General features: G+C 74.7%; 30 protein-coding genes (2 of these 30 running past the window's edge). 14 read left to right on the forward strand and 16 right to left on the reverse strand.

Annotated features, from left to right (window positions below; all coding sequences use genetic code 11):
* The 6 genes from ACFY2K_RS11385 to ACFY2K_RS11410 form a co-directional block, all read right to left on the reverse strand.
* A protein-coding gene (locus tag ACFY2K_RS11385; RefSeq protein WP_380587206.1) for a hypothetical protein crosses the window boundary here: on the reverse strand, positions 1-583 show its 5' portion. Its footprint begins 98 nt before the window's first position; 583 of the gene's 681 nt are visible here — the first part of the coding sequence; it begins with the start codon at positions 581-583; its stop codon lies beyond the left edge, outside the window.
* 69 nt (positions 584-652) lie between these two features.
* The gene (locus tag ACFY2K_RS11390) at positions 653-946 is read right to left on the reverse strand and encodes a hypothetical protein (protein WP_380587209.1); all 294 of its coding nucleotides are present in this window, start codon (positions 944-946) and stop codon (positions 653-655) included.
* A gap of 13 nt (positions 947-959) precedes the next feature.
* On the reverse strand, positions 960-2,300 hold the full coding sequence (locus tag ACFY2K_RS11395) for an NUDIX domain-containing protein (protein WP_387710915.1): 1,341 nt from the start codon (positions 2,298-2,300) through the stop codon (positions 960-962).
* Positions 2,301-2,403: 103 nt separating this feature from the next.
* Positions 2,404-2,586 (reverse strand): hypothetical protein, encoded by a 183-nt coding sequence (locus ACFY2K_RS11400; protein WP_380531102.1) that lies wholly within the window; start codon positions 2,584-2,586, stop codon positions 2,404-2,406.
* Positions 2,583-2,909, reverse strand: coding sequence for a MazG-like family protein (locus ACFY2K_RS11405; protein WP_387710916.1), 327 nt, complete (start codon positions 2,907-2,909; stop codon positions 2,583-2,585). Before ACFY2K_RS11405 ends, ACFY2K_RS11400 begins: the two co-directional genes overlap by 4 nt.
* A gap of 339 nt (positions 2,910-3,248) precedes the next feature.
* Positions 3,249-3,608, reverse strand: a complete 360-nt coding sequence (locus tag ACFY2K_RS11410) for a hypothetical protein (protein WP_380531108.1) — start codon at positions 3,606-3,608, stop codon at positions 3,249-3,251.
* Between the two features lie 310 nt (positions 3,609-3,918).
* Here ACFY2K_RS11410 and ACFY2K_RS11415 point away from each other — a divergent pair, with 310 nt between their 5' ends.
* Entirely contained in the window at positions 3,919-5,256 is a 1,338-nt protein-coding gene (locus tag ACFY2K_RS11415) for a GH1 family beta-glucosidase (protein ID WP_387710918.1), read from the forward strand.
* 137 nt (positions 5,257-5,393) lie between these two features.
* On the opposite strand, the gene ACFY2K_RS11420 is transcribed toward ACFY2K_RS11415, so the two are convergent.
* A complete protein-coding gene (locus ACFY2K_RS11420; RefSeq protein ID WP_380531114.1) occupies positions 5,394-5,849 on the reverse strand; it encodes a MarR family winged helix-turn-helix transcriptional regulator in 456 nt (151 codons plus the stop codon).
* Positions 5,850-5,955: 106 nt separating this feature from the next.
* Here ACFY2K_RS11420 and ACFY2K_RS11425 point away from each other — a divergent pair, with 106 nt between their 5' ends.
* Positions 5,956-6,987, forward strand: a complete 1,032-nt coding sequence (locus ACFY2K_RS11425) for an aldo/keto reductase (RefSeq protein WP_387710921.1) — start codon at positions 5,956-5,958, stop codon at positions 6,985-6,987.
* A 79-nt stretch (positions 6,988-7,066) separates the two neighbouring features.
* A complete protein-coding gene (locus tag ACFY2K_RS11430) occupies positions 7,067-8,206 on the forward strand; it encodes a Gfo/Idh/MocA family protein (protein ID WP_380531120.1) in 1,140 nt (379 codons plus the stop codon).
* Positions 8,207-8,260: 54 nt separating this feature from the next.
* Here the strand turns inward: ACFY2K_RS11430 and ACFY2K_RS11435 are convergent, their stop codons facing one another.
* Positions 8,261-10,516: an MMPL family transporter gene (locus ACFY2K_RS11435; protein ID WP_387710923.1), complete on the reverse strand. Its 2,256-nt coding sequence runs from the start codon at positions 10,514-10,516 to the stop codon at positions 8,261-8,263.
* A gap of 141 nt (positions 10,517-10,657) precedes the next feature.
* Between ACFY2K_RS11435 and ACFY2K_RS11440 the strand changes: the two genes are divergently transcribed.
* From ACFY2K_RS11440 to ACFY2K_RS11450, 3 genes are all read left to right on the forward strand, one after another.
* On the forward strand, positions 10,658-11,332 hold the full coding sequence (locus ACFY2K_RS11440) for a TetR/AcrR family transcriptional regulator (RefSeq protein WP_380531126.1): 675 nt from the start codon (positions 10,658-10,660) through the stop codon (positions 11,330-11,332).
* Positions 11,333-11,636: 304 nt separating this feature from the next.
* Positions 11,637-13,652, forward strand: coding sequence for a sensor histidine kinase (locus ACFY2K_RS11445; RefSeq protein WP_387710926.1), 2,016 nt, complete (start codon positions 11,637-11,639; stop codon positions 13,650-13,652).
* A gap of 85 nt (positions 13,653-13,737) precedes the next feature.
* Positions 13,738-14,307 (forward strand): GNAT family N-acetyltransferase, encoded by a 570-nt coding sequence (locus ACFY2K_RS11450; protein ID WP_387710929.1) that lies wholly within the window; start codon positions 13,738-13,740, stop codon positions 14,305-14,307.
* Positions 14,308-14,353: 46 nt separating this feature from the next.
* Here the strand turns inward: ACFY2K_RS11450 and ACFY2K_RS11455 are convergent, their stop codons facing one another.
* The 7 genes from ACFY2K_RS11455 to ACFY2K_RS11485 form a co-directional block, all read right to left on the reverse strand.
* Positions 14,354-17,059: an acyl-CoA reductase gene (locus ACFY2K_RS11455; protein WP_387710980.1), complete on the reverse strand. Its 2,706-nt coding sequence runs from the start codon at positions 17,057-17,059 to the stop codon at positions 14,354-14,356.
* Between the two features lie 59 nt (positions 17,060-17,118).
* Positions 17,119-18,285 carry an acyl-protein synthase gene (locus tag ACFY2K_RS11460; protein ID WP_387710982.1) on the reverse strand — a complete coding sequence of 389 codons (1,167 nt, stop codon included), beginning with the start codon at positions 18,283-18,285 and terminating at the stop codon, positions 17,119-17,121.
* Between the two features lie 47 nt (positions 18,286-18,332).
* Positions 18,333-19,478, reverse strand: a complete 1,146-nt coding sequence (locus tag ACFY2K_RS11465) for a GNAT family N-acetyltransferase (protein ID WP_387710931.1) — start codon at positions 19,476-19,478, stop codon at positions 18,333-18,335.
* Entirely contained in the window at positions 19,475-20,863 is a 1,389-nt protein-coding gene (locus ACFY2K_RS11470) for an MFS transporter (protein ID WP_387710933.1), read from the reverse strand. Before ACFY2K_RS11470 ends, ACFY2K_RS11465 begins: the two co-directional genes overlap by 4 nt.
* Positions 20,860-22,122, reverse strand: coding sequence for a phenylacetate--CoA ligase family protein (locus tag ACFY2K_RS11475; RefSeq protein ID WP_387710935.1), 1,263 nt, complete (start codon positions 22,120-22,122; stop codon positions 20,860-20,862). The genes ACFY2K_RS11470 and ACFY2K_RS11475 overlap by 4 nt, the downstream gene beginning before the upstream one ends.
* Positions 22,123-22,615: 493 nt before the next feature.
* On the reverse strand, positions 22,616-23,302 hold the full coding sequence (locus ACFY2K_RS11480) for a hypothetical protein (RefSeq protein WP_380639100.1): 687 nt from the start codon (positions 23,300-23,302) through the stop codon (positions 22,616-22,618).
* Between the two features lie 153 nt (positions 23,303-23,455).
* On the reverse strand, positions 23,456-24,619 hold the full coding sequence (locus ACFY2K_RS11485) for an alpha-hydroxy-acid oxidizing protein (RefSeq protein WP_380587249.1): 1,164 nt from the start codon (positions 24,617-24,619) through the stop codon (positions 23,456-23,458).
* Between the two features lie 210 nt (positions 24,620-24,829).
* Between ACFY2K_RS11485 and ACFY2K_RS11490 the strand changes: the two genes are divergently transcribed.
* Positions 24,830-25,666, forward strand: a complete 837-nt coding sequence (locus tag ACFY2K_RS11490; RefSeq protein WP_375890326.1) for a class I SAM-dependent methyltransferase — start codon at positions 24,830-24,832, stop codon at positions 25,664-25,666.
* 81 nt (positions 25,667-25,747) lie between these two features.
* Here the strand turns inward: ACFY2K_RS11490 and ACFY2K_RS11495 are convergent, their stop codons facing one another.
* Complete coding sequence (locus tag ACFY2K_RS11495) at positions 25,748-27,307, reverse strand: amino acid adenylation domain-containing protein (RefSeq protein WP_380529502.1); 1,560 nt, start codon at positions 27,305-27,307, stop codon at positions 25,748-25,750.
* A gap of 392 nt (positions 27,308-27,699) precedes the next feature.
* Here ACFY2K_RS11495 and ACFY2K_RS11500 point away from each other — a divergent pair, with 392 nt between their 5' ends.
* From ACFY2K_RS11500 to ACFY2K_RS11530, 7 genes are all read left to right on the forward strand, one after another.
* A complete protein-coding gene (locus tag ACFY2K_RS11500; protein WP_387710938.1) occupies positions 27,700-28,527 on the forward strand; it encodes an aminotransferase class IV in 828 nt (275 codons plus the stop codon).
* A 176-nt stretch (positions 28,528-28,703) separates the two neighbouring features.
* Positions 28,704-36,995, forward strand: coding sequence for an amino acid adenylation domain-containing protein (locus tag ACFY2K_RS11505; RefSeq protein WP_387710940.1), 8,292 nt, complete (start codon positions 28,704-28,706; stop codon positions 36,993-36,995).
* A gap of 39 nt (positions 36,996-37,034) precedes the next feature.
* Positions 37,035-47,921 (forward strand): amino acid adenylation domain-containing protein, encoded by a 10,887-nt coding sequence (locus tag ACFY2K_RS11510; RefSeq protein WP_387710942.1) that lies wholly within the window; start codon positions 37,035-37,037, stop codon positions 47,919-47,921.
* A complete protein-coding gene (locus ACFY2K_RS11515; RefSeq protein WP_387710944.1) occupies positions 47,918-54,988 on the forward strand; it encodes an amino acid adenylation domain-containing protein in 7,071 nt (2,356 codons plus the stop codon). The genes ACFY2K_RS11510 and ACFY2K_RS11515 overlap by 4 nt, the downstream gene beginning before the upstream one ends.
* Complete coding sequence (locus ACFY2K_RS11520; RefSeq protein ID WP_380639111.1) at positions 54,985-55,986, forward strand: methyltransferase; 1,002 nt, start codon at positions 54,985-54,987, stop codon at positions 55,984-55,986. Before ACFY2K_RS11515 ends, ACFY2K_RS11520 begins: the two co-directional genes overlap by 4 nt.
* A 52-nt stretch (positions 55,987-56,038) precedes the next feature.
* A complete protein-coding gene (locus tag ACFY2K_RS11525) occupies positions 56,039-57,184 on the forward strand; it encodes a tryptophan 2,3-dioxygenase family protein (protein WP_387710946.1) in 1,146 nt (381 codons plus the stop codon).
* A protein-coding gene (locus ACFY2K_RS11530; RefSeq protein WP_387710948.1) for a thioesterase II family protein crosses the window boundary here: on the forward strand, positions 57,178-57,671 show its 5' portion. The gene runs 271 nt beyond the window's last position; the window shows 494 of its 765 coding nt (coding positions 1-494); the start codon lies at positions 57,178-57,180; its stop codon lies beyond the right edge, outside the window. The genes ACFY2K_RS11525 and ACFY2K_RS11530 overlap by 7 nt, the downstream gene beginning before the upstream one ends.

Below are 57,671 nucleotides of genomic sequence, written 5' to 3' on the forward strand. Positions count from 1 at the left end.
CCGGACGTGGGAACTGCTGGAATGTCACGTCGAGCAGCTGGAGCGCGCTGAAGCGAACGGAGGCGTGGCTGGGCGAGATCTTCCGCAGGGCCGTCTGCAGCGCGTCGGAGGACACCTCGGCCCAGGCGTAGCCGAGCGAGATGTGGTGCCGGCCGCCGTTGTGGAGCAGCGCGCCGGGCCCGCGGACCTCGCGAATCGCATCGCGGACCCGCTCGCGCAGGTCGACCAGGCTCTCATCGGGACCGAGGTCCAGGAAGGCCCCGGCTCGGTTGGCGATCGGGGAGCCGGCCGTGACCTCCAGCGGGCCGGTGAAGGCCAGGTGCGTGTGGAGGGCTGCTACCAGGTCGTCGCGTTCCTCCGGGGCGATCTTGTCGGCGGTGGTGTCGGCGACCATCTCGATGGTGCAGTGCAGCGTGCCGTCGCCGAGCGGCGTGATCGGGTAGGGGCTCATCGCCTCCCGGCACTCGTCGACCAGCCGGGCCAGGGCGAGGTCGGACTGCAGGTCCGGAACGGCGTAGACGTGCAGGACGCGGGCGCCGTCGGGCCACGGCGCGCCCTGGAACTTCGGAACGAACTTCTCCACGATCGCTTCTCCGTCACGTTGGTGCGGCAGCCGTTACGCGTGGGGCGGCGCGGCCTCGCCGCTGCTGGGTCAGGACTGGCCGAGACGCAAACGGCGGGCGCGCTCGAAGGCGTAGCAGGGGGCTGGAGCGGGGTGCTGGCGTTCCCACACCGGCCACACGCTGGAGACAGTGGCGTTGGTGCGGATTCCGGGCCGGATCCGGCGGCCGAGGTCGGAGGCGAGGCGGTCCGAGCGGGCGGCGAGTTCGGGGGTGTCGGTGTCCTGGACACCGTAGCCGCACGACATGTGCCACCAGAAGTGCGTCTCGGCGGGCGGGAGTTCCGGGCCGGCGGCGGTGAGCTCGGCCCGGATCAGGGCGGCCACCTCCCGGACGTGCTCAGGCTCCGATCAGGTCGAGGTAGTGGGCGACGTACGGCGGGGTCTTGAGTGCGGCGACCTCGGAGAACGGCACCCAGGCGATGCCCACCCCTTCGTCGCCGAGCCGGATCGCGTCCTTCGGGCCGGTGTACACCGCGTGCAGGACGCGAGTCATCGCCGAGACGTGCTCGTGGCGGGGGCCGGGCAGCTCCCGGACGTCGGTGATGGTGATCCCGGCTTCCTCGAACACCTCCCGGGTCGCGGTCTCGCGCGGCGTCTCGTCGTGCTCACGCCACCCGCCGATCGGGGTCCGGTACCCCGGCCAGGCGATGCCCTCCTTGTCGTCCCGGTGGTGCACCAGCAGCTCGCCGTCCGGGGTGGTGACGAACACCACGACGCCCTCGAAGTCCTGGTGCGCCGGGGTCGGCCGCTCGATGTAGAGCACCCGACCGGAGCGGGCGGCGCGCAGCACCTGGAGCAGGTCCCGGTACTCCTGCGGCGTCATGAAGTGACGCCAGGTGTAGTCCGTCTCGAAGCGGAACTCGCAGTGCTCGGCCGGGTCGAGGACGATGCGGGCCTGCTGCTGATCGGTGAGCGTGCCGCCGTCGAAGACCCAGCCGATCGACGGCACGGGGCGGACGTGGTCGGCCTGCTGGTGGATGACGGCGATCAGCCGCTGTCGGCCGACCGGGTCCGGGTTCTCGGCGAGCAGGTCGAGGCCGATCTCCTCACGGGCCTCGCGCAGCGCGGTGTGGAACGGGGACTCGCCGGGTTCGGAGTTCCCGCCCGGCCAGTCCCAGCGTTCGGTGTCCACGGAGTTGCGCATCCCGAGGACGCGGCCCTCGTGGTCGCGCACCAGGAAGCAGGCCCAGGTCATCGGCCGGTCGATCGTGGCCAGGTAGCGGCTGGCGGGCTGCCACCCCGCGGCGAGGCGGTGGGTGAGCCAGGCGATCACCTCGCGGTAGCCGTCGCTGGTCGGCGGCAGCTCGTCCGGGCGGAACCAGCCGAAGGCGTCGTACTCGGAGAGGGTCACCGCGGTCTCGTCCGGGACCGTGCAGGTGAAGACGAACTGACGGGTCAGGCGGCCTCGGGTGTCGACGAAGTCCAGGGCCCGGACGTATTCGATGTCGGAGCAGTGGAGGCCGGTCTCCTCTGCCAGCTCCCGGATCGCCCCGTCCCGGGGGTCCTCGCCGTCGTTCAGCCCGCCGGCCGGATAGTCCCACAGGCCGGGCAGCACGTCGTCCTGCTTGCGGCGCAGCATCAGGATGCGGCCCTGCGGGTCGCGCACCACGGTTCCGGCCGCGAGCTTCTGGATGCCTTCGGTCAGGGCCTGTTCGGCGAGCAGCTTGTACGAGATCATGCGGTGGTCTCCTCCTTCGTACGGTTCCAGTCGCCCCAGGCTGTGACCGGCTGCCCGGCCAGGGTCTCGGCGACCTGCCAGAGCTTCCCTGAGCGGGAGCCCTTCACAAGGACGACGTCGCCGGGGCGTACCTCGCTCTGGAGCCAGGCGACGAACGGGCGCGGGCAGTGGCCAACACGCCGGCCTTGCGGCCGGAGATGAGTTCGGCGTCGCTCTCGGGCGGCAGGTACTCCATCATCTCGGCTTCGTCCTCGGCCGTCAGGTCGAGCTGCTGCGTGCTGCTCAAGCGGTGCCCTCCCAGCCCTCGGTCTTGGTGCGGATGGTGCGCAGGTGCTCGGTGAGGAACCATTCGGGGTCGCCGTTGAGCATGCAGAGCGTGACGAGGGCGGTGAGGGCGGTGTCGCACGCCTCGGCGCGCACGTGGTCCCAGGTGTGGGAGTGGCCCTTGTTCGGGCTGACCCCGAGCGCTCCGATGATGGCCTGGGCGAGTTCGCCGGCCTCCTCCTGGACCTTGAGTCCTTGCAGCATCCGGAGCTTTTCGGGATCGTCCTTGAAGCGCGAATTCAGCTTATTGGCAACCAAGTTGGCAACTTGCAGCAGCTCTTCCATGGGGGTTGATCCTGCTCCCTGTTCGATTTCGCATCCAAGCGCCGGGAGGTTCCCGGCGGTTCTCGGCGAGCCCGGGTCGAAGACCCCGAAGAGCACGTTTTCGATTCGGGTCGGGCCGCTCACCGCGAGGTCGGGTCCTCCTGAGGCTGGGGGTGGCCGGGCAGGCCGGGGCGGTCGGATCAGGGTGGAGCGTGTCGAGGCCGGGCGCCGGGCTGCCGTTCACCACCGGGACGGCTGCCAGCTCCACCAGGTCCGGCGGCTGGGCGTCGTTGCCCTCCACGTCCACGGCGACAACTCGGGGCCAAGTGCTGTAGTCCATGCGTTCCCCACGGGCGCCGGTCATGTCTGGACGAGCTCCCGCCTTCCGGAGGCGGCGTCGAATCCGTGGGTGGAGAACGCGCGCCCGCCAGCCAGGTGCGCTTCCACCGCGGCCTTGGAGGTCGGGAACATCGGACTGAGCATGACGTCGGAGGCGGGGTGCCAGCGCACCTCCAGGTGTTCGTCCGGCTCGACGTCGGCCAGCTCGCCCGTGAACTCGCTGGTGGCGAAGACGAAGAGGACGAACCCGCCGTGCTTCCGCCGAAGGAGCAGGATCCGGCCGCGGTCGCGGATCAGGCACCCGGCGCCGAAGCGCTCGATGCCGTCACGAGCAGCATCCTCCACGGGGGCCAGGACGGACGGCGGGACGTTGCGGCACATACGCTGCTCCTCGGGTCCGGACCGCTCGGGTTGAGCTGGGCCGATACGAGCTGAGCCCTTCATGTGCGTCCTGGCGTCATGATGGGTCATCAGGGATCACGTGTGGCAGCCGCGATGGGCCCTGATCTGGCGGGATTTGGGCTGATGGACACCAGTCGGACGCCCTTTCGATCACTGAGGATCAAGTGGGTTCAGAGCCATCGGGTGTTGCGATCTTCGTGGAGCGATGCGCCTCCCCTGGTGTTCCGCCGCCCCGCCGGTAACATGAGTACCCCTCACGTTTCCGTCGTGTTCGCGCCAGGAGGCTGTCATGCCGGACCGCTACGACCTGCCGGCGGGGTTCCGCTGGGGTGCCGCCACCGCCGCCTACCAGATCGAGGGGGCGGTGGCGGAGGACGGCCGCGGCCCGTCCGTCTGGGACACCTTCACCGCCCGCCCCGGGGTCGTCCGCGACGGCCACACCGGCGCGGTCGCCTGCGACCACTACCACCGCTACCCCGAGGACATCGCCCTGATGAAGGGCCTCGGCCTCGACGGCTACCGCTTCTCCCTCGCCTGGTCGCGGATCCTGCCCACCGGCAGCGGGCCCGTGAACCCCGCCGGACTCGCCTTCTACGACCGCCTGGTGGACGCGCTGCTGGAAGCGGGCATCACCCCCCTCCCCACCCTCTTCCACTGGGACCTCCCGCAAGCCCTGGAGGACCACGGCGGCTGGCTCAATCGCGACACCGCCCACCACTTCGCCGACTACGCCGCCGTCGTCACCGACCGCCTCGGCGACCGCGTCCCCACCTGGATCACCCTCAACGAGCCCTTCGTCCACACCGTCTTCGGCTACGCCCTCGGCACCCACGCCCCCGGCCGCACCCTGATGTTCGAGGCCCTCCCGGCCGCCCACCACCAGCTCCTCGCCCACGGGTTGGCCGCCTCCGTCCTCCATGACCGCGGCCTGGAGGTGATGCTCTCCAACAACCTCACCCCGGTCGAGCCGGCCACCTCCTCACCCGAGGACGCGGCCGCCGCCGCGGCCTACGACGCCCTGCACAACCGCCTGTTCGCCGACCCCGTCCTCCTCGGCCGCTATCCCGACCTCTCCGCCCTCGGCGTCCCCGACGACATCTTCGGCGCCGTCCACCCCGGCGACCTCGACCTCATCCACACCCCCGGCCTCGACGCCCTCGGCCTCAACTTCTACAACCCCACCCGCGTCGCCGCCCCCACCGCCCCCGGCCTCCCCTTCGACCTCGTCGACATCCCCGAAGCCCCCCACACCGCCTTCGGCTGGCCCGTCGTCCCTGACGCCCTCCGCCAACTCCTCCTCCACCTGCGGGACTTCTACGGCAAGGCCCTCCCGCCCATCACCATCACCGAGAACGGCTGCTCCACCGCCGAGGACCTCGACGACACCTTCCGCATCGACTACCTCGCCACCCACCTCGACGCCCTCGCCGCCGCCACCGCCGAAGGCCTCGACATCCGCGGCTACTACACCTGGTCCCTCCTCGACAACTTCGAATGGGCCGAGGGGTTCGGTCAGCGCTTCGGCCTCGTCCACGTCGACTTCGAGACCCAGCGCCGCACCCCGAGGGCCTCGTACGCCTGGTACCGCGACCTCATCGCCGCCCACCGGAGGCGGTCCACCACGTAGGTGGGCCGATCCTTCCCGTCACCTTGCTGTGGCGAAGTGGCTCCGTGACCGCCGCCCTGACCGGCTGGGCTGACTCGTCCTCCGCCGCCGGCGCGGGTGAGAGGCGGCGGTCGGCCGGAGCGCCGCTGTGCCGGCGCCTACAGCCGGCGGAACACGGAGATCAGGGTTTCGATCTCCTGTGCGGAGAGCTTGTCGGTGAGGTGGCGGCGTACTGCGGTGTCCAGGCCGGGGTGTACGGCGGTGATGGCCGCCCGTCCGGAGTCGGTGAGGGCGACGGTGACGCCGCCGGCGCGTTCGCGGGTGACGAGTCCGCGTTTGCCCATGCGGGTGAGCTGGTGGGAGACGCGCGTGCGGTCCCAGCCGAGTGACGCGGCGAGCTCGCTCTGGCGCAGGCTGCCTCCCGCCTTGTTGAGGTCGGCGAGGATCGTCAGGTCCGGTTCGGACAGGCCCGCCGCCTCGGCGGTGTCCGCGATCACGCGGGCGCGGACGACCTCGTGGGCGCGTTTGAAGGCGCTCCAGAAATCGACGGGCCCGCCCATGGCGTCGGTCGTGGCCTCGTCCGGAGCGGCGGCCTCCGCGTTCGGTGTTGACATATCAACGCGCCTCTTCCTAGTGTTGAGATGTCAACGCTAGCAGTCGGCTGCGCCCTCGGCAGCCCCTGTCGGCCGCGTCCATCCTTCCCGCCCCGCAGGAGGCACCGTGCAAACCCGACCCCTTGGAGCCGGCGGCCCGCAGGTCCCCCCGCTCGCACTGGGCTGCGCCGGCATGTCCGACCACACGGCCCCCGCCGACGAGGCCGACGCCATCGCCACGATCCGCACGGCCCTCGACGCCGGCGTCACCCTCCTCGACACCGCCGATTTCTACGGCATGGGCCACAACGAGGACCTCATCCGCCGTGCCCTGCGTGCCGGCGATCGCGGAAAGGCGCTGCTGAGCGTCAAGTTCGGCGCTCTGCGCGGCCCCGACGGATCCTTCGTCGGCATCGAGGGCCGTCCCGCCCACGTGAAGAACGCGCTCGCCTACTCGCTGCGCCGCCTCGGCGCCGACCACGTCGACATCTACCGCGCCGCCCGCCTCGCCCCCGACACCCCGGTCGAGGACACCATCGGCGCCCTCTCCGAGCTGGTCCAGGCCGGGTACGTGCGGCACATCGGGCTCTCCGAGGTGGGGCCCGAGACCATCCGCCGTGCCCATGCCGTTCACCCGATCTGCGATGTTCAGATCGAATACTCCCTGTTCAGCCGTGGTCCCGAGGCCAACGGCATCCTGGACACCTGCCGCGAGTCGGGGATCGGCGTCACCGCCTACGGGGTCCTCGCGCACGGCCTGCTCACCGGCACGTACCGGCAACCCGCCGGAGGCGACCCGCGCGCCCACTGGCTGCCCCGATTCCACCCCGACAACCTTGCCGCGAATCTCACCCTCGTCGAACGGTTGCGGCCTCTCGCCGACGCGCGCGGCATCAGCGTCGCGCAACTCGCCACCGCCTGGGTCATCGCCCGGAGCCGCGAGCGCGGCACCGTCGTGGCCGTCCTGGGCGCCCGGCGACCCCACCGCGTCGCGGAGGCCCTGGCCGCAGCCGACGTCGCCCTGACCGACGCGGACCTCCGCGCGATCGACGAGGCCGTCCCAGCCGATGCGGTGGCCGGAACCCGCTACGCCGCGCCCCTCATGGCGCTGCTGGACTCCGAACGCGGCCCGGATCCGTCGGCAAGCGCACGGAACTGACCGCCGACGGCCGACCGGACTCCCGTGCCCACCGGGCGCGGATCTCCGCCCCATCCACCCACAGAACAGGCTGCGCATCGTGAACACCTCTGCGTCACCGCTCACCGAGCTGGTCCGGTCCGAGAAGCCGATCGGAGTAGGGATCATCGGCCTCGGGGCGCACGGCAGTTGGGCCGAACGCTCCCACCTGCCGGCGCTGCGGGCCGTCCCGGGGTACGAGTTGAAGGCCCTGAGTACGAGTTCGAAGCAGTCGGCGGAGCGTTCCGGACAGAAGCACGGCGTCTCCCGAACCTTCGGGACGGCGGCCGAACTGGTCGCCTGCGAGGAGGTGGACCTCGTGGTCGTGGCGGTGAAGGTGCCGCACCACCGGGAACTGGTGCGGACGGCGCTGAGCGCGGGCAAGAGCGTGCTGTGCGAGTGGCCCTTGGGCAACGGGCTCGCGGAGGCCGAGGAGATGGCGCGGGAAGCGCGCAGCCGCGCTGTGCCGACCGTCGTCGGACTCCAGGCGCGGTCGCATCCGGCCCTCGCGTACGCACGGGATCTGGTGGCCGACGGCTACGTGGGGGAGGTGCTGTCGACGACGGTCGTCGGCTCCGGCGGTGCCTGGGGCGCCACCGTCGGCCCCGGCGATCACTACGTGCTCGACGCCGCCAACGGCGCAACACTGCTGACCATTCCTTTCGGCCACACCCTCGACGGACTCGCGTCCGTCCTGGGGGAGCCCGAGGGGCTGCGGATCCGACTGGCGTCGCGGCGTACGTCGGCCATGGACACCGAGAGCGGACAGCCCGTGCCCATGACCGCCGCTGACCAGGTGGTGGCCTCGGGACGGCTGCCGGGCGGCGCGGTGGTCACCTTCCACTACCGCGGAGGCATGTCCCGGGGCACCAACTTCCGCTGGGAGATCAACGGCACCGAGGGCGACCTCGTCCTCACCGCCCCGGTCGGCCATCCCCAGCTCAGCCCGGTCGCCCTCGAAGGCGGCCGCGGAACCTCCCCCGGACTCGCTCCCCTGCCGGTGCCGGAGTCGTACGTTCGCGTCCCGCACCTCGATCCCCGAGCCGACGCGCCGCTCTACGCGGTCGCTCACGCCTACCAGAAGTTCCTGGACGACCTGCGCGAGGGTACGTCGGCGGTACCCGATTTCGCGCACGGCGCCGCCCGGCACCGCAGCATCGAATCCGCCGTGACGACAGACCGACCTGACGTGCTGACCTGACGTGCTGATCTCACCTGCGCCCGCGGTCCGCTGTGGTGACCACCGCTGTGGCGACTACCCGACCGCCGCCGGGGAGCGGGGTGCTTCGGCGGCGGTGTGCGGCTGGTAGAAGTCGGTGTGTCCTTCGACGTGGAGGTGGGGCAGGCGGCGGTCCAGCCAGCCGGGCAGCCACCAGTTGCCGCGGCCGAGCAGGTGCATCACGGCCGGTACCAGCAGCAGTCGGACCAGCGTGGCGTCGATCAGGATGGCCGACCCCATGCCTACGCCGATGACCTTGATCGGCAGGTCGGGCGCCGGGACGAAGGCCGCGAACACGGCGACCATGATGGCCGCCGCCGCGGTGATCACCCGCGCGGTGCCCGCCAGTCCGCTGACGATGGACTCCGCGTTGTCGTCGGTGCGCAGCCAGGCCTCACGCATCCGGCTCACCAGGAAGACCTCGTAGTCCATCGAGAGGCCGAACAGGACGGCGAAGGTCAGCACCGGGACGAAGGCCGGCAGCGGGGTGGGGCTGTCGATGCCGATCAACCGGCCGGCGGTGCCGCCTTCGAGGACGAGGGCGACCACGCCGTACGCGGCGCCGACGGAGAGCAGGTTCATCACCGCGGCCTTGAGGGCGACGGCGAGGCTGCGGAAGGCGACCAGGAGCAGGAGCATCGACACCGTGACCACGCCGCCGACGAGCAGCGGGATGCGGCCGGCGATGTTGTCGGTGCTGTCGATCGCGGCGGCGGTCGCCCCGCCGACGTGCACCCGGACGCCGGGGCCGACCGCGGCCGGGATGACGTGATCGCGGAGGTCGCGGACCAGGGTCTTGGTGGCGCCGGACTGCGGACCGCTGTCCGGGACGACGGTGAGCAGCAGCGAGCGGCCGTCGGCGCCGGGCACCGGCGGGCTCACGGCCGTGACGCCGGGCACCGCCTTCAGCGCGGCGGGCAGCGAGGCCGTCGCGTCGGCGGGGGTGCCCGGCGCCGACTCGGCGACCAGGACCAGCGGTCCGTTGCTGCCCGGTCCGAATCCGGCGGCCACCGTGTCGTACGCCAGCCGGTTCGAGCGCCCGGCGGGGTCGTTGCCCGCGTCGGGGAAGCCGAAGCGCACGCCGAGGAACGGCGCCGCGAGCGCCAGCAGGACGACGACCCCGGTGACGGCGCCGAGGACGCGGTGACGTTCGACGAGCCTGCTCCAGCGCAGCCAGCCGGCGCCCACCGGGCTCCCGCCCCGGGCGGCGCGGCGCCGGGGCACGGGCAGCCGGAGGCGCTCGACGTGGCGGCCGAGGTAGCCGAGCAGGGCGGGGAAGAGGGTGGCGGACGCGGCGATCACGACGAGCACGGAGAGGATCGCCGAGACCGCGGCGCCGCGCATGAACGACAGGCCCATCGCGAACAGCCCGAGCATGCTGACCACCACGGTCATCCCGGCGACCACCACCGCGCGGCCCGCGGTGTCCAGCGCGGCGACCGTGGCGGCCTCGGGGTCGAGTCCCTCGGCGCGCCACTCGCGGAACCGGGTGACCAGCAGCAGCGCGTAGTCGATGCCGACACCGATCCCCAGCATCGCGGCGAGCGAGGTCGACCAGTCCGGGACCGGCATGATCGCGGCGAGGACCGGCAGCAGGGCGCTGCTGACCGCGAGCCCACCGAGCGCGGTGAGCATCGGCAGGCCGGCGGCCACGACCGAGCCGAAGGTGATCACCAGGATCACGGCGGCGGCCGCGATGCCGATGGCCTCCGAGCCGATCGCGCCCTGCTCGGCCTGCTGGACCGCCATGCCGCCGAGGTGGACGCGAACGCCGCCGTCGACGGAGCGGGCGAGGTCGAGCAGCCGCTGGGTGTCCGCCTTCGGCATGTCGGGGGCGACGGCGACGTCCAGGCGGATCTGCCCGAGGGCGGTGCGGCCGTCGGCCGACACCCTGCCGCGCGGGCCGTACGGGTCGTCGATGCCGTTGACGTGCGGCACCTGGGCCATCCGGGCGAGCAGGTCCTTGACCCGGTCGCGGGTGGCGGCGTCGGTCACGCTGCCGTCGGTGGTCAGTACCAGGCTGATCGACTCACCGCCCAGCCCGGGGAAGTCCCGTGCCAGCAGCTGCTGGGCCTGCTGGGAGTCCGAGCCGGGCGCGGTGTAATCCGCGCTGTACTTGCCGCCGAGGCCGGCCGAGAGGCCGAAGGCCGCGCCGGCGGCGAGCAGCCAGAGCAGCACCGTGCGGCCCCGGTTGCGGAAGCTCCAACCGGCTATTCGGCCGAGCGGGCCGGGCCTGTGCGGCCCGTTCCCCCCGGCGGCCGTCCGCCGGTCCTCGCGCGGTCCCTGGGACATAGTGGTCCTCCGTGCGTCGTCAGGGGCGCGGCCCCCGGCAGAGCGTTACGCTTCATAACGGGTCTTATGAAGCGTAACGTTTCCTTCGACGGGTACGGATTGTCAATGCGGTGACCGGTGCAGCGAGCCGATGGAGATGTGATGACGGGTGGGGCGACCGAGGAGGGCGGGGGGCGGAGCCGCCGTGAGCGGCTGCGCGCCGACACCGTGGAGGAGATCAAGCACACGGCCCTGGGCCTGATCGTCGAGCGCGGCGCGGCGAACCTCCGCTTCACCGACATCGCCCGCGTCATGGGGATGACCCCGCCCGCGCTGTACCGCTACTTCGCCGACCGGGACGAGCTGCTCACCGCCCTGGTCGCCGACTCGTACGACAGCCTGTCGGACGCGTTGGCGGCGACCGGCGGGACCGTGCCGCCGGACGACCTGGACGGACGCTTCGTGGCCACCTGCACCGGCTACCGCACCTGGGCGCAGCGGAATCCGGAGCGCTTCGCCCTCATCTTCGGCTCCCCCGTGCCCGGGTACGCGGCCCCGCCGGACGGACCGACCGTGGTGGCCGCCCGGCGGGCGATGGAGCACATGGCCGAACTCGTCGCCGACACGGCCGAGCGCGGCCGGCTCGGCAGCCCACTGGTGCCGGACGCTGGGGAGGCCCTGATGCTGGCCTGGGCCACCGTGCACGGCTTCGTCGCCCTGGAGGCGCACGGCCACTTCCACGCGCTCGACCAGGACGCGCGGGACCGCCTCTTCGCGGTCCAGGCGGGCGTCGCCGCGCGCACCGCGGGCCTGTCGCCGGCCGCGGACCGGTGGTGACCAGGGCCCGCGCGGCGGACGGTCACAGCCGCCGCTGACGTATCGCCACCCGTCCGACGGGTGTCCCGGTCGATCCTCGGTGGGCCCCGGCGGCGGCGGGCACCGCGCGTGGCGCGGCCGAACGGGCGAATCCCACCCGCTGACGGGCGGTGACCGAACGTACGGCTCGACACCGGTCGGCCACGGAGTGTAGCCATACAGTGCTTCGGCCGGTGTGGTGCACGTGGGGCGGGAGAGGGACCGGTGGCCCGTGCGGTCGGGACGGGGCGCCGGGCAGGATGGGGTGCGGCAGGGAGGTGGGCGGATGAGAGGGCTCGGCGTCGGCGGTGCCGGGGTTGCCGCGGCCCTCGCGGCCGCCGGGACCACGCTGGTGTGCGTGGCGGCCTGGTCGCTCCTCGCGCTGACCCACCCCGGGGTCGGGGGCGTCAGCGACCAGTACCTCTACAACGGCGTCTGGGTGGCGGTCGGCCTGGCGTTCACGCTCGCCGGCCTGTTCCTGGTGGTGAACCGGAACGGCCAGGCCCTGGGGGCGCTGCTGCTGTTCGCCGGTCTGCTGCAGTCCTTGCGCATGGTGACGCTGCTGGCGGCCGCGTTGGCCGGAGCCGGACCGACGGCCGTCGCGGTGGTCGCGGGGGTGATGCTGGCCGCCGACATCGCCAACGCCTCCGTGGTGATCGGCTTCCCGCTCTGGCTTCCCGACGGCAGGTTGCTCGGCGGGGCCTGGCGCGGCATCACCGCCTCGGTGGCCGCCTGGAGCGCCCTGCTCGCCTTCGGCAACACCGCCCAGGTGCCCGCGTGGTACGGCCTGCCCAACCCGCTCCACCACACCGCGCTGTTCGCCTGGCTGGACGGGTGGCTCAGCCCGTACGCCGTCAGGGAGTTCGCCGCGACCCTGGTGTTCACCCTGACGGTGGCCGCGGTCCGCTGCTGGCGCCTGCCCGGACCGCACCCGTACCTGCGGGCGGTGATCGCCGCCTACCTGCTCTGGTGCGTGCTGGCCGTCGTCCCGCACTTCGTCGGCGAGTGGCTGCCCTACGCGGTCGTCGTGGCGGGTGAGGCCGCCTGGATGCTGGTGCCGATGGCCGCCTTCCGCCGTGACCGCCAACTCTCGCTGGACCGGGCCACCCGGCGCTACCTGGCGGCGTTCGCGTTCTGCGCGCTGCTGTTCGTCGGCGCCCTGCTCACCGCCTGCCTGACGTACCGCCTGCTGCCCACCGCCGGGCCCGGCGCGCGTTGGTGGCAGGTGGTGGCGGCCGGGGCCGTGGGTGCGCTGCTGCGGCCCACCGCCCGGGCGGTGGGCCGCGCCGTGGACCGGTACTACTACGGCGAGCGGGCCCACCCGTACCAGCTGGTCCGGCAGCTGGCGGAGCGGATGAGCCATGCCGTCGACCCGGCGGACGCGCCGCCGCTGCTCTGCCGGACGGTGGTGCAGGCCCTCGGGCTGCCGGCCGCCGTGGTCCGGGTGCGGACCCGGAGCGGGCCGCGGGAGCTGGCCCGGCTCGGGACGGTCGAGCCGCCCGGCGTCCGCTTCCCCCTCACCTACGAGGGCGCCGAGATCGGCGAGCTGCTGGTGCCGCCCCGCCTCGGGCAGTCCGAGCTGGACCGGCAGGACCGCGAGGTGCTGGGCCTCCTCGCGGACCAGGCATCGCCCGCGATCGCTTCGCTCGGCCTGTCCGAGGACCTCCGGGCCAGCCGGGAGCAGCTCGTCCTGGCCCGCGAGGAGGAGCGCCGCCGTCTGCGCCACGACCTCCACGACGGCCTCGGTCCCGCCCTCTCCGGCCTGCGCCTGCGCATCGACGCCGCCGGCACCGACCTGCCCGACGGCTCCGGGGCCGCCGCCTCGCTCACCGCGGCCTCCGCGGGCATCGGCCAGGCGATCACCGAACTCCGGCGGATCACCGGCGGCCTGACGCCCGGCCCCCTCGACAGCAAGGGCCTGGCCGACGCGCTCCGCCGACTTGCCGACACCCTCGGCAGCCAGGCCCTCCGGATCACCCTCGACCTGCGACCCGACCCGCTGCCCGCGCTCTCCGCCGCCGTCGAGGTCGCCGTCTACCGGATCAGTGGTGAGGCCCTGAACAACGTGGTCCGGCACTCGGGTGCCACCGCCGCCAGGCTCAGCCTCCGCGCCCTCTCCGACCGCGTCACCGTCGAGGTCGCCGACAACGGCGCGGGCTTCGCCGGCCGCGACTCCACGTCCGGCGTGGGCCTCCGCTCCATGGCCGAACGCGCCGAGGAGCTCGGCGGCACCTTCACCGCCGGCAACGCCCCCGCCGGTGCCGTCGTCCGCGCCGTCCTCCCCCGCGGCCGCGCCGACTGATCCGGGAGGTGGTCGTCGGGAGGCGGTCGGCGGTCGGCGGGAATGGCCGGCGGGAGTGGGTGGTGGGCTGGGTAGGGTGCCGGGCATGAGCCGGAACGTGAGTGGTGCCGCGGGTGTCGGAGACCTGGTGATCGTCGGGGCGGCGGCGGTGGGTGGGGAGTTCGCGGGGGCGGCGCAGGCGATGCTGGCGGAGTTGGTGCTGGGGGGCGCCGCGTTGGGGTGGGTGGAGCCGCCGCCGCTGGAGGAGGTGGCGGCGCTGGTGGAGGAGGTGGTGGCGCGGTCGCGGGCCGGGGACGGGGCGTTGCGGGTGGCGTACCTGGGCGGGCGCCCGGTCGGCTTCGGCTACTGGCTGCGCCACCGGCGGCCGACGCACCGTCCGCACGCGGAGCTGGAGAAGCTCGCGGTGGCCGCCGACGCCCAGGGGCGGGGCATCGGGCGGGCGCTGACCACGGCGTTGATCGCGGACGCGAGGGCCGCGGGTATCGAGGTGCTCACCCTCGACGCCCGCGGCGACAACGCCGACGCGCTGCACCTGTACTACTCGCTCGGCTTCACCGAGTACGGGCGGCTCCCGGACTACGTGGCCGTCGGGGAGCGCCGGTACGACAAGGTGTTCGCGATGGTGGACCTGCGCCGGGCCCACCCCCGGACCTGAACCGGCCCGGGGGTGGGCCCGGGGGTGAGCCCGGCGCAGGCCGGCGTCACGCGGTGGGCTGCCGCCGGTCGACCACCGCCCGGAGCTTGCCGCTGGTGGGCGTCCGTTCGAAGGCGGCGGAGGGGGCGGTCTCGACCGTGACGTCGAGCAGGGCCTCCGCGACGGCCGAGCCCAACTCCGGGACGGCGGCCAGGAACGCGGCGCGGGCGGTGGCCGCGGGCGGGGCGTAGCGCTCGTCGAGGCGGACGGTGGCGTGCTCGCGCTCCGCGCCGGTGTCCAGGACCAGCTGGAGTTCGCCCTGGTAGCCGAACTCCTCCTGCGCCACCGCGCCGAGGCGCCGGACGTTGAGGAAGTACGTGCCGACCCGGACGACGTCCCCGTAGCGGCCGAGGAGTTCGATGCGGGGGGTGTGGCTGCCGCAGGGGCAGACGCCCTCGACGGCGCGGCCGAGGTCGCCGATCTGGTACCGCTCCAGGCGCTGCCCGGCCCGGGTGCGGCTGGTGAAGACCAGGCGGCCCGGCTGCCCGGCGGGCGCCGGGGCGTCGGCCTCCGGGGCCAGGATCTCCAGGGTGTGCAGGTCGGTCAGGACGTGGTGGACCGAACCCTCCGAGTGGGTGCACTGGTAGCCGAGCGGCCCCAGGTCGGTACTGCCGTACGCCGCCGAGCGGATCACCTCGACGCCGAACTCCTCGGTGAGCACCCGGCGTTGCTCCGCCGTGAAGTGCTCGCCGCCGTAGAACACCTTGCGGATCCCGCCGTACGCGCGCAGCGCGGTGGCCTGGTCGTGGAACAGCTGCCAGAGGTACGAGGGCATGCCGAACACGGTGTCCGCCCGGTGCGTCACCAGGGCCTCGGCGGTGGCGGCGTGGTCGGGGCCGGCGGCGATCGGGAGCTGGGTGGCGTTGAGGCGCTCCAGGATCGAGAAGAAGCTGATGAAGCTCCCGTACATGCCGCCGCAGTAGAACAGGTTGGCGGCGCGGTCCCGGGCCGGGTCGAACCCGGCGGCGAGCAGGCCGTCGGCGGAGGCCCGCATCTGGGTGTCGTAGTCGGCGTTGGTGAACACCGACAGGGCCGGGGCCCCGGTGCTGCCGCCGCTGCGGAAGTGGAGGTGGGCGTGCTCGGGAGCGAGGGCGCCCAACTGCTCCTGCACCCCGGCCTTGTCCAGCAGCGGGCCGCTCGGTGCGGCGGGGACGAAGGCGGGGGCCGCCAGGTCGTCCAGGCAGGCGGTGGTGGCGAAGGCCTCGTCGGCCCGGACGCTGACCCGGCGGCTGTAGCGCTGGAGCGCGTACACGCCGTCGTGGGGCTCGCCGTGGTAGCCGTCGAGCATCCCGCCGACCGGGGTGACCCGCAGCACGCCGGCGGCGAGCACCGCCTGCGACAGCCGGGCGACGTCGGCCCGGCTGCCGCCGATCGCGGCGGTCTGCAGGTAGCGGCGCATCGGGCGCAGCACCGTCATGGCGGAGCCGCGGGGCAGCGGCTTGACCCAGACGCTGCGGTGGAGCGGCGAGGCGGCCAGGGCGGGGCGGGTGTCGGCGAGGACGCGCCAGGACCCGTCCTCGGCGGCCAGGACCCGGGTCAGGCCGAGGTGTTCCTCCAGGCGGGCGATGAGTTCGGTGGTGGTGACCTCGGCGTGCTCGGCCGGTTCGAGTGCGGGCCGGGGGAGGCGGGCGGAGGCCTCGGCGAGGTGGGCGGCGAAGCGCTCGGCGAAGGCGAAGACCTCGGTGGCATCCGTGGCTTCGGCGGTGCTCTCGGTGCCCTCGGTGCTCTCGGTGCCCTCGGTGCTCTCGGTGCTCTCGGTGCTCTCGGTGCTCTCGGTGCTCTCGGTGCTCTCGGTGCTCTCGGTGCTCTCGGTGCTCTCGGTGCTCTCGGTGCCCTCGGTGCCCTCGGTGCCCTCGGTGTCGAGGTAGATCACCTGGGGGCTGGAGCAGGCCTGCTGTTCGAAGCGGCAGACGTCGGCGGCCAGCGCGTCCAGGGTCCGCGGGTCCGACCAGGCGTCACGGGTCAGGTAGGCGAAGGAGATCCGGTGGCCCCACTCGACCAGGCGGCAGCCGGCCGGGACCAGTTCGGCGACCGAGCGGACGGCGTCCTCGCCGCCCCACACCGCCACCGCGTCGGCGGGCTCGCACAGCAGGCGCAGCCACTCGGTGCGGGAGGAGGGGAAGCGCAGTGCGACGATCCGGCGGGCCAGCGCGCCGGTCGGGTCGGCGGCGGCCAGCTCGGCGAGCAGGAGCTGGGGGAGCAGCGTGTCGTTGCTGCTGGTCTTGAGCACGTTGAGGTTGCCGGTGAGCAGGCCCTCGATCACGCTCAGCGGGGCCACGGCGGCGGCGTTGCCGGGGGCGATGTGGACCAGGAGCCCGACCGGCGCCCATGCCTCGAAGGTGGTCTCCCGGGCGTCGGGCCGGGTGAGCCGCTCGGGGCGCAGTCCGCCGAGTTCGCGCCGGAGCTTGAGTTCCAGGGCCGGGCGGGCGATCGCGCCGGTGATCTCGGCGAGCGTCGCGGCCGCTTCGTCCGGGTCGACACCGTCGCCGCCGGTGACGAGTTCGGCGAGGAGGCGGGTGCGGACCGGGCTGCCCGGCGTGGCGAGGGCGTCGGCGAGGCGTTGGCAGGCGCTCAGCACCAGTTCGGTGGGCAGGGGTTCGGCGAGGACGCGGGCGGCGAGCGCCGGGAGCTCGGCGAGCCGGCGGGCGGCCTCGGCGTCGTCGATGAACGAGCCCTGCCAGAAGTGGGGCCCGGTGCCGACGAGTTCACCCATCGCGGGCGCAACGGTCGCGGGCTCGGTGGCCACGGGCTCGGTGGTCATGGGTTCGGTGGTCACGACATCCCCTTCAGGAGTTCGGCGGCGGCCGCCGCGCAGTTGCGGTTCCGGCTGACCCCGGCGCGGCCGTGGATGGTGAACCACGGGGTGGGCAGCGGGCAGGGGCACTCCTGCCCGGGGTGCAGCGAGGCGAGGTCGCCCATGACGACGCTCTGCGCCGGCACCGAGGTGATGTACGGGGAGACGAGGTGGAGGAACCCGCGTTCGCCGTACGGCAGCGGCTCCAGGGTGCGGGTGTCGCGCACCGCCGCCCGCGACCAGACCGGGACGTGCAGGCGGTGGTGCCCGCACTCGATGTACGGCACGCAGTGCTCGACCGAGCCGAAGGTGTCGCGGATGCGGTCCGAGGGGATGCCCAGCTGCTCCGTCACTCCGGCGTAGAACTGCTCCTTGCCGATCTGCCGGTCGGTGTGCCCCTTCCAGCCGCCGCCGAGCAGGACCAGGGAACCGGCCGGGAGTCGCAGCGGCGGGAGGCCGAGGGCGCGCATGCGCTCCAGGGTGAAGTGGAGGAAGGACGGGAAGCCCAGGATCCGTACCGGCAGGCCCTCCTCGGCGTAGCGCTGCAGGGCCTCGATGCAGCCGTGGACGTCGAACTCGTGGCCGCTGCCGGTGTGCCGCAGCGCGTGGGTGGTGTGGTTCGCCGGGGCGAAGTCGCAGAGGTAGTTGTCGGTGAACGAGGTGCCGAGTTTCAGCTGCGGGGCCGGCTCGTAGCTGTACAGCAGGTAGTTGACGGGCTGGTCGGGCGTGATCCAGCCGTAGTGGTCGAAGATGCGGGCCACCATGCGCTGCGCGGAGCGGATCGTCCAGCTGTCGAAGAACATCTGCGACTTCTGGCCGGTGGTGCCGGAGGAGGTGAGGTGGAGGAACACGTCCTCGCGGGGGATGGAGAGCACCTCGTGGCGCTTGAAGAAGTTGGCGTGCACCAGGGGTGTGCGGATCCCCTCGCCGACGGTCGGCGCCGGGCTCTCCACCGGGCCGTCCAGCAGGGACCGGAGGAACGGCGAGCGCTGTGCGTGCCAGGCGTGGGACTCGGCCATCGCGGCGGCGAACAGGGCGTCGGTCTCCGGCCCGGCCGCGTACGGGGCGGCGAGGTCGCAGAGCTGCTGGACGTGCGGGAGCGCGGCCGGGTCGGGGACGGTGACCGGCGCGAGATGGGTGTTCACGGGTCGGTCGGCCGGGTGGTCGGCCGGGCTGTCAGTCAGGTGGTCAGTCATCGTGAGACCTCGGGAATGGGTAGGTAGGTCGACGTCCAGGCGGTCAGGTAGGCCAGCAGGTACGGCTGGAGCGGACTGCTGACGGCCGCGGCCCGGAAGTCGATCTGACGGCTGGTGCGGGACAGCACCACGTAGTCGTGGAACCGGTCGCCGATCCGGCGCATCGCCGGGTAGACGGCGCTCGGGATGAACCCGGCGGCCAGGAACGCGTCGAGCCCGGCGGTGTCGGCCAGCGGCAGCAGCGTCTCGACGTAGTCGGCGCCGGCCCGGGTGACGGCCGCCATCAGCGGTTCCAGCGCCCCGGTGAGGGCCGCCGGGGACGGGTGCACCGCGATCAGCGAGCAGCTCGCCGCGACCCGGTCCAGGTCGGCGTAGGCCTCGAACGCGCCGTCCGGCGGGGTGAGTACGGCGTTCGGGACGTGCAGCGGGAAGAACCGCTCCCCCGGATCGGGGAAGAGTTCGAGGAAGCGGCGGCGGACGAAGGCGGGTGCGGTGACCAGCTCCATCGGCGCGGTGACCGGCGCGGTCCGTCCCAGGGCCGGGGCGGGGGCGTCCGTCGGGCGGGGGTGCCCGTAGTCGACGCCGGTGCTCTGCCGGGCCGCCTCCAGCAGCGGGACCAGGGCCCGGGGCACGGCGTCGACGCGCTCCCGGCGGGCCAGGACGCCGTCGGCGTGCCGGGCGAACAGGGCGAGGCTCTCGCACCCGGCCACCTCGACGGCGTTCGGCATCAGGCCGAGCGCCTGGAAGCCGTTGCGGGAGAGGACCTGCTGGGGGCCGGGGGTGACCACCCGGGCGGTCGCGTAGACCGAGTCCAGGGTGCCGGCCGCGAAGGCGTCCGCGCAGACGGCGGCGGTCAGCCGTCCGGCCAGCCCGGCGCCGCGCTGGTCCGGATGGACCGCCAGGCCCACCAGTTTGCCGATCCGGCCGCCGGGGTCGGTCTGCACCGCCACCGAACCGGCCAGCCGGCCGGCACCCTCGGGGCGGGCGGTCAGCCAGTGGGTGTGCGGGTCGTCGATCAGGCGGCGCATCTCGGCGGGGTCGCTGCCGAGCGCCACCGGGTAGCCGTGGCCGTAGACGTCGAAGTAGAGCTGCCGCAGCTGCGCGACGTCCTGCGGTACGGCCGGGGCGAGCGTCACGGTCATCGCACGGCCCCGTTCGGCTGCGCGGTGGCGGTGGCGGTGGCGGTGGTGTCGGTGCTCGTGGCCGGCGTCGTGGCCGGGGCCGGTTCGCGGCGGCCGGTCCACCACAGCGCGGCGGCGACCGGCAGCACGCCGACGGCCTGGACCAGGCACAGCGTCCGCGCCGGGAGGTGGTCGCCGAGCAGGCCGAACGCCAGCGAGGACACCGGGAAGGTCGCCCCGAGCAGCGCCTGCATGACGGCGAAGAAACCGGGGCGGTCCTCGGCCGGTACCAGGCGTTGGAACAGTGCCACGAACCGTACGCCGATCACGCCGACGCACCAGCCGGCGACGGCCATCGCCCCGACGGCCGGCGCCTGTCCCACGGCCAGGCCGGGCAGGCCGAGCGCGGCGGCCATCAGGCCCAGACAGCCGGCGCCGACCGCGGTCGGCGAGCCCGGGAGCCGGCCGCCCGTGAAGGAGCCCACCAGGGTGCCGGCGCCGAGGGCCGCCTCCAGCGCGGCGACGGTCGAGCCGTCGGCGTGCAGCACGGTCCGGGTGTACAGCGGCATCACCACGAACACCGCCGTGGTGAACACGTTCGCGGCGGCGAAGCAGAGCAGCACCCGGCGGATGAACGGGAGTCCGGCCAGGATGCGGCGCAGCGGACGCCGGGTGGCGGGCGACGGGACGTCCGCGGTTGCCGGGCCGTCCACGCCCGGGGCGGCGGGGGTGGCCGGGGTGCCCGGGGCTGCGGGGGTGCCCGGGAAGCGGGTCGCGCCGACCAGGGCGGCCGCCAGCAGGTAGGCCCCGGCGCACCCGGCGACGATGCCGGGCAGACCCGCGCCGTCGACCACCAGCGGGCCCAGGAGCCCGCCGGCGAGGCCGGCCAGCGACTGGGTGGCGAGTTCGAAGCCGGTCGCGGCCTCGATGTCGGCGTCCTGGACCAGCTCGGGGACGGAGGTGGTCAGGCAGGGGTCGAAGACCGCCTGGCAGCCAGCCAGCAGCAGCGCGGCACCGTACATGACCGCCATCGGCGGTGTCGCGGTGTACGTCCAGCAGGCCGTGCCGAGCGCGACCAGACCGGCGACGGCCGCGGCGGCGGCCAGCACCGTGCGGTGCGGGCGGCGGGCGATGAGCGCGGCCACCAGCGGGGCCAGCGCCACCGCGGGCAGGGTGCTGACGGCGAGGAAGGCGCCCGAGGCGAGGCCCCGGTCCGGGCCGGCGGCGTAGCCGATCAGCCACCACACCGCGCCGACCTGGAACATCCGTCCGGCGGCCTGGGTGAGGACCTGCGCGCCCCAGACGGCGGCGAAGCGCCGGTTGCGCAGCACGAGCGGCAGGTGGCGGGCGGCCGCCTCGGTCGTGTCGACCGCTTCGGCTGCTCCCGCAGCCCGGGCCCCCGTCACGAGTGCGGCCGTTCGTCGAGGACGCGGATCAGCTTGCCGGTGCGCGGGTTGACGGCGAGTTCGTGCGGACGCACCCACGCGACGGACAGCGGGTGGACGTGGCCGGCGGCGGCCGCCTCCGGGTACAGCGGCCGCGCCGTGTGGACGGCGGTCGTGACGTCGGCGGCCAGTTCGGGGAGCCCGGTGGGGTCCCCGTCGCAGGCCAGCCGCAGGACCAGCCCGTCGCGGCCCTCCCAGCGGCGCACCACCAGCTGGACGCCGATCACCCGGCCGGCCGGGTCGGCGGCCCGGACGAGGTCGAGCACGTCCTGGGTGTACAGCGACACCGGCCCCACCCGTACGCCCTCCTGGGCCCGGCCGAGGATGCGGAACCGGCCGGTGGCGACGTCGGTCCACTCCGCGCGGTCCCCGACGGGGTAGCGCAGGACGGGCATCAGCCGTCGCCGCAGGTCGGTCACCACGACCCGGCCCGGTACGCCCTCGGTGTCGATCGGCTCGCCGGTGTGGTCGTCGAGGATCTCCACCACCGTCTCCGGGGTGAACGCCCGGTGCACCCGGGTGTCCGGCCCCGGTACCGGGCGGCCGAGCAGCCCGGCATCGACGGCGGCGTAACCGATCGACGAGACACGGGCGTTGGGGAACACCTTGCCCAACAGCGGCTGCTGGTCCTGGTAGAGGCCCTCGCCGCCGAACAACAGCAGTTCCACGGAGGGGAGTTCTCGGCCGGAGGCCAGGAGGTGGTCGGCCAGGGAGCACAGCGTCGTCGGGGTGCCGGCGACCACCTCGACCTGGAACTGCTCCAGGGTCTGCGCGGTCGACTCCAGGGGCGCCGCCCCGCCGATCGGCAGTCGGACGTTGGAGACGGGCGAGCGGTGCAGCGAGTCGAGGATGAAGGTGTAACTGGCGTACAGGTCGCCCGCGTAGAAGAGGTCGGCGACCCGGTGCCCCGGGCGCAGCCCGGCGTCGACCAGTCCGGCACCGAAGGAGGTGGTGAACTCCCGCCACTCCTCCCGGCTGTAGAAGGAGAACTTCGGCGAGCCGGTGGTGCCACCGCTCTTGAAGACGACGGCCTCCTCCAGCGGCCCGGTCAGCAGCCGGTTGTCGCGGGGCGTGTTGGCCTGCCAGAACTCGGCCTGCGGGACGACCGGGAGGTCGGTCAACCGCGCGGTCGGGTCGGGCAGGCCGGCGTACAGCTCGGCGTAGAAGGGTGAGTTGCGGCGGGCGAAGCGTATGAGCTCCGCCAGGGGTTGAACGGGCATCAGTTCCTGCTTTTGGGCGTGCGAGGGCGGAGCGAGGTCGTGCGGGTGCACGAGCTCGCCCTACGGGTCGGAGGCGATCTTGGAGCCGGCGGTCGGTGGAATTCGATTCCGGTGCGACGCGGCGGGCCATGGGTTCGGGAAACGGACCGAGCGTGCGCACCGAGGTTCATTGGTGCGCGGATGGTTCGTCAGCTGATGCGACATCGGGGTCTGTGGGGTCACCCGCTCGCAGAATGCAAGGCTATCACCAGGATATGCCTTCGGAACCCTGGTTGAGTTGTCGTCGAATGGTATGGATACGACCCGAGCCTTCATTGCTGCCGTGTTACGGCGATATGACGCGCGGAGGGTGAGGTGGATCTCCCGGCGGCCGGACGGGGGCGGGGGGTCCGCGCCCCCGTCGGCCGGTATTCGCCATTCAGTTAGTTGAATTGACGACATTTCATGCTCGGACTGCCTGATGGCGGAGCGGATGTCGGAATTGCCGACGGCCTCAGGAGGTGCGGGCGGCCAGGCCCTCGGCGACGGGGGTGAACAGCAGCCCCCAGTTGCCCGGGAGGGCGGCGATCGCGGCGGTGAGGTAGCCGCGGGCGACCGTCCATTCGTCGGGGTGGTGCGACGGGCCGTGGGTGGCGACGGTCTCCAGGCAGTCGTCGACCGTGTCGGCGAAGTCGTCGTCGTCCGGCGCGGCGTGGCCGAGGCGCTCGCAGGCCCGCGCGAGTCCGGCGGGCAGGTCGGTGGCCGGGTCGAGGTCGGTGGCGGCGTCGAGGAGGTAGAGCAAGTGGCCGCCCGGCTCCGGGAGTTCGGTGCGCAGGGCACCGGTGCGGAACTCCCGCTCGGCGTCGTCGTCGACCAGGGCGGAGGCCTCGGCGGCGTCGGCCACCAGGGCCGCCCAGTAGGCCCGGTCGTGCGGGCCGTCGCTCTGGCGCAGGTGGGCGGCGGCGAACGCGGCCATCGCGTCCGGGTCGTCGACGAGGGGCGAGACGACCAGGTCGCTGCGGTGGTCGAAGGCGAAGTAGTGGCGGCGGCCGTCGAGCGTGAGCGACTCGATCCCGGCGACGTGGCCGACCCGCCCGGGCAGCGGTTCGTGCGGGGAGCCGTCCCGGGAGCCGTGCGGGGAGCCGTCCGGGGGCCTGTGGTGGGACGCGTGCGGGGAGGTCTGGGCGGCGCTGTTGTCCATGGCCGGACCGTAGCGGGGGCCGCCGACAACCCCGGGCGCCGTGCGCTCCCGGCCCACCTGGACGGGCCGGGCCCGGATCCGGCGAACTCGCCCCGGCGGCAGCCGCGTTCGGGCCCGGCCGGGAACGGCCGACCGGGCCCGGGCGTCCCCGTCTCAGAGCCGGACCAGCGCCTCGGGGGTGAGGTCGGCCAAGGTCGGGTAGCCGTCGACGGCCATGAGGAGGTCGGCCTCGGCGAGCAGGGAGCGCAGGACGTGGACGATGCCGTCGGTGCCCTCCAGCGCCAGCCCGTAGGCGTACGGGCGGCCGACGCCGACCGCCGTGGCGCCGAGGGCGAGTGCCTTGACGACGTCGGCGCCGGTGCGCACCCCGGAGTCGAACAGGACGGGCAGGCCGGCCGCGGCCTCGACCACGCCGGGCAGCGCGTCGAGCGCGGGCAGGCCGCCGTCGGCCTGGCGGCCGCCGTGGTTGGAGCAGTAGACGCCGTCGACCCCGCCGTCCCTGGCGCGGCGGACGTCCTCGGGGTGGCAGAGGCCCTTGAGGATGATCGGCAGGTCGGTGAGGGACCGCAGCCAGGGCAGGTCGTCCCAGGTCAGCGGGTTGCCGAAGAGGCCCACCCACTCCAGGACGGCCGCGCCCGGGTCCTCCTCCGGGGCCTTGGCGAGGCGGGCCCGGAAGACCGGGTCGGAGGTGTAGTTGGCGAGGCAGTGGCCGCGCAGCTGGGGGAAGTTGGAGGCGGCCAGGTCGCGCGGGCGCCAGCCGGTGATCCAGGTGTCCAGGGTGACGACGATGCCCTTGAACCCGGCGGCCTCGGCGCGGTGGACCAGGCTGGCGGCGAGGTCGCGGTCGGTGGGCGTGTAGAGCTGGAAGAAGCCGGGGGTGTCGCCGAACTCGGCCGCGACCTGCTCCAGCGGGTCGACGGTGAGGGTGGAGGCGACCATCGGCACGCCGGTCCGGGCGGCGGCCCGGGCGGTGGCGAGGTCCCCGTGGCCGTCCTGGGCGCACAGGCCGATCACCCCGACCGGGGCCATGAACAGCGGCGACGGCAGCCGCAGCCCGAACAGTTCCACCGACAGGTCCCGCTCCTTCGCGCCGACCATCATCCGCGGGTAGAGGCCCCAGCGCTCGAAGGCGGCGACGTTCGCCCGCTGGGTGGCCTCGTCCCCGGCCCCGCCCGCGACGTACGACAGCACCGACGGCGGCAGCGCGGCCTGCGCCCGCGCCTCCAGCTCCGCGAAGGCCATCGGCATCGTCGGCAGCACGCCGCCGAGCCCGTTGAGGTAGATCTCGTTCTGGTAGTCGCCGAAGTGCTGCGCCATGATTCTCGGGCCTTCCTCGTCGGTGTCGGTCCAACGGTCGCGAAGGTACCCCGGGCACGGCGCCCGTGGGGCGGGTGGTGGGGGTGGGGGCGGGCGGGGTGGCGGGGCCCGGTGGAGGGGCGTGACGGCCCCATTCCCTTGGGCATGTTCATGCTCTAGCTTGTTGGTGGTGGTCGATCTCGCTAGTGATCCTTGGGGAGGATGGAAACCATGCGTCCCATCGCGAACAAGCACCACGCAGAGGCCTGGAACGGTGAGGAAGGCGCCCATCGGGCGGAGAACGCGGACCGGTACAACGCGATCGTGGAGGCCTTCAACGAGGACCTGTTCCGGGGGGCCGCGATCGGCCCCGGGGACCGGGTGCTCGACGTGGGCTGCGGCACCGGGCAGGTCGCGCTGCTGGCCGCCCGGCAGGCGGCCGGGGGGCAGGTGCTCGGAGTGGACCTGTCGGTGGCGTCGCTGGCGCGGGCCCGCGCCGACGCCGCCGAACAGGGCGTCGGGAACGTCGAGTTCGCGGAGGGGGACGCGCAGGTCTACCCGTTCCCCGACGGCGGGTTCGACGTCGCGCTGAGCCGGGGCGGGTGCCTGTTCTTCTCGGACCCGGTGGCCGCGTTCGCCAACATCCGGTCCGGGCTGCGGGAGGGCGGCCGGCTGGTGTTCATGGTTCCGCAGGCGGGGTCGGCCGACAGCCCGATCGCGCGGGCCACGTCGGCGCTCGTTCCGCTGATGCGGATCCCGGCGCCCACCGCCCAGGGCATGGACTCGCTGCTGGAGCCGGACCGCATCCGCGAGGTGCTCGGCGGGGCCGGGTTCGACGGCGTGGAGATCGCGCCGGTCCGGGCGCTGATGAACTTCGGCCAGGACGCCGACGACGCGGCCGAGTTCATCCTCGGCCAGGGCGGTGTGCGGATCAACCTCAAGGACGCGGACGACGCGGTCGTCGAGCAGACGCGGCAGGGGCTCAAGGACGGGTTGCTGGGCCACGAGACGGCGGAGGGCGTACTGATCCCCGGGGACGTCTGGCTGGTCAGCGCCGTCCGCCCCTGAGGCCGGAGGCGACGGCGAGGCCCCCGGACCCGGTTGCGGGTCCGGGGGCCTCGGCCGGTACGGCTGCGGCTGCGGTTGCGGCTACCCGCGGGCCGACCGGGCCAGCAGGGCCTTCTCGTCGACCTTGCCGTTGAGGGTGAGCGGGAGTTCGGGCACGGGCACGTACACGGTCGGCACCATGTAGGCCGGGAGCGTGCGCGCGAGTGAGTCGCGCACGGTCTCCACGGGCACGGCCTCCTCGAGCACGAGGTGGGCGACCAGCCGCGGCGCGGGCGGGGCGGTGTCGAGCAGCACATGGCAGTCGAGGACCCCGGGCAGGCCGCGGAGCGCGGTCTCCACCTCGCCCAACTCGATCCGGTAGCCGTTGAGTTTGGTCTGCCGGTCCAGCCGGCCGAGGTAGACCAGGTCGCCGTCGGCGGTGCGCAGCACCTCGTCGCCGGAGCGGTACCAGCGGCGGCCGGGTTCCACGTCCTCCCGGAACCGGGCCGCCGTCATCGCGGGGTCGCCCAGGTAGCCGAGCGCCAGTCCGGCCCCGGAGACCAGCAGTTCACCGGGGGTGCCGTCGGGGACCGGCCGCAACCGCTCGTCGACGACGCGGACCTCCAGGTCCGGGAGCGGCCGGCCGATGGTGCCGGGGCCGCCGGCCTCGGCGTCGCGCGGCGACAGCCTGGCGCAGGTCACGTGCACGGTGGTCTCGGTGATGCCGTACATGTTGATCAGCTCGACCGCGTCCCCGGCCAGGGCGTACCACGGGCGCAGCGCGCCGGGGTCGAGCCGCTCCCCGCCGAGGACCACCCGGCGCAGCGCCAGCCGGTGCGTCTGCTCGGGGGTGAGGACGGTGCACAACTGCCGGAAGGCGGACGGGGTCTGGTTGAGGACGGTGACCGCCCGGTCGCCGAGGAACCGCGCGAAGTCGGCGGGCGTGCGCTTGGTCCCGGGCGGCACGATCTCCAGCCGGCCGCCGTGGAGCAGGGGGCCGAACAGCTCCCACACCGAGAAGTCGAAGGCGGGGGAGTGGAACAGGCACCAGACGTCGTCCGGGCGGAAGTCCAGGTGCCGCGCGCAGGAGCGGAACAGCCGCAGCACGTTGTGGTGACTGACGACCACGCCCTTGGGGACGCCGGTCGAGCCGGAGGTGAAGATGACGTAGGCGGGGGACTCCGGGTGCGGCTCCGCGGGGGCGAACGGCGGCTCCGCGGAGGGGAGCGGCGGAAGGCCGTCGGCGGCCGCCATCGCCTCGGAGATCCGGACCGGCCGGACGCCGGGCAGCGCGGGCAGTCCGGGGAGCACCTCGTCCTCCGCGAGGAGCGGCAGGGCGAGGAACTGTTCGAGGATCCGGCGCATCCGCTCCGGCGGGCTGTCGGGGTCGACGGGGACGTAGGCCTTGCCGGCCCGCAGGACGGCCAGCACGGCGGTGACCAGGTGGAGCCCCGGCCGGAGCGCCAGGCCGACGTACGGGCCGCGGGCCGTCCGCCGGAGGTGGGCGGCCAGGCTGCCGGACACGGCGTCGAGTTCGGCGTAGGTCAGCTCCCGGTGGCCGTCGCGGACGGCGACGCGGTCGGGGTGGTCGGCGGCGGCGCGTCGGAAGGCGGCGTGGAGGGACGTCGGCGCGGTGCCTGGCTCTTCGGGTGCAGCGGACAACGAGGACTCCTTCGGGAAGGCGGCCCGGTTCGTATTTCACCGGTATTTCGACGTCTTTGCTGGTCAGCGAGCCCGAGGTGATTGTAGTTCGGGCCGGTGGCCGTCGTCTCGGGTTTGACGCGACGGGAATCGCTTCCGGTGGCATCGGTGACACCGGGAACGGCGGTGGCCCGTGGGGTTCCTGACGGCTCCTGGGCGGGGGAGGGTTAGCCGGGTGTGCCGGGTGGTGGGGGATGTATCGGGATTGACTGACATGGTCATGAATGTTAATCTATTGAAGATCATGGAACTGGCGAGTCGTGAACCGCCCTTCTGGTCCGACCGTCGTACTTCATTTGCTATCGGATTTCCGGCACCTGTCGAATCCTGGGCGAAAGTGGGGTCATGGGGTCATGAAGGTGTGGATCAACGGCGAGCTGTTCGATCCGGAAGAAGCTTCGATATCGGTGTACGACCACGGCCTGATCGTGGGCGACGGCGTCTTCGAGACGGTCAGAGGCGGTCACGGCCGACCCTTCGTCCTGACCCCCCACCTGCAGCGCCTGGCGCGCTCCGCCGAGGGCCTCGGGCTCCCCGCCCCGGACCTGGACGCCGTCGAACGAGGTGTCCGGGACGTGCTCGCCGCGGCCCCCGCGTGGGCGGTCGGCTGGATCCGGATCACGCACACCAGCGGCGTCGGCCCGCTGGCCTCGAACCGCGGCGACCAAGGGCCCACCACCGTGGTGGCCGTCGCGGAGGGATGGTCGTTCCCGGCCCCCGCGGACGTGGCCGTGGTGCCGTGGCCCCGGTGCGAGAACGGTGCCCTCGTCGGCCTGAAGACCACGTCGTACGGCGAGAACGTCAAGGCCCTGGACCACGCGCGGCAACGGGGGGCCGGCGAGGCGGTCTTCGCCAACCTGGCCGGGAACCTCTGCGAAGGCACGGGGAGCAACGTCTTCGTGGTCGTGGACGGGAGGCTGACGACCCCGCCGCTCTCCTCCGGGTGCCTGGCCGGAATCACCAGGGAACTCGTCCTGGAATGGTCCGGTGGCGAGGAGGCCGACCTGCCGATCGAGCAGTTCGCGAATTGCGAGGAGGCATTCCTGACCTCCACCACGAGGGACGTCCAGCCGATTCGACTGGTGGACGGAAAAGCGCTCCCGGCGGCACCCGGACCGGTCACCTCCCGGGTGCGGGAAACCTTCGCCGAACGCAGCGCGAAGCTGCTGGAATCCTCCTAGAACCCCCTTCCTCCGACAAGGCGTTCCACCCCGGGAAACGGTGTTCCGTCCCCGCCGCCGACCCGGGTGACATTCGCGCGCAGAAATACCGCCAAGGCGTTCCGGCAGAACTCGCCGCGAACTCCGTCGGCGTGCCCGTTCCTTCGTCAGCGCCGGAGCTCGGCCGAGGAGAGAGAATGCGACTGCCTGGCCGTGGAACGAGTCATCCGTTCTTCGTGGATGCCGTCCTCGCACACGCCCGCCGGGATCCCGACCGGACCGCGGTGGAGTCCGACGGGGGCCGGCTGACCCGCCGGGAGCTGGCGGTCCGGAGCGGAGAGCTGGCCGCCGTCCTGCGCGGCGCGGGAGTCGTCCCGGGCGACCGGGTCGCCATGATCGTCGGCCGCGGGGTGGAGATCGCCGTGGCGCTCCTGGCGACGCTGCGGGTCGGTGCGGTGTACGTGCCGGTCGACGTCTCGTGGCCGGACAACCGGATCCGTACGATCCTGGCGGACGCCCGGGCCGCGGCCGTCGTCTGCGACGGGGACAACGGGCGGCGGGACTGCTTCCCCTCCGGGCAACTGCTGCTCGGCGTCGGCGACCACGAGGCCGACAGGGCGACGGACTTGACGGCGGCGGACGCCACGGCAACGGACTTCGCGCCGCCGGACCCGACGGTGGCGGACTTCACGCCGGACGGCTCCCACCCGGCGTACATGATCTACACCTCGGGGAGCACCGGCCGTCCGAAGGGCGTCGTGGTGCCGCACGGGGCGCTGGCCGCCCGCCTGGGGGCCTTCGAGCACGTCTTCCGGCTGAGCGGACGGGACCGCTTCCTCGCCCAGTCCTCGGTGGCGTTCGACGCGAGCATCCTCGACCTGTTCCTGCCGCTGGCCCTCGGCTGCCGGACCTTCATCGCCTCCGACGCCCAGCGCCGCGATCCCGACGAGGTGCGCGGCCTCCTGGAGTCCCGCTCGCTGAACGCCACCTTCGCCACCCCGACCCAGTGGCGCTCCCTCGTCCTGGTCGGCTGGCAGGGCGGCCCCGACATGCGGATGCTGTCCAGCGGCGAGGCGATGCCGCCCTCGCTCATGGAACAACTCGCCCGGCGCGGAACGGTGTTCAACGCGTACGGGCCGACCGAGGCGACGGTCGTGGTGTCGGTGGCGGACCTGCGCGCCGGGGACGCGGTGCACCTGGGCACGCCGCTCCCGGAGGTGGAGCTGAGCATCGAGGACGAGGACGGGACTCCCGTCACCGAACCCGGGCGGGCGGGCGAGCTCTTCATCGGCGGCCCGCACCTGGCCACCGGGTACTGGAACAACCCGGAGCTGACGGCGGAGAAGTTCGCCGGCGGCCGGTACCGGACCGGCGACCTCGCCTCCTGGAACGCCGACGGCTGCCTGCTGTACCACGGCCGGGTCGACGACCAGGTGAAGGTGCACGGCCACCGGATCGAGCTCGGGGAGATCGAGGAGGCCGCGCGCTCGCTCGGGCTCGTCGACGAGATCAAGGTCGTCGTGGACGACGGGGACCCGGTCCGGCTGGCGGCGTTTTACACCCCGGCGGGACGGACCCCGGCCGAGGTCCGGGCCGCGCTGGCCACCGAACTCCCGGCGTACATGGTGCCCGCGGTGTGGACCGAGGTGGCGGCGCTGCCGCAGGGGACGACCGGAAAGGTGGACCGGCAGGCCCTGTTGGCACTCCTCGACCGGCGCCCGACCGGTGGAACCGCAACCGTGAGCGCGCACCGACCCGCGGTCGGAACCGCGCAGGAACCCACCGGCGGAGCCGACGACGGGCCCGCCGCCGTCGAGGCGGCGCTGCTGGACATCTGGCGGGACGTCCTGGACGAACCCGGCCTGACCGCGGAGAGCGACTTCTTCGCCAGCGGCGGCAACTCGGTGCTCGCCGTCCGCACCGTGAGCCGGGCCCGGGAGGCCGGCATCTCCTACCGGATGTCGGCGCTGTTCGCGAACCCGACCGTCCGGGAGCTGGTGACGACCGGCCTGGCGGTGCCCGGGGCCGCCCCGGGGGAGGGCCGGTCACCGGCCGGGGCCCCGGAACGCTTCGCCCAGCTGCCGAACGCGGAACAGCTGCTGCGCGGCGGCGGGTTGGACGTCGCGCGGGTGCAGGACGCGTACCCGCTCAGCTCCGTCCAGGAGGGCATGCTGGTGCGGTCGCTCACCGCGCCGGAGAGCGGGGACTATCTGATCCGCATCCTGTGCGACCTGCGCGGGGAGCTGGACCAGGAGGCCTTCCGCCGGGCGTGGGAGGAGGAGGTCGCGAGCCAGGACCTGTTGCGGTCGGTGTTCGCGTGGCACGGTCCGTTCCCGTTCCAGGCCGTCCTCGCCGGGCCCGTCCTGCGCTGGGAGGCCCATGACTGGCGGGAGTTGGGGCGGCGGGCCGCCGAGGAGGCCTACCAGGAGCTGAGCGCGGCCCGCTTCGAGGAGGGGCTGGAGTTCGACGCGGCACCGCCCCTGCGGCTCGACCTGATCGATTTCGGCGCAGGGGCCGCCCGGCTCCTGCTCACCTTCCACCACCTGCTCCTCGACGGCCTGAGCATCCCGCTGCTGCTCCGGCGGGTCCTGCGCCGCTACGACGGGGACCCGGCCGTCGCGGGGGAGCCGGTCCTGCGGTTCGGCGACTACGTGTCCTGGACCCGCCGCCCCGCCGGAGAGCCGGCGCAGGCGTTCTGGCGGGACCACCTGGGCGGGAACGGCGGGGAACCGGCCGCGTCCCTGGTGGCCGACCGACCGGACGGTGGCGACGGCGGCCACGGCCACGGGGCCGACGGCGCGCACCTGTCGACCGCCCTGCACCTGGACCCGGACCGCTGGTCCGCCGTCGTCCGGCGCTGCCGCCGGGCCGGGATCACGCCGAGCAGCCTGGTGCAGGCCGTCTGGTGCCGGGTGGCGCAGGCCTACACCCAGGCCGACCGGGTCGTCTTCGGCCTGACCCAGGGCGGGCGCGGCCTCCAGCCGGCCGGGGCGCAGGAGGCGGTGGGCACCTTCGTGGTCACCGTGCCGGTCGCGGTCGTCCCGGGCGCCCACGACTCGCTGACCGCGGTCGCCCGCTCCGTGCAGGAGGCCAACGCCCGGACGGCGGAGCTGGACCACGTTCCGCTCAAGGACCTCCAGCGGATGGCGGGGGCGGGCCCGGACCGCCCGCTCTTCGACTGCCTGCTCTCCTTCGACCGGGAATGGACCCCGCTCACCGTCGGGCGGCTGTCGGTGGTCGCAAGCGAAACGCTGGAGACGACCGAGTACCCGGTCACCGTCAACGTGCTGGAGGGCCGGGACGGCGGCTGCGAGGTGCTCTTCGCCTTCGCGCGCGGCGCCGTCAGCGCCTTCCGGGCGGAGGGGGTGAGCGGACTCTTCGAGCGCCTGATCGGGCTGTGGGCGGACGGCGCCTCCGACCTCCTCCCGGAGCTGCCCGGCGCACCGGCCCGCGACGCGGAACAGCCCCCCGGGAACGCGCGGTTGTACGTGCTGGACCGGACGTTGGCCCCGGTGCCGCACGGCGCACCGGGGGAGCTGTGCCTGGCCGGGATCGTGCCGGCGGGCCAGGAACCGGTGGGCCAGGCGCCGGCCGGGCGGGAACCGGCGGGCCGGCTCGTGCAGGCCCCGTGGGCCGAGGGGCAGTGGCTGATGCGCACCGGGCAACGGGCCCGGCTGCGCCCCGACGGGACGGTCGAGCACCTCGGCGCGCTCGACGCCACGGTGCCTTCCGAGCAGGAACCCGAGGCAACCGCTGCCGCTACCGCTACCGCTGCCGCTACCGATCCCGCGCCCGACACCCCGCCCGACGCCCGCCCCCGGACCGAGGCCGAGCACGCGATGGCCCAGGTCTGGCGCGAGGTCCTCCGGGCGGACGCCGTCGGACGCGACGACAGCTTCTTCGCCCTCGGCGGCGACTCGATCCTCAGCCTCCGGGTGCTGGCGCTGGCCCGCGAGGCCGGCTGGACGGTGGAGCTGCGCGACCTGCTCCGCACGCCCAGACTGCGCGACTTCGCGGCCACCGCCGGCCGGACCGCCACCGTCGACGGTTCCGCTTCCCCCACCGAGTCCGGCCGCCGCCCCGGCTCCGAGCTGCTGACGGAGGCCGACCGGCGCGCCCTCCCGGCGGGGATCGAGAGCGCGTTCCCGCTGACCACCCTGCAGTCCGGCATGGTCTACCACACCCAGCTCGACCGGACCGGCGCGATGTACTGGGACGCCTTCGTCTACGAGATCGAGGGCCGCTTCGCCACGGAGGCGTTCCGTGCCGCGCTCGCCGGGCTGGTCGAGCGCCACCCCCTCCTCCGGGCCCGCTTCGAGCTGGCCGCCTTCCGGGAGCCGCTGCAACTGGTCGAGCGGGCCGTCGAGCCCGCGCTGACGGTGGCGGACTGGCGGGCGGTGCCGGACGCCGTGCGGCGCCGGCGCCTGACGGACTGGCGGGACGACCTCTCGGCGCCCTTCGACGCCCAGCGGGCACCGCTGTTCACCGTGGACGTCATGCTCCTGGACGAGGACCGGTTCGCCGTCGGGCTGCGGCTGTACCACGCGATCGCCGACGGCTGGAGCCTGGCGTCGATGGTCACCGAGCTGCTGCTCGACTACCAGCGGCGGCTCACCGGGGAGGGCGAGCCGATCGCGGCTCCCCGGGCCGACTACGCCGAGTTCGTCGCGCTGGAACGCGCCGCGGTGGCCGACCCGGACCAGCGGGCGTTCTGGTCCTCCTACCTGGGCGACGCCGAGACCGTACGGCTGCCGACCCGCCGCCCGCTGCGGGACGCCGACCGCCTCGGCACCCGCGAGCTGCGCAGGTACGCGCTCCCCCGGGAGCTGGTGGGCGCGCTGGACGCGCTCGCCGCGGAGCTGGACGTACCGGTCCGGCAGCTCTTCCTGGCGGCCCACTTCCGGGTGCTGTCGATGATCTGCGGGCAGACGGACGTGGTCTCGGGGGTCGTCATGAACGGCCGTCCGGAGACCCTGGACGCGGACCGGGTGGTCGGCCTGTTCCTCAACGCCGTCCCGCTGCGGCTCGACCTGCGCGGCGGCCGGTGGCGGGACCTGGTGCGCGCGGTCGCGGACACCGAACTCGCCGTCGTGCCGCACCGCCGGTACCCCGTCTCGGAGATCAAGCGGCACTGCGTCTCGGGCGGCCTGTTCGACGTCGCGTTCAACTACGTGGACTTCCACGTCTACACCCGGGCCGCCGAGCAGCTGCGGGCGGTGCGGATTCGCGGGATGGAGCACCGCGACGTGATGAACTTCGCGCTCTGCGCCACCTTCTACCGCGGCTGGCCGTACGACAGCGAACTCACCCTCGCCCACGACCCGGACTGCTTCACCGCCGAGCAGATCGACGACTTCGGCCGCTACTACCTGGCGGCGCTGACGGCCATGGCCCGGTCCGGCGACGCCCCGTACCAGGCGCCCCTGCTGGACGCCGCCGAACGGGACGGCCTCGCCCTGGCCGGCCCGCCGCCGGCCGACCGCGCCGCGCTCCTCGACCGGGTGTGGGAGCACGCGGCCCGCACCCCGGACGCCCCGGCGGTCACGGACGCCACGCGCACCCTCGGCTACCGCGAGCTGGCCGAGCTGACCGCGGCCGTCGCGGCCGCCCTGCGGGAGGCGGGCGCGGGCCCCGGCGACGTGGTCGGGGTGAAGGTGCGCCGGGACGCCCGGCTGCCCGCGGCCCTGCTGGGCGTCATGGCGGCCGGAGCCGCCTACCTCCCGCTCGACGGCCGGGCCCCGGCCGACCGCGAACGCTTCCTGCTCGACGACGGCGGGGCCGCCCTGGTGCTCTGCGACGCGGACACCCGCGACACCCTGCCCGCGGGCACCCGCACGCTGGACCTGGACGGGATCACGCCCGCGCGCACCCCCTGGCCCGGCGCCGCCCCGACACCCGACCCGGAGTCGGCCGCCTACCTGATCCACACCTCCGGCTCCACCGGGCGGCCCAAGGGCGTCCTGGTCCGGCACCGCAACCTGGACAACCTGCTGGCGGGGATGGCCGGGAGCCCCGGCCTCGGGGCCGCCGACCGGCTGCTCGCCACCACTGCCATCGGCTTCGACATCGCGGCCCTGGAGCTGTTCCTGCCGCTGCGCCAGGGCGCCCGGGTGGTGGTCGCCCCGGACGCCGTCACGCGGGACCCGCTGGCCCTGGCCGGCCGGCTGGAGGCGCACGACATCACGGTCATGCAGGCGACCCCGTCCCAGTGGGCGCAACTGCTGGACGCGGGCTGGCGCGGGAAGGCCGACCTCAGGGCGCTGTGCGGCGGCGAGCCGCTGCCGGGCCCGCTGGTGGCCCCGCTGCGGGCCGCCTGCCGCGAACTGTGGAACATGTACGGCCCCACGGAGACGACCGTCTGGTCCTCCTGCGCCCGGGTCGAGCCGGGCGAGCCGGTCCGGCTCGGCACGCCCACCGCCGACACCCGGATGTACGTGCTGGACGCCCACCTGGCCCCCGTACCGCGCGGCGTGGCCGGGGAGTTGTGCATCGCCGGCGGCGGCGTGGCGGCCGGCTACCGCGACCGGCCCGGACTGACCGCCGAGCGCTTCGTCCGCGACCCGGCCGACGGCGGCCCGATGTACCGGACCGGCGACCTCGCCCGGATCGACGAGCACGGCCGGGTCGAGTACCTCGGACGCCTCGACCACCAGGTCAAGATCCGCGGGCACCGGATCGAACTCGGCGAGGTCGAGAACCTCCTCGAACGGCACCCGGACGTCGGCAAGGGGATCGCCGCGCTGCACCGCCACCCCGAGCGCGGCGGGGAACTCGTCGGCTACGTCACGCTCGCCGCCGGCGCGCTCGCCCGGCGCTCCGCCGCACTGCACCGCGCCCAGGTGGCCCACTGGGAGGACGTCTGGTCCTCGGTCTACTCCGGCGCCGACGATGCCGACGACGGTGCCGAGGCTGCCGAAGCCGCCCCCGGACTGCTCAACCTGGCCGGGTGGAACAGCAGTTACACCGGCGGGCCGATGCCGGACGGCGAGATGCTGGAGTGGATCGACACCACGGTCGAGCGGATCCGGTCGCTGGGCGCCCGGCGGATCCTGGAGATCGGCTGCGGCACCGGCCTCCTGCTGGGCCGCCTGGCCCCGCACTGCGACCGCTACGTGGGCACCGACGTGTCCGCCGCGGCCCTCGACCGGGTCCGCGAAGGCGTGCTGTCCGCCCCCGGACTCGCGGGCTGCGACGTGCGGTTGGTGCAGGCCCCGGCCGACGACCTGAGCCGGCTCGGCGACGAGCGCTTCGACCTGGTGGTGCTCAACTCGGTCGTCCAGTACTTCCCCAGCCGCGCCTACCTCGACCAGGTGCTCGCCGGGGCCGTCGCGGTGCTCGACGGGGCGGGCCGGGTGCTGGTCGGCGACGTACGGCACCTCGACCTGGCCGCCGCGATGTACGCCTCGGTCGCCGACCACCGCGGCACCCTGGCGGGTTCGACGGTCGACGAGGCGGTGGCGCACGGACGGTCGCAGGAGAAGGAACTCCTGCTCGCCCCGGGCTACTTCACCGGTCTTGCGGAGCTCGGCGTCACCCGGGCCGAGGTCCTGTTGCGCCGGGGAGCCGTCCACAACGAGCTGACCCGCTTCCGCTACGACGCGGTGCTGCACGTCGGCGCGACCGCCCCGACCGTCGAGGTCGACTGGATCGAAGGGGCCGACGGGACCGACCGGATCGGCCGGACCGACGGGGGTGCCGGGCCGCTCGAACTCGCCGCGCTGGAGCGCCGGTTCGGCACCGGCGCGGCGTTCGGCCTGCGCCGGGTCGCCAACGCGCGGCTGGCCCGGGAACGGCTCCTCCTCGGCGGCGAGGCCGACGGCGCCGGGGTGCCGGAGGCGGACGTCGAGGTGCTCAGCGCCCTCGCGGAGCGGTACGGCTACCGGGCCCACGCCAGTTGGGCCGCCGAACACCCGCTCGGCGCGTTCGACGTGGCCTTCGTCCCGCACACCCTGGCGGGCGTGCCCGACGTCCCGGTGGCGCCGCGCCGCGACCGCCCGACCAACACGCCGCTGCTGGCGGAGCTGGAGCGCGGCCTGGCCGCCGAACTCCGTGCGACCCTGGCCGCCGAGCTGCCCGAAGCCGCCGTGCCCACCCAGCTGGTGCTGCTGGAGGCGCTGCCGCTCACCCCCAACGGCAAGGTCGACCGCGGACGGCTGCCCGACCCCCGCTCGGCACCGGCCGGCGACGGGTACGTGGCGCCGCGCAACGACGCCGAACGGCGGCTGTGCGAGCTCTGGGCCGACCTGCTCGGGGTGGAACGCGTCGGCGTGCACGACGACTTCGTCCGGCTGGGCGGCCACTCCCTGCTGGCCACCCGGCTGATCACCCGGGTCAACCGGGCCTTCGCCCGGGACCTGCGGCTGCGCGACCTGTTCGCCACCGCCACCGTGGCCGGGCTCGCCGCGGAGATCGAACGCCGTGAACCGCCCGCCGATGACCGGGCGGCCGAACGCCCCCGGATCCAGCGCCGACGGCGTGCTGCCCGATGACCCCACCGAGCGACACCACGCGACGACCGGAGACGCCCGATGCAGCCTGACGTTCTTCCCCTGTCCTTCGCCCAGTCGCGCCTGTGGTTCCTGGAACAGCTCTTCCCGGGGCGGGCGACCTACCACCTGCCGCTGTTCGTCACCCTGGACGGCCCGGTGGACCAGGACGCGCTGCGAACGGCGCTCGGCGAGGTCGCCGACCGGCACGAGGCGCTGCGCTCGACCTTCCCCGACCGGGCCGGCGAGCCGCGCCAACTCGTCCACGAGCGCGCGGTGGTGGACTTCGCGGTGGTCCCCGCGGAGGCCGACGTCGACGCGCAGCTGCTGCGGCTGGTCGGGCGCCCCTTCGACCTGGCGGCCGGACCGCTGTGGCGGGTGCGGCTGTTGCGGGTCGGGCCGCGCGCGCACGTCCTCGCGGCGGTGTTCCACCACCTGGTCGGCGACGGCTGGTCGTTGGGGATCTTCACCCGGGAGCTCGGGCACCACTACAACCGCGCGGTGCGCGGCGGCGTCAGCGCCCTCGCCGCACCCGCCGCACCCGCCGCACCCGCCGAACCCGCCGAACCCGCCGAGCCCACCGAACTCGCCGAGCCGGAGATCCAGTTCGGCGACTACGTGCTCTGGGAGCGCGAGCAGCTGTCGGACGAACGCCTGGCGCGCGGGCTGCGGTTCTGGAAGGAGCGGCTGGACGGCGCCCCCGACCTGCTCGCCCTGCCGACGGACCGGCCGCGCCCGGCGGTGGCCTCCGACGCGGGCCGGCTGTTCGGGACCCGGCTGCCCCGCACGCTGTCCGAGGAGGTCCGCCGCCTCGGCGCGCGCGAGGGTGTCACGCCCTTCATGGTGCTGCTGGCCGGGTACGCCGTCCTGCTGCACCGCTACGCCCAGTCCCCGGACCTCGTGGTGGGCGTCCCCACGGCCGGCCGTTCGCAGCCCGAGACCGAGGGCGTGATCGGCTACTTCGCCAACACCGTCCCGCTGCGCCTGCGGGTCGACCGGGGCCAGGGCTTCCGCGAGCTGCTCCAGCAGGTCAAGCAGACGACCCTGGACGCCCACGACCACCAGGACATCCCGCTCGACCTGCTGGTCGACGAGCTGGGGGTGGCGCGGGACCTCAGCCGCAGCCCGCTGATCCAGACGCTGTTCGTGCTGCTGGAGGAGGGCCGCTCCACGCTCGGGGCCGGGCGCAGCGGGCTGGAGCTGGACGGGGTGACGGCCACCGGCCGCCGTCCGGTGACCGGGCACGCCAAGTTCGACCTGTCGCTGGTGGCCGAGGAGACCGGGCGGGGCTACGCCCTGGAGTTCGAGTACGCCACCGACCTGTTCGTCGAGTCCACCGTCCGGCGGATGGCGGAGCACTACGCCCGGCTGCTGGCCGGGGCGGTCGCCGACCCGGCCCGGCCGGTGGGCGAACTCCCGCTGGAGGAACCGGCGGTGGTGGCCGAGCGGGTCCGGTCCCTGAGCGGCGCGGACCTGCCGCACGACCGGGACGTCCTGCTGCACCAGTACGTCGAGCGGTTCGCGCGGAGCACCCCGGACGCCCCGGCGCTCCGGGGCGAGCACGGCGACCTGACGTACCGCGAACTGAACGAGCGGGCCAACCGCTTGGCGCGGGCCCTGGTGGCGCGTGGCGCGGGGCCCGGCGCGGTCGTCGGGATCGCGCTGCCGACCGGGCCCGAGCTGGTGACCGCGATGGTCGCGGTGGTGAAGACCGGGGCGGCGTACCTCGCCGTCGAGGTGAACCACCCGGCCGAGCGGATCCGGTCGGTGCTGGCCGACGCGGGCGCGGCGGTCGTGGTCACCACGCCCGGGCTGCGCGCGACCGTGGCGGGCCGCGCCGAGGTGCTGGTCCCCGCGGACCCGGCCGTGCGCCGGGGCATCGAGGAGCTCGGGTCGGCCGACCTCGGGGTGTCCGTCGGCGCGGACGCGATGGCCTACCTGGTGTACACCTCCGGGTCGACCGGCGAGCCCAAGGGCGTGCCGATCACCCACCGCAGCGTCACCCGGCTCTTCCCCGACCCCGATCCGCTGTACGCCTTCGGGCCGGACGACTGCTGGACCCTGTTCCACTCCTGCGCGTTCGACCTCTCGGTCTGGGAGATCTGGGGCGCGCTGAGCCACGGCGCGGTGCTGAGCCCCGTCCCGCCGACGGTCGCCCGGGCCCCGGAGGAGTTCGCCGACCACCTGGTGCGGCACCGGGTCGGCGTGCTCAACCAGACCCCGGCGGCCTACGAGCAGCTGCTGGACCACTTCGCCCGGCACGGCGTCCCCGACGGGCTCCGGCTGCACACCGTGATCGTGGGCGGCGAGGCGTGGGGCGAGGAACTCGCCGAGCGGCACCGGGTGTTGCTCGGCGGGGTGGCGCTGTTCAACGAGTACGGCCCGGCGGAGGCGGCGGTGTGGACGGCGCACCGGCTCGTCCACGACCCGGTGACGAAGCGCTCGCACCCGGTCGACCTCGGTGTGCCGCACAGCGGGAGCCTGGTCGTGGTGCTCGACGAGGGCGGCCGGCCGGTGCTCCCGGGGGCGGTCGGCGAGATCTGCCTCGGCGGCGAGGGGCTCACCCGGGGCTACTGGAAGCGGCCGGAGCTGGACAAGGCCGCGTTCTTCGAGGCGGTCCTGCCGGGGGTCGGGGCGCAGCGGCTCTACCGCACCGGGGACCTGGGCCGGTGCACCGCCGACGGCCGGGTCGAGTTCGTCGGCCGCAAGGACCGCCAGGTGAAGATCCGCGGCTACCGGATCGAGCTGCGCGAGGTGGAGCGCGCGCTGCTGGCCCTGCCCGGGGTCCGGGAGGCGCTGGTCACCGCCGTCGACGGGCGGCTGGTCGCCCATGTGGTGCCGGAGCCGGGGGCCGGCGCCGGCGTTGACGCCCGAACCACCGAAGCCGCCCTGACCGGCGCGCTGCGCGCCCGGCTGCCGCTCCACCTGGTCCCCGCCCACGTGGTGCTGCTGGACGCGTTCCCGCTGACCGCCAACGGGAAGGTCGACCACGACCGGCTGCCCGCGCCGCGTCCGGCGGACCGTGCCGCCGGGGTGGAGCCGAGCACCCCGACCGAGAAGCTGGTCGCCGGGGTGTTCGCCGAGACCCTCGGCGTCGACTCCGTCCCCGCCGACGCCGACTTCTTCGACCACGGCGGGCACTCGCTGCTCGCGACCCAGGCCGCCGCCAGGATCGCCGACCGGTCCGGCCGGCCCTGCCCCGTCCGCGCGCTGTTCGAGTGCGGCACGGCGACCGCGCTGGCCCGGTGGCTGGACGAGGCCCGGTCGGCGGCCGGCGGGCCCGCCGACCCGGACGGCCCGGCGCTGCCGCGGATCGTCGCCGACCCGCAGCGGCGCTACGAGCCCTTCCCGCTGACCGACGTGCAGCAGGCGTACTGGGTGGGGCGGACGGGCGCGCTGGACTTCGGCGAGGTCTCGGTCCACTGCTACGTGGAGTACGACGTGCCGGACCTCGACGTCGCCCGCCTGGAGCGGGCGTTCAACCGGCTGGTGCGCCGGCACGAGGCACTGCGGCTGGTGGTGGCGGAGGGCCGGCAGCGGATCCTGCCCCACGTCCCGGAGTACCGCATCGCGGTGGCCGACCTGGCCGGGCACGGCCCGGCGGAGGCGCAGCGGGCGCTCGCGGCCGCCCGCGACCGGATGGCGCACCAGGTGCTGCCCAGCGAGCGCTGGCCGCTGTTCGAGATCGCCGCGAGCCGGCTGCCGGACCGTCACCGGCTGCACCTCAGCCTGGACGCCCTGGGGCTCGACGCGTGGAGCCTGAACCTCGTCCTCAACGAGTGGGCCCGGCTCTACCGCGACGAGGACGCCGAACTGCCCGCGCTGGACCTGAGCGTGCGCGACTACGTGCTGGCGGAGCGGGAGTTCGCCGGCACGGCGGCCTTCCGCCGCTCCAGGGACTACTGGACGGGCCGGCTGGACACCCTGCCCGCCGCCCCGGCGCTGCCCCTGGCGGCGACCGCCCCGACCGGGCCGCGCCGCTTCGACCGGGTGCAGCGCCGGCTCCCCGCCGCCGACCTGCGCGCCCTGCGCGAACGCGCCGAGCGCCGCGGCCTGTCGCTGTCGGCCGTCCTGGCGGCGGCCTTCGCCGACACCCTCGCCACCTGGAGCGCCGAACCGCACTTCACCGTCACCACGACGCTCTTCAACCGGCTGCCGGTCCACCCCCGGATCAACGCGATCGCCGGGGACTTCACCTCGGTGAACCTCCTGGAGCTGGACTGGTCGGAGCCGGACGTCCCGTTCGCCGAGCGCGCGGGCCGGACCCAGGGCCGGCTCTGGGAGGACCTCGACCACCGCCACTTCGGCGGCGTCCGCGTGCTGCGCGAACTGGCGCGCACCCGGGGGCTCGACGGGGGACCGCTGATGCCGGTGGTGTTCACCTGCCTGCTGGGCGGCGAGGGCGGGGCGGACGGCTGGGAGAGCCTCTTCCCCGACGAGGTCTTCAACATCACCCAGACCCCGCAGGTCTGGCTGGACCACCAGGTCTACGAGTCCCGCGGGGAGCTGGTGCTCTGCTGGGACCACGTGGCGGGGCTCTTCCCGGACGGCCTGGTGCGCGACATGCACGAGGCGTACTGCGCCGCGCTGCGCGCCCTCGCCCGGGACGAGCGGGCCTGGGACCGTACGCGGCTCACCCCGTTCCCCGAGGCCCAGGCCGAACGCCGGGCCGTGGTCAACGACACCGCCGGGCCGGAGTCGGACCGGCTGCTCCACCAGCTCTTCGAGGACCGGGCCGCGAGCGGCCCCGACGCCGTCGCGGTGGTCGCCGAGGACCGCACCCTGACGTACCGGCAGCTCGACACCGCCGCCAACCGGGCCGCCCGGCGCCTGACGGCCGCGGGCGTCGAGCCGGGCGGGCGGGTGGCCGTCCTGGCCGGCAAGGGCTGGCGCCAGGTGGTGGCCTGCCTGGCGGTGCTCAAGGCGGGCGCGGCCTACCTGCCGGTCGACGCCGGGTCGCCGCAGCAGCGGATCGAGGACCTGCTGCGCCGCGCCGAGGTGGGCGGCGTGCTGGCCGACCCGGACCGGCTCGCCCGGGTCACCGGGCCGGCCGGGCGGTGCGCCCCGGGCGGAGCCCCGGTGCTGCCGGTGGACGAGGACCTGCTCGCACCGGTCGCCGAGGGCGAGGACGTCAGCGCCCCGCCGGCGTGCCGGACGCCCGCCGACCTCGCCTACCTGATCTTCACCTCGGGGTCCACCGGCGAGCCCAAGGGCGTGATGATCGACCACCGGGGCGCGGTGAACACCGTCCTGGACATCAACGACCGCTACGGGATCGGCCCGCGGGACCGGGTCCTGGCGCTCTCCGCGCTGGGCTTCGACCTGAGCGTCTACGACGTCTTCGGCCTGCTCGCCGCGGGCGGCGCGGTGGTCGTCCCGCCGGACGACCAGGTCCGCGAACCGGCGCGCTGGGCCGACTGGGTCCTCGACCACCGGGTCACGGTGTGGAACACGGTGCCGATGTCGATGGAGATGTTCACGGCGGCCGTGAGCGGCCGCCCGGACGAGTTCCGCGAGCGGCTGGCGCACAGTCTGCGGCTGGTGCTGCTCAGCGGGGACTGGATCCCCACCGAGCTGCCCGGCCGGGTGTCGGAGGTGTTCCGCGACGCGCGGACGGTGGGCCTCGGCGGCGCCACCGAGGCGTCGATCTGGTCGATCGCCCACGAGATCGACCGGGTCGACCCGGGGTGGGCGAGCGTCCCCTACGGACGGCCGCTGCGCAACCAGACCTTCCACGTCCTGGACCGGGCCCTGCGGCCCCGCCCCGACCACGTGCCCGGCGACCTCCACATCGGCGGCACCGGGCTGGCCCGGGGCTACTGGCGGGACGAGGAGCGGACGGCGGCGGCCTTCGTCGTCCACCCCGACACCGGCGAGCGGCTCTACCGCACCGGCGACCGCGGCCGCTACCTGCCGAACGGCGACATCGAGTTCCTGGGCCGCGACGACCTCCAGGTCAAGGTGGGCGGCCACCGGATCGAGCTCGGCGAGATCGAGCACCACCTGGCCGGGCTCCCGGGCGTGCGGCACGGCCTGGCGCACGTCGTCAGGCCGGACGGGCGCACCCCGCGGCTCGCCGCGTACCTGCACGTCGACCTGCCGGAGGAGGACGAGGAGGCCGCGGCCGCGGCGGTCGAGTTCCGGCTGGCACAGCCCGGGCTGCGCGTCCTCGACGGGGAACTCCACCCCCTCGGCAGCGGCACGGACAGCGCCGACGCCGACGCGGCGCTGAGCGCGCGCAAGAGCTTCCGGGCCTTCGAGGGCGCCGAGCCGGACCCCCGGGCACTGGCCGACTGGCTCACCGGGGCCCTGGCACCCCGCCCCGCGCCGGGCGACGACCGCTCGGTCGCCGCCGCCGTGCGCCCGCTGCTGGCCCGTCCGGTCGAGGGCTCCGCCCTGCCCCGGCGGCGCTACGGGTCGGCGGGCTCGCTGTACCCCGTCCGGACCTACCTGGTCGGTGACCGCGACGCCGAGGGTCTGGCCGCCGGGGTGTTCTACCTCGACCCCGTCCGGCACGGGTGGGTCCGGGTGGGCTCCGGCGAGGCGGCGGCCGCCTGGCGCGCCGCCCACGGCGGCCGGGGCCCGGCCCTGCTGCTGGTGGCCAAGGGCTCGGCGATCGAGCCGCAGTACGGCGGGCGGGGCCTGCGCTACGCGGCGGTCGAGGCCGGGTCGATGGCCCAGCTGGTGAGCGACGCGACCGGGGCGGCCTGGCGGCTGCGGCAGGACCGCGAGGCGGGCGGGCTGGCCCCGCTGGTGCTGGAGAGCCCGGACTGCCGGCTGCTGGGCGTGCTGGAACCCGGCCCGGTGGACGAGGCGGCCGGTGACGCCGTGGACGAGGTGCTCCCGGACGGCCTCACCGTGCTGGTGCACGTCAGGCCGGGCGCCGTCCCGGCCGGGGCCGGCGGCGGACTGTCGGCGGGCTGGCACCGCTGGGAGGGCGGTCGCTGGGCCGGCTTCGCCGGGCCGGAGCCCGCGCCCGACCTCAGCAACCCGGACAACTGGTCGATCTACCAGGGCGCGACGGCCGCCGTGTTCCTGCTCGGCCCCACGTCCGGCGGCCCCACGCCCGGCGGTCCCACGCCCGGCGGTCCCACGCCCGGCGGTCCCACACTCGGGGCCGAACGGGAGCCCGGGGCAGCCGAGTCGGCGGCCGGCCGGCTGGTGCAGCGGCTCGCGGACACCGGCCACCACCACGGGCTCGGCGGCTGCTCGATCGGCGAACTCGACCCGACCGGCGACCGGATCGTCCGGGCCGCGGCCGGCGGCGGCGAGGTCCTGCACGCCTTCTTCGCCGGTCCGGTGGCCGACGCCCAGCGCGCCGACCCGCGGCCGAGCGAAGCCGTCCCGTTCCGCCGGGTGCTCGCCCGGCTGGCCCGGACGGCGCTGGAGCGCCGGCTGCCCCCGTACATGGTCCCCGAGCACTACCTGGTGCTCGGCGAGCTGCCGCTGTCGCGCAACGGGAAGGTCGACCGCGGCCGGCTGCCCGCCCCGGCGGCGGCCGCGGCGCAGCGGCCCGCGCGGCCTGCGGGCGACGGGCGGCCGTACGGCGCGACCGAGCAGGCGGTCGCCCGGCTGTGGGCCGAGCTGCTGGGGGTCACGCCCGGGCCGGAGGACGACTTCTTCGCCCTCGGCGGCCACTCGCTGACCGCGACGCTCCTGCTCAACCGCGTCCGGGAGGTCTTCGGGGTCGAACTCCAGCTGCGCGGCATCTTCCTGCACCCCGACGTGGGCGGGCAGGCCGGGCTGATCGAGGCCGCCCGCGCCGACCGCCCGGCGGCGACGGTGGCGGCGGCGGACCGGACCCCGGCCCTGCGGCGGCGCTCGGCCACCCGGGCACCGGCCTCCTCCGGCCAGCAGCGCCTGTGGTTCGCCGAGCAGCTCGCCCCGCCCGAACTGCGCGGCGCCGTCTACGCGATGCCCTCGGCCGTCCTGATCGAGGGGGCGACGGACTGGCCGCTGCTGCGCCGGGCCGTGCAGCGGATCGTGGACCGGCACGAGGTGCTGCGGACCACCTTCCGGATCGCCGACGGGCGGATCGAGCAGGTCGTCCACGCGCGGATGCCCGTCGACCTGGAGGTCGAGGACTGCCCGGGCGTGGACGAGGCCGACCGGCGGGCGTACGCCGACCGGCGGCTGCGCGAACTGGCCGGGCACCGCTTCGACCTGGCCCACGGCCCGCTGTTCCGCTTCCACGTGCTCCGGCTGGCCGAGGACCGCCACCTGCTGTTCAGCGCGCTGCACCACATCGTCTCCGACGGCTGGTCGGTCGGCGTCTTCGCCGCCGAGCTCGACCTCGCCCAGCGGGCCGAACGCGACCGACAGGCTCCCGAACTGCCCGAGTTGGCGCTCCAGTACGCCGACTACGCGGCCTGGCAGCAGGAGCCCGCCACCCAGCGGGCCGCCACCGCGCGGGTCGACTTCTGGCACCGGACGCTGTCCGGGGCGCCCGCCACCTCGGTGCCGCCGGCCGACCTGCCCCGGCCCGCCCGGCAGGACTTCACCGGATCCAGCGTCAGCCGGCCGCTGCCGCCCGGACTGGCCGCCCGGATCGAGGAGCACTGCCGCACCCTCGGCGTCACGCCCTTCGCCTTCCACCTGGCGGCCTACACGGCCTGGCTGTCCCACAGCACGGGCCAGGACGACCTGGTGGTGGGCACCCCCGTCGACTCCCGCCACCACCCGGACCTGGAACGGCTGATCGGATTCTTCGCCAACATGCTGGCCCTGCGCGTCGACCGGGCGGCGCGGAGCACCTTCGGCGAGCACGCCCGGGCGGTGCAGGAGCGCCTGCTGGCCGCCCACGAGCACCGGGAGGTGCCGTTCGAGAGCGTGGTCGACGCGCTCGGCCTCGACCGCCGCTCCGGCCGGCACCCGCTCTTCCAGACCACCTTCGTGCACGAGAGCGCCGACCGGGCCGCCACCCTGCCCGGAGCCGTCCCCGTACCGCTGGAGTCGACCGTCGCCCGCTACGAGGTCAGCGTGCTGCTGCGGCCGCGCGGCGGAGAGTGGGAGCTCACCGTCGAGTACGCGACCGGGCTCTTCCTGCCCGGGACGGCGCACCGCTGGCTCGACGAACTCCTGCTGCTGCTGGACGCGGCCGCCACCGACCCGGGGGCGCGCCTCGACGAGCTGACCGCCGTACTGGACGCCGCCGAACAGGACCGCACCGGGGGCCGCCGCGGCCCGCACCGCCCGCTGCCGGAGACCACCGTCGCCGAGCGCTTCGAGGAGATGGCGCGGCTGCACCCCGACGTGTGCGCGATCCGCTCCGGCGACGGCGGCCGGGAGACGCTCACCTATCGCGAACTGGACGCCCGGGCGAACCGGATCGCCCGGCTGCTGCTCGCCCACGGGGCCGGACCGCGGCGGGTGGTGGCCGTCCGCCTGCGCCGTACGGCCGACCTGTTCGCCACCTACCTGGCCGTGCTCAAGACCGGCGGCTGCTACGCGGCGATCGACGGCGGCAACCCGCCCGCCCGGATCGCCGCCCTGCTGGCGGACCTGGCGCCCGACCTGGTCGTCACCGACCGGGCCGACGCCGCCCCGACCACCGACGGCCCCTGCCTGGTGCTGGACGAACGGTCGGGCGCCGACCTCGACGACGGCCCCCTGCCCACCGCGGCCGGCCCCGACGACCTGGCCTACATCGTCCACACCTCGGGCTCCACCGGCGAGCCCAAGGGCGTGCGGATCCGGCACCGCGGCGTGGTCAACCTGGCGCTCTCCCAGCACGACCACTACGAGGTCGGACCGGGCCGCCACGTGCTCTCCCTGGCGTCCTGCGGGCACGACGGCTCGGTCTGGGAGTGGACCACGGCGCTGCTCAACGGGGCGACGCTCAGCATCGTGGCGGACTCCGCCGCCGAGGTGGTCAACCGGCTGCACCACCCGGACCGGCACCCGCCGGTCCACCTGGCCGCGCTCACCCCGACCGTGCTGGCCACCCTGCCCCCACACGCCCTGCCCGACCTCCAGGTGCTGGTGGTCGCGGGGGAGAGCTGCCCGCAGAGCCTGATCGACCGGTGGTCCGGCCGGGCCCGGATGTTCAACTTCTACGGGCCCAGCGAGGCCACCGTGACCGCCACGGCCTTCCCCGTCGACGGGCGGCGCGGCGCCGCCACCATCGGGCTGCCCGTGCGCAACACCGAGGTCCGGCTGCTCGACGAGCGGCTCCGGCCGGTGCCCCCCGGTGGCAGCGGCGAGATCTGCATCGGCGGCGTCGGACTGGCCGAGGGCTACCACCGGCGGGACGGCGAGACCGCCGCCGCGTTCGTCGAGACCGTGATCGGCGGCCGCCCCACCCGGCTGTACCGCACCGGCGACCGGGGCCGCTGGTCGGCCGACGGCCTGCTGGAGTTCCTCGGCCGGCTCGACGAGCAGGTGAAGGTCCGCGGCGTCCGGGTCGAGCCCGGCGAGGTCCGCGCCCGGCTGCTCGACCTGCCGGGCGTCGACCAGGCGGCGGTGGTCGCCGACAGCGGGTCGGGCGAGGTCCGGCTGCTCGGCTACCTGGTCGCGGCGCGACCGCTCGACCCGGACGCGCTGCGGGACCGGCTGCGGGCCACCCTGCCGGACGCGATGGTCCCCGCCTGGCTCTGCCAGGTCGACGCCCTGCCCCGGGCCCTGAGCGGAAAGGTCGACGCGGCGCGGCTGCCCCGGCCCGAGGCGGCCCCGGCGCCGGAGGAGCCCTCCCCGGGGGCCGGCTCGACCGTGCAGCGCCTCCAGGGGCTCATGGAGACGGTCCTGGAGGGCCGACGGCTCGGGCCCGAGGACGACTTCTTCCGCCACGGCGGCCACTCGCTCAAGGCCGTCCAACTCGTCACCGCCGTGTACGAGGAGTTCGGGACCGAGCTGGAGGTCCGGGACGTGTTCGACCACCCCACGGTGGCGGAACTGGCGCAGCTGATCGACGACAAGGGGCAGACCCGATGACCGGCGCACCCACCCGGACCCGGCGTCAGCCGGTCTCCCGCTTCCAGCGGCAGCTCTGGCTGGCCGAGCGGATCGCCCCCGCACCGGGCACCTACAACCTCCCGGTGCTCCTGGAACTGCGCGGCACCCCGCAACTCCCCGCCCTGGCCGAGGCGCTGCGCACCCTGCTGCGGCGGCACGCCGTGCTGCGCTGGCAGTTCCCCGAGGCGGACGGCGAACCCCACGCCGAGGACAGCGGCGACCCGGAGGTGCCGGTCGCCGAACTCGACTGGCGGGAGCTGTCCGCACCGGACCGGGAGGCACTGCTCGCCGCGTTCTTCCGGGAGCCCTTCGCGCTCGACCGGGGGCCGCTGGTCCGGGCCGCGCTGGCCCGGACCGGGCCGGACCGCCACTGGTTCGCGCTCTGCGTGCACCACCTCCTGGTGGACGGCTGGTCGATCGGCATCCTGCTGCGCGAACTGGCCGCCGCCTACAGCGCCGCCGTGCACGGCCGGGATCCCGAACTCCCGCCCCCCGGCACCCCGTTCGCGCAGGACGTCGAGCGCGAACCGGCCGACCTGACCCGGCAGTCGGAGTTCTGGACGAAGTCCCTGGCCGGTGCTCCGCAGCGGCTCACCCTGCCCTTCGAACGCGGCCGCGACTCCTGGTCGGGGCAGGCCCGGCGGTACGACTTCGGCCTCTCCCCGGAACTCAGCGCCCGACTGCGCGGGCTCGGCGAGGAACGCCGCGCCAGCCCCGCGATGACGCTGATGACGGCCTACCTCGCCCTGCTGGCCCGGTTCGGCGCCACCACCGACGTGCTCGGCACGGTGCCGGTGGTCAACCGGCTGCGCCCGGGCCTGGGCGACACCGTGGGCCTGCTCACCAACACCCTGCCGGTGCGGCTGACCCTCGCCCCCGGCGCGAGCTTCGCCGACGCCCTGACCCAGGTGCGCGACCGGCTGCTGAACGCCATGGCCAACGCCGACGTGCCGTACCAGCAGATCGTCGACGCCGTCGCCACCGAGCGCGAGCCCCACGTGCCCACGCTCTGCCAGACGCTGTTCACCTGGGGGGAGAGCGGGCCGCCGCTCGTCCTGGACGGCCTGGAGACGGAGCTGCGGCCGGCCCCCGAGATCGCCGTCAGGTTCGACCAGATGCTGTTCGCCGGGGAGCGGGACGGCCGCATCGAGCTCCGCCTGGAGTACCCGGCCGAGCTCTACGACGAGGACTCCGTCGCCGAGTTCGCCGAGAGCTACGTCGCCTGCCTGACGGCGATGGCCGAGGACTGCGACCAGCCGGTCGAATCGGCCTCGCTGGTCTCCGAGCGGCAGCGCCGCCGGATGGCCGCGTGGTCGCGGCCCCGGCCCGAGCCGCCGCGGTCGCGCACCGTCCACCAGGCGGTCGAACACTGGGCCGCCACCGGCCCGCGGGTGGTCGCGCTGCACCGGGGCGAGCGCACCTGGGACTACGGGTGGCTCAACGCCACCGCCAACCGGCTCGCCCGCAGGCTGCGCGCCGCCGGGATCGGGCCCGGCGACGTCGTCGCGCTGCGGATGGAGCGCTCGGTCGAACGGGTCGTCGCCTGGCTGGCGACGGCCAAGGCCGGCGCCTGCTACCTGTCCGTCGACCCGGGCGACTCCACAGACTCCACGGACAGCGAGACCGGAAGGGCCGTCGCCGGGGCCGCGCTGCTGCTGGCGCACGAGGCCCTGGCGGCCGACCCCCTCCCGGGCGTCCCGCTGCTGCTCTGGGAGCGGACAGAACCGGAACTCGCCGCGCTGGACGGCACCGACCTCGGGCTGGACGTCGACCCCGACGACCCGGCCTGCCTGGTGTTCACCTCCGGAACCACCGGGCCGCCCAAGGCGGTCCGGCTGGCGCACCGCGGCCTGGTCAACCTCGCCGCCCACCACCGGGAGGCCTTCGGGGTCGGGCCGGGCGAGGTCGTCCTCCAGCTCGCCGCCGCCGGCTGCGACGCCTCGGTCGGGGAGTGGGCGGGCGCGCTCGCCAACGGCGCCGCGCTGCGGCTCCCGCCGACCCGGGACGTCCACGACCGCCCGGCCGCGGTCGTCGCGGCGCTGCGCGAGCCCGGCGCCACCGTGGTCGCCCTGCCGCCCTCCCTCGCCGCGGCGCTGCCCGACGACGCCCTGCCCGCCGTCCGGGTGCTGCTGCTGCGGGGCGAGCCGTCCCCGCCCGAGCTGCTGACCAGGTGGGCGGCGCGGGTGCCGGTGGTGGCCGACACCTACGGCGTCGGCGAGGCCACGGTGACGAGCACCAGCTTCGTCCACCGGCCCGGGTTCCCCGCCCGGACGGTGGGCACGGCCCTGCCCGGCGTCGGGATCCACGTCCTGGACGAGGCCGGCCGTCCGCTCCCGCCCGGCCTGGTCGGCGAGATCGGCGTCTCCGGCGAGGGCCTGGCACCCGGCGAGGGCCTGGCACCCGGCGGGGGCCTGACGCCCGGCCACCCGGACAGCCCGAACGGTCCGGACGGGGCTCCGGCTCGGATCCACCGCACCGGCGACCTGGGCCGGTTCCTGCCCGACGGCAACCTGGTGTTCGAGGGCCGCCGCGGCGACCGGACCGAACTGCGCGGCCACCGGGTCGACCCGGACCGGATCGCCTCGGCCCTGCGCACCCACCGCACGGTGCGGGACGCCGCGGTGACCGCCGCCCCGGTCGGCACCGACGGCCCCCGGCTCACCGCCTACGTGGTGCCCGCAGGCCAGGCCCCCGCAGGCGAGGAGGCCCGCGCCCGGCTGCGGCTGGAGCTGCGCGACCACCTGGCCGAGCGGCTCGGACCCCACCCGGTGCCCGAGGCGTACGTCCTGCTCGACGAACTGCCGCTGAACCCGCGCAGCCTGACCCTCCGGCCGCGGGCCCTGCCCCGCCCCGGGGCCGACAGCCTGCTCGGCCCGGACGCCTCCGCGCTGCGCACCGCCACCCAGCGGGAACTGGCCGGGATCTGGAGCGGGTTGCTGGGCGTGGAGACGGTCGGCCCGGACGACTCGTTCTTCCTGCTGCGCGGCAACTCGCTGCTGGTGGTCAAGGTCGGCCACGCGATCCGCGCCCGCTTCGGCGTCGACCTGCCGGTCCGCCGGCTCTTCGAGCGCAGCACGCTGCGCGACCTCGCCGAAACCGTGGACGAGGCACTGGCCGCCCGGGACGCCGTGGACCCGGCGGCGCGCCGGGCACCGGCCGAGCCCCTGCCGCGGGCCACCGACCGGCCGGAGTGGCCGCTGTCCTTCGCCCAGGCCCGGATGTGGTTCCTGGACCGGCTCACCGACGGCAACCCCGCCTACCACGTGCCGCTGGCCCTGCGGCTGACCGGGCGGGTGTCGGCCGAGGAGGTCGGGCGGCTGCTGACCGCGCTGGTGCGCCGGCACGAGGTGCTGCGCACGGCGTACGTCGAGACCGACCGCCGGCCCGTCCAGCGGGTCCTGGCAGCCGCGCCGGTCCGGGTCGCGGTCAGCGACCTGCGGGGCCTCGACCGCCCCGAGGGCGAGCGGGAGTGGCGCCGCCTGGCCGCCGCCGACCTGGCCCGGCCGTTCGCCCTCACGGCCGGGGAGAACCTGCGGGCCCGGCTGGTGGCCCTGGACGAGGAGCACGCCGTCCTGCTGCTCTGCCTGCACCACATCGCCGTCGACGGCTGGTCGGTGGAGCAGCTGCTGGCGGAGCTGGCCGCGCTCTCCCGCGGCGAGGACCTGCCGCCGGTGCCGCTGCGCTACGTCGACTACGCAAGCTGGCAGCGGGAGATCGGCTCCGACCGGCTCGACCAGCAGCTGGCCCACTGGAAGTCCCGACTCGACGGCGCCCCCGAGCGGTTGGAGCTGCCGACCGACCACCCCCGGCCGCCCGAGCAGGACTACCGCGGCGCCACCGTGACCCGCCCGCTGGCGGAGGGGCTCAGCGCCGGGCTGCGGAAGCTCGCCGCCGACCGCGGGGTCACCGAGTTCGTGCTGTACCTGACGGCGTTCCAGGTGTGGCTGGGCCGGATGGCGGGCAGCGAGGACGTCGTGGTGGGCACGGCGGTGGCCGGCCGGCACTACGTGGGCAGCGACCGGCTGGTCGGGCTGATGGCCAACTCGCTCGCCCTGCGGCTGCGCCACGAGGGCACCGAACGCTTCACCGACCTGGTCGCCAGGGCGCGGGACACCGTCGTCACCGCCCAGGAGAACCAGGACCTGCCGTTCGAGCTGCTGGTCGACCACCTGGACGTGGCCCGCGACCTCGGCCGCACCCCGGTCTTCCAGACCATGTTCACCCTCGCCGACCGGCTCCCCGCGCCGTTCGACCTGGCCGGGGCCACCGCCGAACTGCTCACCCTGGACGCCGACACGGCCAAGTTCGACCTCTCCCTGCACGTCCAGACCGGCGGCGTCGACGGCCCCTACCTGCGGGCCGACCACGCGACCGCGATCCTCGCGCCGGACACCGTGGCGCAGTGGCTGGAGGGCTTCGAGACCTTCCTGTGGTCGGTCCTCGCCCGGCCCGACGGCCCGGTCCGCGACCTCGACCTGCTGCCCCCGGCGCGCCGCGCCGCACTGCGCCGCCTCGGCTCCGGACCGGTCCGCGCCTACGGGCCGGAGCCGGTCACGGACCTGGTCGCCGGGTGGGTCCGTCGCGACCCCGGGCGCACCGCCGTCGAGGACGCGACCGGACGGCTCGGCTACCGCGAACTCTCCGACCTGGCCGACCGGGTCGCCGCCGGCCTGCACCGGCACGGCGTGCGCCCCGGGGACCCGGTGGTCGTCGCCCTGCCCCGGGACCGCCGGCTGCCCGCCGCGCTGCTCGGGATCCTGCGGGCCGGCGCCTCCTTCGTCCCCGTCGACCCGGCCCACCCGGCCGCGCGCACGGCGCACGTCGTCGAGGACTGCGGCGCCCGCCTGGCGCTGGGCGACCCGGGCGCCGCCGGGCTGTCCTGCGTCGGCTGGGCGGACCTCATCGAGGCCGGCGGGGCGCCCGGGCCCACCGGGCCGGGGCCCGACGCGGTCGCGTACACGATCTACACCTCGGGCTCCACCGGCCGCCCCAAGGGCGTGGTGGTCTCCCACCGGAGCCTGGCCAACTCCCTGCGGGCGATGGCCGAGGTGCTCGGCACCGGCCCGGGCCACCGGCTGCTGGCGATCACCACCACCGCCTTCGACATCTCCGTCCTGGAACTGCTCCTCCCGCTCACCGCCGGGGGCACCGTGATCGTGGCGGACGAGCAGGCCCAGCGGGACCCGGACACCCTGCGGACGTGGCTGGAGGACCACCGGGCCGACGTCCTCCAGGCCACCCCGGCCACCTGGCAGGGCCTGCTCGACACCGGATGGGCCGCGCCCCGCGACTTCACCGCGGTCGTCGGCGGCGAAGCCCTGCCCCAACCGCTCGCCGACCGGCTCACCGAGCGGACGGGCACCGCGTGGAACGTCTACGGCCCCACCGAGGCCACCATCTGGAGCACGGCGGCCCGGCTGGTCCGCCACGAACGCGTGCACCTGGGCCGCCCCCTGCCCAACACCCGGGCGTCCGTCCTGGACGCCTCCGGCCGGCCGGTGCCCCAAGGGGTCGTCGGGATGCTGCACCTGGCCGGGGCCGGGCTCGCGGTCGGCTACCTCGGGCGCCCCGACCTGGACGCGGCGGCCTTCGGCACCGACCCGGAGACCGGCGAGCGGCTCTACCGGACCGGCGACCTGGCCAGGATGCGCGCCGACGGCACCCTGGAGTTCCTCGGCCGCCAGGACGCCCAGGTGAAGATCCGCGGCTTCCGGATCGAACCGGGCGACGTCGAGGCGACGCTGTCCCGACTGGCCGGTGTGGAACGGGCGGTGGTCACCGCCGTCGGCTCCGGGGCGCACGCCCGGCTGGTCGCCTTCCTCCAGCAGGCCGGCCCGGACGCCGACGGCCCGGACGCGGACGGCCCGAGCGCGGACGGACTGGATGCGGACGGACTGGCCGAGGCCGCCCGCCGCCGGGCGCAGGAGCAGCTGCCCGAGTACCTGCGGCCGTCCCAGTACCTCGTCCTCGCCGAGCTGCCGCTCACCCCGAACCGCAAGGTGGACACCGCCGCGCTGCGCGCACTGGCGGCCGAGCGGACGACCGCCGCCCGACCGGACGACCCGGTGATGATGACCCCGGTGCAGTACGCGCTGCGGCGGCTCTGGCGCACCGTCCTCGGCGGGGCCGCGCCGGGCCTGCGGGACGACTTCTTCGCCTCCGGCGGGACGTCGGTGCTCGCCGTCCGGCTGGCCCGGGAGATCCAGCGGGAGTTCGGCACGGAGGTCCGGGTGGCCGACGTCTTCCACGGCCGCACCGTCGAGCGGCTCGCCGAACTGGTCGGCCGGGCCGGCGGCACCCCGCCGCAGCTGCCCGTCCTGCTCGACCTGCCCGACCTCGGCAACGGCGCCGCCACGGCACCGGCCGACGGCGAACCGCCCGTCTTCGCGATCCATCCGGCCGGCGGCACCGCGTACTGCTACCAGCCGCTGGCGGAACTGCTGCGCTCCGCGCGCTGCGTGGGCGTCAACCACCCCCACCTCGACGACCTGGAGCACCGCTACGCAACGCTGCGCGAGATGGCCGAGGAGTACGCCCGGCTGCTGCGGGCCCGGCAACCCGCCGGCCCGTACCGGCTGCTGGGCTGGTCCTTCGGCGGAACGCTCGCCTACGAGATCGGCCGGGTCCTGGAGCGGGCGGGGGAGCGGGTCGCCGGAGTCGTGATCCTCGACGCCCACAACTGGGGACCGCGTGCCGCCGCGCTCGCCGCCCTCGACATCGACGAGGTGCTGGAACACCAGCGCCGCCACGGCCAGCACGTCGACCGCTTCATGGAGAAGGACGCCCGGGAGAGCGACCGGCTGCTGCGGGCGAGCTGCGCGACGGCGGCCGGCTTCCCCGTCCTGCTGTTCAAACCCACCGACCGGGACGAAGTCGCCCCGGCGCTGTTCGACGACGAGCACAACGGCTGGCGGGGCCTGCCCGCCGCACTGACCCTGCGGCGGGTCGAGGGCAACCACGGCAGCCTGCTCCGCAAGCCGGCCCTGGACCGGATCGCCGCCGAGGTCGACGACTTCTTCGCCGTGACGATCGGAGTGACGACATGATCCCGCCTCCCCTGGAGAACGCGCTCTACGGCATCCACGCCACCCACGCCCTGCGGCTGGCCGACCGGCACGGCGTCTTCACCCACCTGCTGCGCCACGGCCCGGCCACCGCACCCGCCGCGGCCGCCGAACTGGGGCTCGACGCCGAGACCCTGGAACGGCTGATGCTGCTGCTCAAGGTCTCCGGACTGCTCGCCGACGCCGGCGGCGGCCGGTACGAACTCCCCGCCGGGACGGCCGACTTCCTCGCCCCCGACGGCCCCCGCTACCTGGGCGGCTTCGTCGAGCACCTGGTCACCGACGCCGCCCGCCAACTGGAGCTGCTGGACGGGTACCTGACCCGCGGCAAGGACGCCGTGGACGCGGACCTCCCGGACGCGTTCGCCCGGATCCACCGGGACGGCGCGTCGACCGAGCGGTTCCTGGCGGCCATGTGGCAGCTGAGCCACCACGCCTCCGACCGCCTGGCCGAACTCGCCGACCTGGGCACGGTGACCAGGCTGGTCGACGTCGGCGGGGCCAACGGCCCCTTCGCCGTCGCCGCGCTGCGCCGCCACCCGGCCCTGCGGGCCACCGTGTTCGACCTGCCCGAGGTCGAGCCGTTCCTCAAGGCCAAGCGGAGCGAGCACGGACTCGACGACCGGCTGGACTTCCGGGCCGGGGACTTCTTCCGCGACGAGCTGCCCCCCGGCGACTGCTTCGCCTTCGGCTACGTCCTGTCGGACTGGTCCGACGCCACCTGCCTCGACCTGCTGCGCTCGGCCCACCGGGCCTGCGCGCCCGGCGGCCGGGTGCTGGTGATGGACCGGCTGTTCGACGAGGACCGCGACGGCCCGCTCGGCGCCGCCGTGATGAACCTGTCGATGCACGTGGAGACCCAGGGGCGGCACCGCTCGGCCCGGGAGTACGCCGGACTGCTGGAGGCCGCCGGGTTCACCGCCTGCGAGGTGCGCCGCTCCGACGGCGACAAGCACCTCGTGACGGCCCGCCGGTCGTAGGCCCCGTCCGAGCCCGGCCCCAATCCCTCGTCGAACCACCGGAGGTGACCCCGTGGAACCGCGCTTACCGGAACACTGCGCACACATCGTCAGGATCCAGCGGGAGCGCGGCCGCGCGGCGCTCGCACCCGAACGGCTCGACGAGCTGGCCGGGTACCACGACCGGCCCCCGGCGCCCGCCGACGGGGAGGCGGACGGCGAGGCGGAACTGCTCGGACTGCTGACCCGGCCGTTCAGCCGGACGACGGACATACCCAGGTACTACCGCTACACCGACCTGCACGTCTTCGACTGGTTCCTGGACCAGCGGCCGGACGACCAACTGACCGGCGCCGCCGAGGCGTTGGCGGTCTCACTGACCGCCCTGCTCGCAGTGGAGCGGGCCGCCCCGGCCGGAGCGATCGACCCCGCGACCTCGGCCGAGCGGCAGCAGCGGCTGCGGGCCCCGCTCGACCGGGTGGCGGAACTGACCTTCGACCCGGCCGGGGCGGTCCCGCTGGGGGAGGCGCTGCGCGCCCGGGAGAACGACCCGCGGGCGCGCTGGAACCGCTTCGTGCTGGCCGAGTGCACCGGCTTCCCGCAGTCCGACAAGCACGACGAGCACCTCTTCCTGCGCTCTGTGCACGCCTGCGAGATGGTCTTCTTCCTGGTCCGCGCCCTCGTGCTGCGGGCCGCCGAGACCTGCGCGGGCGACCGGCGGGAGGCCCGGACCAGGCTCCGCCAGGCCGTGCTGACGGCCGAACTGCTGAACGGCGTGTTCAGCGCGCTGTGGACGATGTCGCCCGAGCGCTTCATGGAGTTCCGGGCGGAGACCGGCGATGCCAGCGCCGTGCAGTCCATGAACTACCACGCCATGGAGATCGTGCTCTACGGCCTGGACCCGGAGAAGGAGAAGGTCCTCGCGGAGTACGGGCACCTGGCCGAACTGCGCGGGATCCTCGCCGAGGAGTGGCAGGCCCAGGGCGCCCGGGTGCGGGCCGCCGGGGACGGCGAGATGGACCGCCACCTCGACGCACTGCTACGGGTGCTCCGCCGTTGGCGCGGGCGCCACTACGGCTTCGCCGTCCGGTACCTGACCCCCGAGCTCACCGGCTCCGGCGGCACCGAAGGCGCGAACTACCTCAAGAGGTTCGTGGAGAAGCGGGGCCTTCCGGCACCCGAGCGGTCCCGGGGCGTCCGGACCTTCCTCACGTGCTGACCACCGGAGAGAACGAGGAGACCATGCCGACCGAGCGACTCACCCTGGTGTGCCTGCCCTTCGCCGGGAGCGGGGCCGGCTTCTACCGCGCCTGGGCCGACCTCGCGGTGCCCGGCCTGACGGTGCTGCCGGTCCAACTGCCCGGGCGGGAGGAGCTGTTCCTGGACGAACCGCTCACCGAGGTGGCCCAGGCCGTCGCCCTGCTCGCCCCCCGGATCGCCGAACTCACCGAAGGCCGGCGGTTCGCGCTCCTCGGCCACAGCCTCGGCGCCGTGCTCAGCTACGAGATCGCGCTCGCCCTCGACCGGCAGGGCGACGGCGGCCCGGAGCACCTGTACGTCAGCGGCTCACCCGGCCCGTCGAACGGGCGCGAGGCCCGCGCCACCGGGCTGGACGACACCGAATTCCTGGCCCGCGTCCAGGAGTTCGCCGGCTACCGGCACGAGGCCTTCGACGACCCGGACCTGCGGGAGGTCCTGCTGCCGGT

The organism is Kitasatospora sp. NPDC001309 (assembly GCF_042896295.1).
In the GTDB taxonomy this organism is placed as follows: domain Bacteria; phylum Actinomycetota; class Actinomycetes; order Streptomycetales; family Streptomycetaceae; genus Kitasatospora.

Bases quoted from the DNA above. Each gene is read 5' to 3' on its own strand.
- ACFY2K_RS11490 (WP_375890326.1), top strand. From the start codon at position 24,830: ATGCGTCCCATCGCGAACAAGCACCACGCAGAGGCCTGGAACGGTGAG.
- ACFY2K_RS11515 (WP_387710944.1), top strand. From the start codon at position 47,918: ATGACCGGCGCACCCACCCGGACCCGGCGTCAGCCGGTCTCCCGCTTC.
- ACFY2K_RS11415 (WP_387710918.1), top strand. From the start codon at position 3,919: ATGCCGGACCGCTACGACCTGCCGGCGGGGTTCCGCTGGGGTGCCGCC.
- ACFY2K_RS11480 (WP_380639100.1), bottom strand. From the start codon at position 23,302: ATGGACAACAGCGCCGCCCAGACCTCCCCGCACGCGTCCCACCACAGG.
- ACFY2K_RS11395 (WP_387710915.1), bottom strand. From the start codon at position 2,300: ATGATCTCGTACAAGCTGCTCGCCGAACAGGCCCTGACCGAAGGCATC.
- ACFY2K_RS11485 (WP_380587249.1), bottom strand. From the start codon at position 24,619: ATGGCGCAGCACTTCGGCGACTACCAGAACGAGATCTACCTCAACGGG.
- ACFY2K_RS11420 (WP_380531114.1), bottom strand. From the start codon at position 5,849: ATGTCAACACCGAACGCGGAGGCCGCCGCTCCGGACGAGGCCACGACC.
- ACFY2K_RS11450 (WP_387710929.1), top strand. From the start codon at position 13,738: ATGAGCCGGAACGTGAGTGGTGCCGCGGGTGTCGGAGACCTGGTGATC.
- ACFY2K_RS11520 (WP_380639111.1), top strand. From the start codon at position 54,985: ATGATCCCGCCTCCCCTGGAGAACGCGCTCTACGGCATCCACGCCACC.
- ACFY2K_RS11455 (WP_387710980.1), bottom strand. From the start codon at position 17,059: ATGGGTGAACTCGTCGGCACCGGGCCCCACTTCTGGCAGGGCTCGTTC.
- ACFY2K_RS11505 (WP_387710940.1), top strand. From the start codon at position 28,704: ATGCGACTGCCTGGCCGTGGAACGAGTCATCCGTTCTTCGTGGATGCC.
- ACFY2K_RS11465 (WP_387710931.1), bottom strand. From the start codon at position 19,478: ATGACCGTGACGCTCGCCCCGGCCGTACCGCAGGACGTCGCGCAGCTG.
- ACFY2K_RS11475 (WP_387710935.1), bottom strand. From the start codon at position 22,122: ATGCCCGTTCAACCCCTGGCGGAGCTCATACGCTTCGCCCGCCGCAAC.
- ACFY2K_RS11435 (WP_387710923.1), bottom strand. From the start codon at position 10,516: ATGTCCCAGGGACCGCGCGAGGACCGGCGGACGGCCGCCGGGGGGAAC.
- ACFY2K_RS11440 (WP_380531126.1), top strand. From the start codon at position 10,658: ATGACGGGTGGGGCGACCGAGGAGGGCGGGGGGCGGAGCCGCCGTGAG.
- ACFY2K_RS11405 (WP_387710916.1), bottom strand. From the start codon at position 2,909: ATGGAAGAGCTGCTGCAAGTTGCCAACTTGGTTGCCAATAAGCTGAAT.
- ACFY2K_RS11410 (WP_380531108.1), bottom strand. From the start codon at position 3,608: ATGTGCCGCAACGTCCCGCCGTCCGTCCTGGCCCCCGTGGAGGATGCT.
- ACFY2K_RS11445 (WP_387710926.1), top strand. From the start codon at position 11,637: ATGAGAGGGCTCGGCGTCGGCGGTGCCGGGGTTGCCGCGGCCCTCGCG.
- ACFY2K_RS11500 (WP_387710938.1), top strand. From the start codon at position 27,700: ATGAAGGTGTGGATCAACGGCGAGCTGTTCGATCCGGAAGAAGCTTCG.
- ACFY2K_RS11510 (WP_387710942.1), top strand. From the start codon at position 37,035: ATGCAGCCTGACGTTCTTCCCCTGTCCTTCGCCCAGTCGCGCCTGTGG.